The following is a 57671-nucleotide window of genomic DNA, read 5'->3' on the forward strand; positions in this document are numbered from 1 at the left end:
ATTGCCAGCGTGTTTTTTTAATCCGTGAGTATATTGATACTCCGAGCCGCTAATCGCTTCTTTATAGAAGCGTACTTCGATGCCTTGTACGTCAGCAGGTAACAAATCCAAAATTTGTGTCTCGACCCAAGTAGCGACTTGATCTGGCGTAATTTGATCAAATGGTAGAGAGCAATAGGCTTGTTCGGGAGCGTCGCATTCAAACGTATAACCATCTGCTTGCTTGAATACAAACCTCAGTCTTCCGTCGTCTAACGCACTAAGTGTCGAATCTGCATGGTTCATCGGTAGAGCGAGCGTATGATCGATGTTGTCATCTAGCCACTTCTTTATTTGTTTTTTTACAATGCTGAAATCACAAATCATGCTTTCGTCATTTAGGCCTCCCGTTATGATGACATCAGTGTGCCAGCTTTCACCCAAAACACCGTGTTCGGGGCAAAAGTACGAAAGATCAACATGGGTAAGGTTCTTTACAAACAGCTTCAACAAAATACTCCTTGAGAAAAATAGCGTGCGCACATTCTACGCGATCAAATTCTACATACCAATTCATTAATGCGAATCGTTTCTAAGGTACGTTACAAGTTATGGATCGGTTTAAGTTAGACCTAATGTAATTCTCTAAAGTGGAGTGCAAATCTAACTCTTTGAAAAATATAAAAAGCTTAGTTGCTATTTTAAATTTTAGGCGTATAATCTCGCGCCAAGGTCACAGAGACCTCCTCTATGGTATCTCTGCTGGTCCCCTCGCAACAAAAAACCGTTAATCTGGTCAGGTCCGGAAGGAAGCAGCCACAGCGGTGGACTTGTGTGCCGAGGTGCGGCTGGTAGAGGTGCCACCTAATCTCTCTTTTGTAAATTCCTGCATAAAGTGACAAAAATCCACCATAAGATGACAAACTTTGCAGCATAAGCTGACATAGTCTACGTTTAAGTTGTTATTCAGTTACAACTTACAGGTGTGGTGTATGTAGATTCGCAATTTACGTAAGCCAAGTCCAAGCAAAAATATCTACAAATTCGCGAGTAGAAAGAACCGCTCAACCATCATGTGTGAAAGTGGTCTAGAGTTTGACGCTTGTTTCCATCTTGAGTTTTCTCCTTACTATTTTCCACCTCAATTGTTTCATTCGAATCTCAACCCCTGAGTATCAAGTAACGAGCAAGAAGTAAAACCGACTTTAACCTTTTCTTCGTCCGATTGGATAACCGCGGAAATGAGATAAGCATATTAATAGCAGTCAGCGATTCATGTCTTTTCGACTTAAATAACCCCCTACTGATTAGATTTTCATCAGGTATTTTGATAATGTCTAATTTCTTGTCATATTTGACTCTAAGCTGACAAAATGCAGGTAAGGTTTTTGATCAACGATTTGTAATTTATCTGAGATATATCAATCTGCTATTGAAGCAACCAATTAACGGAATAATGAGGTGATTGTGGTAATGATAAAATCATTGATTGTTTGGCTAATGCGAGTTTATCAGGATCGAATATCTCCTAGTAAAGGCTATCAGTGTGTTTGCCATGCTCGTCTTGGACTTTGGGCGATCTGTCTTGCCTTGGTTACAGGGTGTGGAGACTCAGGTGGTGACGACAGCACATCAAACTCGACAAACAATGCCAATCAGCCAAGTATTAACTTAGCTCCAATCGTAAGCGCCCATGATGACCAAACAGTCAATGAAGCCACAAAGGTTACTCTCACTGGTAACGCTACGGATGGCGACGGTTCCATTGTGTCCTATTTATGGACACAAACCATCGGCACAAACGTGACGCTTTTAAACAGCAGCGCCGCCTCAGCCAGCTTTATGGCACCGACCTTAATCTCTGCTGATACTCTAGAATTCAAACTGACTGTCACAGACAATGAAGGTGTAAGTAGTAGTGATACAGTGAGTATTACTGTTAATCCTGTGAATGCTGCGCCAAGCGTATCGGCAGGCAGCGATCAAACAGTCAATGAAGCCACAAAGGTTACTCTCACTGGTAACGCTACGGATGGCGACGGTTCCACTATGTCTTATCAATGGACACAAACTAGCGGCACAAACGTGACGCTTTTAAACAGCAGCGCCGCCTCAGCCAGCTTTATGGCACCGACTTTAACCTCTGCTGATACTCTAGAATTCAAACTGACTGTCACAGACGATGAAGGTGTAAGTAGTAGTGATACAGTGAGTGTTACTGTTAATCCTGTGAATGCTGCGCCAAGCGTATCGGCAGGCAGCGATCAAACAGTCAATGAAGCCACAAAGGTTACTCTCACTGGTAGCGCTACGGATGGCGACGGTTCCATTGTGTCCTATTTATGGACACAAACCATCGGCACAAACGTGACGCTTTTAAACAGCAGCGCCGCCTCAGCCAGCTTTATGGCACCGACTTTAACCTCTGCTGATACTCTAGAATTCAAACTGACTGTCACAGACAATGAAGGTGTAAGTAGTAGTGATACAGTGAGTGTTACTGTTAATCCTGTGAATGCTGCGCCAAGCGTATCGGCAGGCAGCGATCAAACAGTCAATGAAGCCACAAAGGTTACTCTCACTGGTAGCGCTACGGATGGCGACGGTTCCATTATGTCCTATCTATGGACACAAACTAGCGGCACAAACGTGACGCTTTCAAACAGTAGCAACGCCTCTGTCAGATTTATAGCGCCGACCTTAGTCACCGCTGATACTCTAGAATTCAAACTGACTGCCACCGACAACGAAGGAAGGAGTAGTAGTGATTCAGTGAGTGTTACTGTTAATGCTGCGCCAGTGGTATTTACACCGGAATTAAATGCAACAGCAGGAGATAAAGCTATCTCGCTCAGCTGGAACCCTGTCGATGGCGCTGACAGCTACCATCTCTACTACGCCAAAGAGACCTTTTCGAATATTACCAGTGTCGATAACTACGCCAGTTTGAATGGCGGAAGCTTAGTGATGGGGCTGACGGGAACCGGTTATGCTTTGACAGGGTTAACCAACGACACGCCGTATTATGTGACACTCACCGCTGTTAAAGACGGTAAAGAAAGCGCCCCAAGTGCTGAAGTGACCGCCACACCAAAAGCACCTGTTGTGGTTGAGGCCACGGGCAAGCTCAACGATACAGGTATCACTTGGGGTGGGGATTATAATGAAGGTAACGGATATCGTAACAATGACGATTGTTCCAGTAATATCGACGCGAAACAAGATTGTCACCAAGGACGAGACGCCCTCGCCGCCGCTGGGCAGCTCAGTAAAATCGGTGGAGGTAGCGCCGGATTTGACTTTACCAAGCTAGACAGCAATGGCAACGACCTGTCTGCCAACTCGGCTCAGTGGGATTGTGTGCGTGATAACGTCACGGGTTTAATATGGGAAGTAAAAACCGATGCTAATAATACTCGGGGGGACAATCTGCACGATGCAGACGACCGCTACAACTGGTACAACACCGACCCCAACACCAATGGCGGTGCCGATGGCTACGCAGACGATGACGGCAATATCTGTTATGGCTACAATGTAAATGACGAAAATAGCTTCTGCAATACCCAAGCTTTTGTGAAGCGGGTAAATAGCGCAGGTCTTTGCGGCGCCAGCGACTGGCGTATGCCCAAGAAGGATGAACTGCGTAGCATTGTGGACTACAGTCGTTATAACCCAGCCATCGACAGCGACTACTTTCCCAATACCCACTCAAGCATGTATTGGTCGGGCTCGCCCTTTGCCTTCATTAGTCGCAATGCCTGGAATGTCTATTTCAACTATGGCTATGGTAGCACTAATTATCGTGACCGTGACGGTCATGTGCGGTTAGTGAGAGACGGACAGTAGTTTTTTATAATTTTGTCTCGTTCCCATGCTTCGCGAGGGAGCGCATACGTAAGTGCAAGGTTACCACGCAGGAGTGTGGGAGCCAGAAAAACACCAGGAATTGAAGGACGGGCAATGTATCAGTGGTTAAATAAAAACTTTCCCATCTGGCGTGATGCGGAAAAATTGATGTTGGAGGTGGAGCAGGCGGTACGCCATTTTCCCCGTTATCACAAATACACACTGGGCAGTGAGCTAAGGCAGTTGGCTACCCAAAGCATCAATCAAAAAGAGATGCGTACCAGTTGGGTGAAACGCTTGCAGATCTATATTGAAGAATTGAAACTGAAAATCCAGTTAGCCAAAAGTGTACAGGCATTTCGTGCTTTTGCCGAGTTTCAGAGCTTAGTTGAGCTGGCCGTGTCTGTCGCTAGACAGGCTCATCACTGGTATAAAAAATTGTAACGTCCCGGCCAGGAAGGAGCCACATCTTGAACGGATCTGACTTTCGTGTGCCTAGCTACTGTGTCCTCCACCTACCCAAGAGTTCATATACGACCTTGTATCTGGTTGATTGTGAATGTCGATGATCGGGTATTACGGAGCAAACCAGCTACCCTTGGGGATGCTGGGGTGCGAAGGAAGTGGTGGAGAAATGAGGGTTGGTCGGGCTCGCCCAATGCCAACAATAGTAACAATGCCTGGAATGTCAATTTCAACAATGTCAATTTCAACAATGTCAATTTCAACAATGTCAATTTCAACAATAATAACCGTAACAATAACAATCATGTGCGGTTAGTGAGAGACGGAGCGTAGCATGGAGGTATCTTGGCAACAGCTTTATTCAGCCGCCCAGCAATGTCGTAAAGGCAAAGCAAAGGGGGTACAGTGCCAGCAGTATCAAGCACGCTTACTGGATAATCTGTTTGATACCCAATCGGCGTTGCAATCCCATACCTGGCAGCCTTCGCCAATGCGCTGCTTTGTCGCCAGTAATGGCGTTAAACCAAGGGAGATACATGCCCCGGCTTACCAAGATCGTGTAGTGCATCACTTGTTGGTGCCTCTAATAATGCAACTGATAGAGCATAAGTTTATTTACGGCTGTGCCGCGAACATTAAGGAGTGGGGGACACATTTTGCCGTAGACAGATTGCAGCGGATGTTCCGGCAAGTAGACCAAGGTGATAAAGATGGCTGGTTTATGCAACTGGATATCCATAGTTTTTTTTACAGTATTGATCTGGCTATCCTGTTGAGGTTACTGGACAGGCATCTACAACGGGCGGTCAAAGATAACCGCCTGAAGCAATCAGAAGCGCAGGATCTGTATCGACTGGCTTCTCTGGTATTTCAACCCAGTCAAGTACTGACGCGAGTCCAGGATCAGAAGATCCTTGATAGGTTACCGCCCCATAAACGACTGCATCATTGTCCACCAGGTAAAGGCTTGCCGATAGGTAACCTCACCAGCCAGTTTTTTAGCAATCTGTATTTAAATGAACTGGATCAGTTTATTAAGCACCAACTAAAATGCCGTCATTACGTGCGCTACGTCGATGATTTTGTATTAGTGCATCAGAACAAAGATCAGCTAGAGCAATGGCGACAAGCCATTATTGGTTTTTTGGCCGACAAGCTGGCGTTACGCTTAAAACCACTACAAACGCTACGCCCAATAAAAGACGGTGCGGATTTTCTCGGTTATATTGCTCGCCCTCATTATCTACTGAGTCGTAAGCGGGTACTGCATAGCTGGCAGCAGCGTTTGCACGGCTGGCAGTCTCAGTACCAACAGGGTGGGTTGTTTGCTCCAGGCTCAGAGGCGCTGGCGCAATTGCGGGCTTGGTGTGCCTCTTATCTGGGCCACTGTGGTCATGTTTGTCTGGGGACGATGTTCAACACGCTGGAACAAGGCTTCCCTTGGTTGAAATATTTTCTGCAATACCACAATGGGCAATTGATCGCCCTCTATCAGCCACCCAAAGTACGCTCATTTCAACAGCAATGGCGCTGGTTCCGGCAATACTACGCTGATTTTTGCTTATTGATGCAAAAGGGACGGCACTTTGTTTATGCTTTCCCCCAGCAACAGTCTCAACAAGACATGCCGCTTTCTGTATTAAAAGATTTTAGAACGCGACTGAACAGCAAAGCACAACCTTGGATTTGGGTAGCTGAAGATGGTTATGCACACGCCCGGCTCAAACAGCGCCGTTTGTCATTATTATCAATCAGTGACTCGATGATCGAACTAAACTAGGAGTAACCATGAGATTCATTACATTATTGATATTGCTAGTATCGGTTTTGTCTGCCGAGGCACAAACCATAAACGAGCATATCGAAAACATTACCCCAGACAGCCGTTACACCGTGCATACTGATGGCACGGTAACGGATACAGAAACCCGTTTGATGTGGAAGCAATGCCCAGAGGGTTTATCGGGTAATGATTGCAACACAGGCAGTGCAAACACTTTCACTTGGAAAGCGGCGCTGGAGCAGGCAAAAGCGGCCTCTGATGCAGGTTATACCGACTGGCGTTTACCTAATGTTAAAGAGCTGGGCAGCCTAGTAGCGTTAGATAGATATCGTCCGTCCATTAATCTGACCATCTTCCCAAATACACCTGCTTCATACTTTTGGTCGGGCTCGCCCTTTGCCTTCTCTAGTAACTATGCCTGGTTTGTCTATTTCTACCATGGCTATGGCAGCAATTGTTGCCGTAGCTCTAGCTATCATGTGCGGTTAGTGAGAGACGTGGGCGCTCAATGACGTCCTGTCATCGCGACATTAGTGCATCCTTGCACGTCACAGTCGTTTTTTGATTTTTGTTATTTCTGCATAAGTGCATCGTTATACGTCACAGTCTTTATTTTTTTGAATGTCTGTTAATACGGTGTTTGTGCCTTCATGCCAAGTGGATGGAAGTTAATGTGACTCTCGTAAAACAACTGTTTATTGTAATCGACTAAAGACTGGCTGCTGGGTAAAATTAGTGATTCCCTTTGTCGTTATGTGCTCAACGTACGAGATAAGGTCGTTCGTGTCTCAGTAGTGAATTTCTTACATTATTCTTGTCGCTTTTTTGTATTGCTGGTGAGATGCGTGACAATTTGTCACTTTATGCCTCAATTTTTTGTCATCTTATGGTTCAAATTGTTGAGTAACTCATTGATTCTTTGTTTGTCAATTTGTCACCTTATGCTTCAATCAACATCTCTCTTTTTAAACTCTCTTTTCTAATTCAGCTTCGCTATCGCAGCGACTGCAAACGAATGTTGTTTTAAGTCTTGTTACCTGCTTTTGAGTTTACCTCCTGGATTTGCTCTTCGAATCTAAACCTTCTGTAATAGTATTCTAGTTTTTAAAAATTGAATCGAGGTGCGTGTTTTTTAGCGGCGAAAAATCTCGCATAGGTTTGATGCTGGTTTTTCTCCTTTATACTTCTCTTCTAATGTCCTTTATGACCCCACCGGCTTTCCTTATGCCGATAAAATTTCTCTAATACACTTTCTTCAATAAATGGGCTCTAACTTGATTAGCGGAGTGAGTAAAATGGGGATTAAAGACAATTTGTTAGGTCTAGTGGTGATTGTAGCGTGGGGGCTTAACTTTGTGATTCTTGCTATTGGTTTGGAAGATGTTCCCCCTTTACTGTTGGGAGCAATTCGGTTTCTTCTAGTAGCAGGTGTCGGTAGTTTTTTTGTTAAAATGCCGAAGATGCCTGTACGCTGGTGGATCGTGTATGCGTTACCAATGGGTTTTCTACAGTTTGCGTTTCTATTTGTCGCAATGGCAAATGGAATGCCTTCTGGGCTTGCATCATTAGTGCTTCAAGCTCAGGCTATATTTACCATGCTCATTGCTATTGTTCTCTTGAAAGAGAAGATTGAGTTTTATCAAGTTGTTGCGATCTCACTGGCAGTCGTCGGACTTGGCTTAATTGCAATGGAAGCGGAAGTTGCTGACGTGGGTGGCATGTCTTTAATCGGCTTTGTGCTCACGCTCTTTGCCGCATTGAGTTGGGCGTTTGGTAACATTAGTGCGCGATCCATTAGTAATTTAGGCTATAAAGCAGACCTTAGTTTGGTGGTCTGGAGCTCATGGATTCCGCCGCTCCCATTTTTAGTAATGTCGTTCATGTACGAAGGCAAAGATGCGGTGATTTATTCGGTCTTGAATATAGGTTGGTCAGCAATTGGTGCGATTGCTTATGTTGTCCTCATTGCAACGATAGTGGGCTACAGCATTTGGGGTTATTTAATCAGTCGGCATCCAGCAAGCCAAGTGGCTCCGTTAACCTTAGGTGTTCCAGTAGTTGGATTGACTGCGTCGACCTTTGTGTTTGACGAGGTGTTGGCGCTGTATCAATGGGTGGGTGTTGCCTTGGTATTATGTGGACTGCTTTTTAATGCGTTTGGTGCGAAACTGCTAGAGAGTACTAAAAACGCTAAATGGGGGCGCATATTACGCAGTTGATCACCTGTATTGAATGAGCAAAGTGGCGAGAACTAATTTACTCGTCATAAGGAGAAAAACGTGATGTCGTGCGAAGTTCCAATCAATCTCTATTTTTTGGTGTTACCGGATTCAGTGTTGCTTGATGTGACGGGGCCAGCGGAGGTGTTTCAGTATGCTCAAAGGCTCGGCTTTGCAAATTTTAACCTTAAATTTGTTGGGCCAGTTGAACAGGTCAAGAATTCGATTGGCCTAGATGTACGCGTTGCTCCTCTTCCTGATTATGTGGAGCCAAACAGTTGGCTTTTATGTACGGGGACCGTTGGTAAAACCGTCGATTTAAATTCTCTGCCGATTACTCAAGTACGAAGATGGTTTAAAGGGCAATCGGGTAAATTTGCCAAATATATTAGTATTTGCAGTGGTGCTGTGGTGTTTTCGAGCCTTGGTGTTTTGTCTCATCGAGCCTGTACGACTCATCATGCGCATTTGGAGGAGCTTAGAGAAACCGATGCAACGTCTAAGGTGCTTGATAATCGGCTGTTCGTGGTAGACGGTGATGTTTACAGCAGCGCTGGAATTTTGGCGGGAGTCGATTTAGCACTGTATTTAGTGCAACAAACCTGTGGTGCTAATTGCGCGAGTCAGGTTGCTCGCCATATGGTATTGTTCTCGCGGCGCGGGCCAAATGATCCGAGTGCATCTCCTTGGCTCGAAAACCGTAACCATATTCACAGCAGCGTGCATCACGTTCAAGATAAGATTCAGGCAAACCCTTCTAAAATGTGGACACTAGAAGAGTTATCTGAATCAGTAGGGTGCAGCCCACGTCACTTAACTCGAATATTTAAAGACAATACAGGTATTACGACGCGAGAGTATGTTCACAATTTGCGCATTTCACTCGCTATGCAGCTTTTACAAACAACGCGATGGACGATAGACGACATAGCCGAACACTGCGGGTTTGATGACCCTCGACAGTTTAGGCGACTATGGGCAAGACGTTACGGTCAGCCGCCATCTGCGTATAGAGTTTGATAATTAGTCTCGATAGTCATCGTTAGATTCATAAAACCTCGATGCTTTAGCCCAAAAATGGTTAAGCTGAGCCAAAATTTTTGAATCCCCAAGCATCTGCTCTAAGTCGTAGTCGATGTTGATAAGAGGGTTCTCAAGCGTTGCCTGTAGGCTGCATTCTTCAACGATTGAAAACCCCATGGTGCGAATTATTTCATACATGTGATTGTGAGCATGAGTGGCTCTAGCTGATATATTGGGCAATGCAATGGGACGATCTATTAGTTGATAGCTAGAAACTAACCAGTCCAACGCGTTCTTCAACACACCAGAGACGCCGTGAGCGTATTCAGGACTGCACAATACGATCAAATCAGCGGGTTCTAAAAAAGCCTTCCATTGCAAAACCGAACTAGGAGTGTTTTCATCCTCGTCTACGTTGAAAGGTGGAAGAGACGCCAAACCGTTAAATATTTGGAACTCAACATTTTTGGGCGCTGTGGCCTTGAGAGCATTCAAATACAACGTATTTAGCGAAGCGGTGCGGAGGCTACCTGATACTGCCGCGATTTTGTAGATTTTCTCCATTTTGTTCTTACTGTCCATTGGTTTATTTGTCCTTATGGACGCTTTACGTGTAAACAGACCTCCCTAACCCTCTCCTTGGTAAGGGGAGGGAACAAAGAAATGCTCTTCCCCGTTACTTAAGGGTGAGGTTGGGAGGGGGGCTTGTCTACTTAATACCCCCAGTTAAACCATCTCACCCGCTGCAAAAAGCTTCGCATCGATTATGTGTTCATTGCCCACTTCAACTTGATAAGCGTAGGCCAACAGCATCGCTTCCCGCTCGATCCATCGGTCAAACTGCTGCGTTGTAAGACGCAAAGCAAGCATTTTTTCGCTGACCTTAGCGAAATCAACTTGTCGGTCTTCTGTGACGCATCCCCATTTAGTAACGACTTTGTGAAAGGCCGGGCGTACCCAAGGTTTAAATTCAATGCCAATCGCTTCTGCATGCTCTAACGCGCGCGCGCGAAGTGTAGCGTCGAATTTAGCCAACGGGTCGTCAATATCGATACTGTCAGAGTGGTTTTCAGGCAGATCCACCTCGATACGTGTTGCTCGAGTAGGGGAGACATCGTTAATCAGAGTTTGCCAAGCGTCATTTTCTTGAAGTGTATAATCTACCTTCTTAGGAGCAAGATGAGCAAGGTCAATATCCGCCGCTAAACGAATCAACTGCTCAGCGTCCAGTTCCTTTAAGGAAACAGCGTCATTTTTTAAGAAGGACTCCAACAAGGTTAATGTGTGAGAGTCTAACAGCGTATTGGCAAACGTAATCAAAGCCGCGTGATTACGCTCTGGATACCAAAGGCCTTTTAGATGGGCTTCTATAGCGGTTGCGTGTTCTTCGGTCAGTATGCCTTTATTTTTCGCGCAGACCAGATCATGTCGTAAATCAGCCATCGCGCGCGATATTGGCATAAATCCAAGCTCAGCAGGGCCATGAGTCAACGCAACTTCATCATCGTCTTCGAACCTCAGGCTGGCGTAATTTTCAAAAATGTCACCGACACCCACCATACCAAATGGCACTAACTCAGCCGCACGCAATGCTCCCATGCTGGAGCTGCCGTAAACATGTATGCCGTTAGACATGGCGTACAAGACTTCCTTATGCCACACCGCAGGAACGCTTTCAAAAAAACCGTCAATTAATAGAATGACCTGAGGGTTATCTCGCGTTGCAAGGTAAACATCGCCTTGCTTCGCAGGAGGACGGACATCCGCTTTAGGCAAGGTTTCGAGAATTTTTTCTTTACGAATCGAAGGGCCTGCAAATACAATCATATTCGAACTCATTACACAGATTCCTTAACGGCTTTAACCTTTGCTTGGAACGCCAATGCACGTTTACCGAACTTATACCCCGGCACATCGTGAATGCCTTCTAATCCAGGTGAAATAACCTTAACGACAGGAATATCAAACTCCGCCTTCGTTAAATCTATAAACAGCGGGCAACCCAACCCCTGAGCAGCTAGCTTGGTGATCTGGAGTTCTAGGTCTTCTTCAATCGTATCGAATACCCAACTGTCAATTTCGTTAAAATCCACGAAAGAGGGCGTTATAAGGAGTTCGTTTCGGATTTTTTGGTGAAGTTCTAGGTTTTGTTTTGACTTGTATACAGACAACGAAGAATCGTCTCTAGAGCCGGAAATTAAAGTTAACCGAGTTTGCACGGCTTCGGTTAAAGCTCGCATCAAAGCGACGTGCTTATCTGGGTGCGTGCCCGAACCCGACATCGGATAGAGTGGGCGGTATTGGTCAGGGTGCTCACTTAGGATGGTGGCTTGAAATGTAGGAATACCAATGTCGCTTGTGATGTCCCAAATACTGATGAGGATATTTGCGCTCCTAATTTTCGTTATGAGCGCATTAATTGTGGGATCGATTATAGAATCTAAAGATACTTTTCTTTTGGACTTTATAGAAGTTGGAACGAATGACCATAGTGTTAAGGCATCTCTTTCTATCAGCTCGCAAAGACCATGACTGATGGCTTCTGAAAAAGTATTGCCTGATGCGAGCCCATTAGTGCTTAGCTGGAAGCACCCGCTTCCTTGTGGGAGAGGGAGTGTAAAATCACAGTGTGCTAAATCGTACGGGACGTATATTTTTTCTTTTGATGTTAAATTCTGTGCTTCAATCCATAATCTTTTTTCATGTTCATTGAAGGAGCGAACGTCCATTTTGGGTAGGCTGTCGAGGTCTATTGCCTGATGGCTATTTTTAAGCGCGTTGAATGAACAGAATCGGGTTGGTAGGTCGATGTTTTCGGCATGCCACGTCTCAATTGCTTCCATTGCAGCCGATGCCATTGCCGCGTCATTTGATATCCCTTTTCCTTGTGAAACTGAAATGGCTTTTGCATTTGGTCTGCAGGCTGTAAAAACAGGGATGCCGATGTAATCTAGCCCTGTGACGTTGGCAAGACGTGTAATTCCCATCTTAGAAAATAGGGGAGTAATCTTTTCTAGCGTTTGGGCTGGAGTAACAGTACGGTGTGTGCCGCTCAGAAAAGACTTGGGTGAACTGGGAGTCACAAGAGTTCCTTACAAGCTTAATTATCGTAAAGTAAGTAAGGGTTAGACCATCCTAACCCTTGAATCAAATATTATAGTTTTAGTCTTTAAATGTTCTTAAGTTTGCTACGTAACAAACTGCGCCGCCGCCACCGCCGACGCCGGCACCGACGCCGACAGACTCAGTAAATGCACTATTGCTTTCTTTTTTGGGGTCGAGATCACTGTTTTCTCGGATATCGCATGGGTTTAGTGCGCCACTTTGGATACCTGAGCTACCATAATAGGCTTCAAGATACCCTATGTTTGCTTTTCTTAATTCACTTGGGTCTGTGATTACAAAATCTTCCAAAGCGTTTGCTGAAATATGTGCCACTTTATAGCTGTAGCAAGACATTACATCGTGAATTTTCTCTGGGTGTTCATAGTATGCGATATACAAATCCATCCCTTTTGGAAGGGTAAAGAGTTGATACATATATTCCTTAGGTACAGGAGAGAAAGAAGCATTATAATTAGTGTCTTTCAAGTGGCGATCTGGAATGGGAGTATCTTGCTCAATAGGACCAAAATCTTTTGCAACAATGGTCATATTTTGTCGATTCATTCTCAGTTGACGCAGGTCAATATAGTAACCAGTATCGTAGTGGTTTGTATGTTTTGCTCTAGTTAGTTTTTTAATATTGCTTTCTGCTTTAAAGATATTCCAGTCGATTACCTTTGAAACGGCAGGCCCTGCAATATTTGTGGGGTATACGCCATCTTCTTCCAAAAAAAAGCGCTGTTCAATACCCTTTTCGACAGTTACTGATTCTACAACGTAATTTGGATCAGAGTATTCATCTTTACTAATGTAGGCGATTCTTCCGTCTCTTAAAAGGACGTAGATGTCTTCGAATGTGTCTAAAATTGGGTCGCTTTCCATTTTTATTTCCTTGTTAAATGTATTTTTCTGTTTTAGATGAAGTTAAAAATTGTTCGATATTGCTTTCGGTAATATTAAACTCTGAAAATTCGTATATAATATCCTCCATAATGGGGTTGAGTTTATATGATCTGTTTTGGTTTATTTTTTTTGAAAGAGTTTGTATTGTTTTTTTGTCTTCTAAGTTCAGTGCAATCGCGAGTATGTGAGAAATCCAAATAAGAGGATGGTTATAGTTAGATGATGATTTACTTTGTTGTATGAAACAGATAGCTAGTTCTTTTTTGGCTTCTTGGATGTTTTCTTTATAAAAATGAACCCACGCAATGTTTGCATGAGCGATAGCGACGTACTCTACTAAATTTAGTTTTTGGCTTATCTGCAGGGCTTGGTTGGCAGTGATAAATGCATTTTTTTCATCGTACTCTATTCTGTATGCCAGCGCTAAATAGGTTAAGCAGCGAGCTTCTAGAATTCGTTCATTTTTTTGTCTTGCATTTGATAGTGCATCTTTTAATGATTGTATTGCTTCAATACCCAACTTGCAGTGGATTTGCCCCATCCCGTAGGCTAACAAGGTATATGTATATAACTCCCTCGTTTCTGAAGCCTTAGCATTATCTACAGCTTGTCTTTGTATGTTTAAATCCTCCAGGGAAATATCGTATAATTTTTTACGTTGTATATATTGAAATTTCGCATGAAAAAATTCGGCCTTTTCCGACTTGTCAGTTATTTGGTCGATTATTGGATCAATTTCATTAAGTATTTTTTTCATCTCGTTTGTGTTTTCCTGCCAAAAGTAAATGTAAAAAATTTCTCTTTTAGCTCTTAACCAAATTTTTTGCCATGATGAGTTGATATCTGGGGACGATTTTCGTATGGATTTTAATATGTCTAATGCCGTGAAGAACTGTTTTAAAGCCTGTTTGTAATTATGAAAAGTTCCATAGTTCCTTCCAATAATAATAGATGTATTGGCTTTCCACTCACCCTCAGTATCAATATTTAAAAGTAGATAGAGTTCACAGTGTTTCTTTCTGGATTCGCCTTCGTAGCCCAATATTCCTAAACAGGTACCTAGGGAGTCAAGACAAGATTTTAAGCGGCTAAAGTCTCGATTGTTTATATTTAATTTTTCCAACCCAATCGCATTTTCATATAGTGAAATAGCATCCTCAAAGGCCCATGATATTTCCGCCAGATCCGCAGATTTCTTGTACCAAATCGCTGCATTTTCATATTGGATGGATTGTTCATAGTGATAAGCAAGTTCCGCTGCAATGAAGCGGTCGCTTACGTCTGCATGTTCTTGAATCGCGTTGGCGATGAGGCCATGAATGGCGGGTTTTGTTTGTGTATCAATGCTGTCGTAGCCCGCGTCACGCACTAAGGCATGCTTAAATAGGTAACGGTCGCCGTCGACGTGACGTTGTTGAATAATGACCTGATTGTTGATGAGTTCGTCTAGGTCGTTTTGAACCTGAAGCTCGCTGTAGGGCGATGCGGCAACTAAAAGGTTGTAGTTAAATTGACGACCAAAGGAAGAGGCCAGTTGTAAGGTGTCTTTGGCATAAACAAGGTGGTCGATTTTGCTTTGAATCGATTCGCGCAAGCTGCTCGGGATTTGGTCGATATTGTCTGGGTCGGTAAAGTCGACGGTGTTGTTTTGTATCCGTACGGTATTGTTCCGACGCATGGCGGTGGCCAACTCTTCTATAAAGAGCGGTACTCCGTCGGTGCGGTCTAGGAGGACGTTTTTTACGGCGTCTGATATATCAGCACCCTCAAATAGCTCCGAAATAAAGGCTTCTGTTGCGGCTTGGTCCAAGGGAGCTAGAGCAATCGTATGGATATTGGAGTGATTAAGTTGAGCAGGCAATTCGTTTCTAGACGTGATGACGATTGACGGATGGTCACTATTCTCCGCTCTGCTTTCGTTTTTGTGTTGTGCTTTGCTTTTATCTTTGTATTCTGACGCCAATTTTAGGCTATCAGAGCCTAGCGCTTCTTCTATTTGTGCGGCGGTTTGCTCTGAATATTGTTCTACGTTTTGCGCCGTGCTCAGCAGTGCGGCGATAAATTCCAATGTGGTGTTATCGGCCCAATGGACGTCTTCGAAAATGTACAAAGGGTGCAGTGTGGTGTTTTCACGCAACAGGTAAGCAAGCCCTTCGAACAGCAGTTCTTTTTGTGCTGCGGGAGACAAGCTAGACAAGTTTTTATTGTCAATATCTGGAAGGTTTAGCCAAATCGCTAATAAGGTTGTGATTTCTTCTTTGGAGCCAGTAAATTCGGCATCAATTAAAGTGTCTATAAGGTAACGATATTCGCTACTGCCTTCAAGTTTTTGTCGATTTAGGTAGTGCTTGACGACCGTGAGTACGGGGTAGAGGGCGTTGTTTTGGTGTTCTGGCAGACACTGGAATATTTTTTGCGAACGGGTGCTTTCATGGCGGCGCAGTTCTTGAATCAGTCTGGATTTTCCAATGCCCGCGTCGGCGTGAATGTATACGGCTTGATTGATGTGGTTTGCGTTTTGAGGTACTTCGTCTTCAGGGTTGTATTGCTCAGAGCGTTTGATGGACGCTCGAATCTGACATAGCTCTGTTTGGCGTCCGACTAAAGGGTAGGCGTTTCTTGTGCCACGTATAAAACCAAATGCTTCGATAACACGTTCTGAAGTGAGTTCAACACCGTGATGCACTGCATTAATTTTTTCAGAATAGCGGTTTTCGGAAAAGTTATAGTAGGGCGCTAATATTGCTTGAGTATCAGCAGAGCAGAGTATTTGTCTATTGGTCGCAGCTTGAGCCATTTGTGTTGCGGTATGCGAAGTAAAACCTTCAGGAACTTGGTTGCTGCGTTTTAGCATGATGCCGCTGTGTATTCCGCAGTTGGTCTCGAAGGTGCAGCCGTGCTTTTTAGTGAGGTACGATGCTTGACGCTTAGAAAGGCTCAGCACCTCTAACGCCGTTCGCGCCGCGAGCCTCGCATCGTGGTCTGACCCAACAGGGTAGCCAAAATAAAAGACGCTTTGGTTGCTTAGGTTGCCGACGTGGAAACCACCGTAGCGGCGAGCGACGTCTATGTATTGATTTTGTGTGGATTGAAATAAGGCTTCTACCACGTCCGATTCCGCTGCATCGTAGCGGTCGGTGTGTCGTACGTCTATTGTGAGTGAGAGTACGGTCATATAGCGACGTTCGATCGATTGTGTTGTAACCGAGGGAATGAAGTTCGGATCGTCGGAGCGCAGTAAAAGGGTGGCGGTGTTATTTGCGCCGTTATTTTCAAGCGAGTTTAAGTGAGTTGCGTTACTTGTGTCTGGGAGTAGTTTTCCAACAAGGTTGTTAACGAGCAATGAATTCAAGTCGTCAAATAGTATTTGTCCGTCGTCTATTCTGTCTTTTGGGTTTTTGCGCAGCGTTCTTTCGAGAAGTGCGCCGAGTGGATGATCCAGCAGTGGCGCTGGAATTTTTATAGGAACATCATTGAGGTGTTGATGGTATATCTCTGCAACGCTGGTGCCGGGGATGGCGGGAGCGCCCGTAAGGCATTCTATGAATACCAACCCCCACATATATAAGTCGGTGCTGAATGTGGTTAGTTCGCCTCTAAGTTGTTCGGGCGAGCAGTAGGTTGGGGTGCCGAGCGATTCTTGTGTGATGGTGATGGCTCGGTAATCCTCGGGTTGTTGACCGAGTGTTAAGGTGCTTATGCCGAAATCCAGTAGTTTTACGTGAAGCTTTGCACCAGAGTGGTTGAGCATTATGTTCGATGGTTTTACATCACGATGGATTATGCCTTGTGAATGAGCGTATACAATAGCATCGAGCACTTGCAGCATGACATCGTAGGTTTCATTAATGCTGAGTGCACCATTTTGTTTTAAATGATCACTTAGCGAAGTGCCTTCTACGAATTCGAAAACACTAAATACCGTCGAGTCGTCCATGACGCCTTTGTCTAATAGGCGGACGATGTGAGCGTGGGATAACTGAGAGACAATGTTGCTTTCACGCTCAAATCGGGCGGATTGGCGTGCTTGTTGATTGGTGTCTTTCTCGTGTGTTATGTGTAAAAATTTTATTGCAACAGTTTGTCCGGTGCGTTTATAGATGGCTTTATAGACGACGCCAAAGCCACCTTCACCTATTTTATGTAACAGTTCGTAGGCATTCGAAATAAAACGAGTGCTTATGTCGGAGAACCTTTGGCTCATATCTGTTACCGCTCTATGATTGACTTGTTCCAAAGTTAATTATCTATGTCATTGAGGTGAATGGTCTTGCATCCTGCTGTGGCTTCCTTTCACAATAGTTATTTTATTGCTGTTAAAGCGTATTTCGCCGTCCTTGAGCTGTAAAAGTTCGCACGCATCGAATCCATTGAAACTGACTGAATCGCGTAATCGGGTACGTAATCGATGCAAGCGAATGCGTGTGTTTTCAGGCTCGATTCCTAGGGTTTTGGATAGTTCCTTGAGGTCTATCCACCCTCGGTTATTTTCAGGGTAGCCAGCTTCGTCATCTTCAATACTTTTACGTGCAAGACAAAGCAATAAATACAATTGGCTTTGTATTCTATGGCCTGATACTTCAGTCGTTTGATGTATGTCTTGAATAATTAGGGTGATGTGCTCTTCGTCATCTGACACTTCGAGTTTGAACTCTAAGTCAGATACAGTGTATGCGGTGGGGCGATTGATAATGGTATCGTGTTCAACATTATTGGTTTGGAGTCGATAATAAGCTCCTCCGCATTGTAAGAGCTCTCCATTTTGAATTGGAAAAGGCTGGTTGCCTTTCGTACGATCGAGAAATTTCCAGCCTAAACTGCCAAATGTCATAGTGATATGCTCATTTATGTTTGTTTCAGGTCTCTCGAGTGGGATAGCGGGCTTAGAAGGGTTAATGTGCACGAGTAGATCACACGGTTCCAAAATGCTTAATACTTTAAAGGACTCGCCGTCACGTGATGACAAAATAATAGTGTCGTCTAGGTTTAGTGCGACAGGAGCTTCTTTGGGAACTTTTTGGTCGTTTATCCAAACACCATTAGTGCTTTTGTCTTCAAGGCTCCATTTACCATTTTTCCAGCATATTAGCGCGTGAATGCGCGAGATATCTTCTCGAGAAAGAAGTGTGTGGCAGCCTTGCATTCGCCCAAATGAATGATATTGACGCAAGTAAATGAGTTGGCCAGAGCTGGATTGTAAAACCCCACCTGCGTAAAAAGTAGGTGTTATAGGAAGAGTATGGGTGTTTAATTTAATGTCGTTTGATTGGGCAGTCTTGAGACTTTTTATAGTCGTGCTTGGCATAATCCTGTTCCTTTAAATTTCCCTATAACACGCACTGATCATTTTTGCTCCGCTTCTACGGACACTTCTTAGAACAGTTGCGCAGGGCTTTAACTTACAACACTTATTTCAATTAATAAAGTGCGCATTCGTGTAAGGGACTGTAAATTTGTTATGCAGCATGTATAGGGTGAAAATTGTATTTTTAGTGTTCTTGCAATCTTTTTTCTTGCTATTACGTGCCCACAATCAAACTCATACAAAAGACTACAGAGTGACAATCATTCCGCTGCTAGAGTTTTAGTCATGTGCTTTTTCTAACTTATGGTGTGTTTTGACGAGATTTGAGGTTTGGTGTTGGAGGTTTAATGAAGGGTAACGGTCTATGCGTTGTTTTGTTGTCCTCTTTGCTTGGGTTTGGTACTTCAACGCTTTTATTTAATGGATTTTCCAGCACGCTTGGTGTGTTTGGTTTATTGTCGCTCTCGATGTCTTTCGTTGGGTTGGTTGTTTGTATTTTGCGGCGTAAATCAGAACTGAAAGGCGTTGCCGCGAACTGTGATGATAGCTCGCTCTCGAATGGCGTGTTATTTGATGGAATAGAGATGCTCCAACGGTTTTCTAAAAAAGTGGGAAACCTTACGCGACAACGAGATGATGCTCGCCGCTGTTATCAAGACTCTGAAAAAAACCGTCAATTCGCTGAGCAAATACTTGAAGCTGTGCTTAATAATCACCAAATTGCGGCATTATTGATTGATCGCAAAGGGAAGCTTATAGAGGTTAATAATAACGCTTTAAAAATCGTAGGCTTTCGTCGTGAATCGGTTATTAATCATTCGGTTGATATTTTAACGTGTTTTCCGTTCTTATCTGATATTTACAGACGTAACTGGCTTGCAGAGCTTTCTGCTAACGGCCCTGGTATATTTGATCGTTCCCACGAAGGAGTGATTCTTTCTCACAATGGTGGGATTAGTATTCAGTGTGATTGGGAAATGACAAAAATCACGCTTGATGATCAGCTTATGTATCTTGTCTTTATACAGCCTGTAACACGTCAAGTTGTGAAAAAGCGCTTCACGCTAGTAAAGCCATCTTACAGTGCCAATGGAAGACGGCGTCCACCCGCGCAATCCTTGTAGCGTACGTTCAATGTGAAATGTGGCATAATGCGGCTATATGTCTGAACGGGTGACAAATGGAAATAAAAGTTGATGGCAAACTGATTCAAGCGCCAGAAGGTGAGAACCTTTTGAGCCTTTTACTCGAAAATGGAGTAGACATTGCCTATGGCTGTCGTGCGGGGGCGTGTTGTTCCTGCAGTGTCTATGACTTGGATTTAAAAGCTGATATTTTGGCATGCCAAACTCAGATAGATCGTTCATTTAATCTCACCTTTGAGCTCCCTAAAGTTGAAAGTGTACCTGTTACTTGTATCTCATCATCGCAGTTGCGTGTAGGAACGCTGCTTACGGGAATGTCTTCGCGGTCTTTGATCATGGGGGAAAAAGTAAGGTTCGATAAGAAAATGGACGTTTGGGTCGTTGTTGGGTCTGATCAAGAAGGCTGTTATTTTTGGTCGCCAAACCACTATGCTTCAGCACTTTGCTATTCGAAGTTCTCTCACATTACGGATTCATCCCAAGGCGCTGTCGACTCGAAGATAACAGCCGAGGTTCTCTCGTCTGCCAATGACGGGCGTGTTCTGTTGATTATTGAGCCCGTTTTGTTTGAACTCTCCGGCCCTCTTACTGCGTCGTTTTCTGATGACACGACGGTCGTCATTTTGCAGGGTGATGCGCGTAACCTAGATTTAAGCGAATTTAAATTTCAACGGTTTCAGTGTGTGATCTCTGTAGGAGAACGAATTTTCTCCGAATCGTTGGAGGCGCTATTAACGGAATCCAAGGTTCGAGCGGAGCACCTTCTGTATCTTCCGTTGTTATCAACATCAATGTCTGCATCGCCTTCTTTTAGTTTGCTCCCAAATACACCTTAGAGACCTATTTAATTTAATCAATGAAGATTTTACATACCTCCGACTGGCACCTTGGTCAGCACTTCATGGGAAAAACACGTTATGAAGAACACAGCCAATTAATTGATTGGTTAGTAACCTTCGTAGAAAACGAACGCATTGAGCTTGTGATCATTGCTGGTGATGTTTTTGATACGGGATCACCGCCAAGCTACGCACGGGAATTGTACCACTCTCTTGTTGTTTCATTGTTTAAAGCCAACTGCCAGCTGCTTGTGTTAGCGGGGAATCACGATTCGGTCAGTATGCTCAATGAATCGAAGGACCTATTGTCTTACATGAAAGCTAATGTTGTGACGGCTCCAGAAGAAGAGCGTGACAACGTAATGCTTGTAAAAAATGCAAGTGGTGACCCTGCGGCCATTGTCTGTGCTGTGCCGTTTCTTCGCCCGAAAGACTTGTACCTGTCGTTCGAAGGGGAGTCTGAGCAATACAAAAAGGACAAGCTACTTGGAAGTATTACGACATATTATCAGGTACAGTTTGACTCTGCACAGTGCTTAAAAACAGAGCTTAATCTCAAACACGATATTCCGATCATTGGTACTGGGCACTTAACAGTTTTTGGGAGTGAAAAAACAGAATCTGTTCGAGATATTTATGTTGGCAGTGTCGATAATATCCCGGCTTCACTTTTCCCTGAGTTTGATTATTTGGCATTGGGGCACATTCACCGCCCCCAAAAAGTAGGGCGAGGAGGAATGATGCGATATTGCGGTTCTCCAATCCCGCTGAGCTTTGATGAGATATCTCATTCCAAACAGGTTGTGGTATTCGAAACGGATTGTATTTCTGATTCTATTCGAGAAGTAAACATTCCATGTTTTCAGCCAATGCGTTCATTAAAAGGCCGATTCGACGAAATTGCTCAGATTTTAGAGAGAGAGCGCTTTGAAGGTGACAAACCAACTTGGTTGGAGATCAAGGTTGAATCTCTTGAATTTGGCGCAGATGTTCAAAACCGTATCAATGATTTGTTAGAAGGGAAAAATGCAGAACTGCTTCGATTGAGTCGCGTAAAGCCTGCCGATACTCTTCAGAGTGAGGTCGCAATGAATGAAACGCTAGATGAGCTGTCAGTGAACGACGTCTTTAGCCGACTCATTGACGAAGGAGATGTGTTGGACGATGAGCAAAAGCGTGTTCAAAAACAGCTGTTTTCTCAGCTTTTGTCAGATATGGACATGGGTAAGGTGTCAGAAAAGTGAAGATTTGTTCCTTAAGGCTTAAAAATTTAAATGCATTGAAAGGTGAGTGGTATTTGGATTTTGAGGCCAGCCCTTTTGATGAAAACGGGCTGTTTGCGATTGTCGGTCCGACCGGTGCAGGAAAATCAACGTTACTGGATGCAATTTGTCTCGCGCTTTATCACGAAACACCCAGAGGCTTGAAAGTCTCAAAAAGTGTGAATGACATCATGACGCGTTCGACGGCGGATTGTTTGGCGGAAGTCGTATTTGAAGTCAATCAAAATCGCTATCGAGCATTTTGGAGTCAACGTCGCGCTAGAGGAAAGTCCGATGGTAATTTACAAGATGCAAAATGTGAGATCGCGGATGCAGATGGAAAGGTTCTTACCAATAAGACAAATGAAAAAGTACGCCTAATAGCGGAATTGACGGGGTTAGATTTTGGTCGTTTTACTCGGTCGATGATGCTTGCGCAAGGCGGTTTTGCAGCGTTTCTAAACTCGAATGAACGAGAGAAAGCAGAGCTTCTAGAAGAGCTAACCGGCACTGAGGTGTACGCTCAGATATCCAGTTTTGTATTTGAACGATATCGCGAAGAAAAGCAAGCGATAGAACAATTGGAAGCCATACACGGAAGTATGGTGATTATGGGAGAAGAAGAGCTGGTGGCCCTGCAATCGAACTTGCAGGAAGCTCAATCTAATTCAACAGAGCTAACCGTTCAACGTCAAGAAAAGCAAATTGCATTACAGTGGTTGCAGAACTACTTGAAAGCTCAGTCGTATTTGTCATCTGCGCAGGAAAAGCACGCAGGGGTTGAGCACAGTATCGAATTGTTTAAAAACGATGATGCAGCACTTACTTTGCATGAGAAGGCTGTTGCTTTGGATGAACAATTCAAGACATTAATAGAATCTCGCCATAGATTGGTCGCGTTAGAGAACAACCAAACTGAAACGCTTGAAAAGCTAAGCAGTGAAAAGCGAGCCGTTGAAGCACTTCAGACAGAGGTTGAATTTGGACAAACCCAATTAACAGAAGCTCTTCAGGCGGCTGAGTCGTTCGAGAGAAAAGCAAAAGACCAAATCGAGCCTCTGCTACGATCAAAAGAAAGAGAAGAACAAACGCTAAATGCGCTTTTTCAAAGTAAGCGCGACTGTGTGGAAACGCTTTCAAAAAATAACGCACACACTGAGCAAATACAGAAAGAGTGTGCTGAGTTAGAGAGCCAGCGGGCGGAACTTAATGGTGTATTGTCTATTGCACCGGACAAGGTCAAAGAGCGTGCGACTCAGTTACCGTATTTGCTTAGTTTAAAAGATCAATATCATGTATCCAGTAATGAGCGATGCTCATTTCTTACTAAGAAAGCAGATACGGAAGAAAGCCTAAGCGGCTTACGCGATCAATCAAGCCTAAAAAAAGATGAGCTGGAATCAAGTGTTAAGTTATTGGCTGAAGTCGATGCTCAGTTTGACGAGTTAGCGACGCATCATGAGGACGACCAAGCGTGTATTGTTCGATACGATCAGCTCGAAACCCTGTTGCCAAATGTTGTTCGTCGTAGAGAAAAACACGATGAATGGGTTGGGGCCGAGCGTAAAATCAATGATCTCTATACGGATTTAAAACAACTCGAAGAGGAAAGCATCACTGGGAAGCAAGCGCTTGATGACTTGACCATTGCGTTTGATGATGCGAAATCCCATTGTGAGCATCTGTCTAAAAGGATTGACTTGGAGCGCCGAGTTGCGAGTTTAGAGGCTGAACGAGCCAGACTAATTGATGGGGAGGCGTGCCCGCTTTGTGGAAGTGAAAGTCACCCATGGAGCACAGGGCTGAGTAACCAAACAGATGAACTCGAACGTGAACTTATTGAAAGGCAAAGGGCTTATAATGAGGTCGCAAAACAAGTAGATGAAAAGAAGCTTGATATACGAGGACTCGAAGAGCGTAAGGTGTTAATAAAACGCCTTGTTGACCAGTCGAATGAAGCATTGGATCGGATGAAACGAGATTTCGAGCAATTGACGATCGATTTTTCGGGAGGCTTCGAATCGCTCGCTTTGTGTTCGCCTAAAGAGCAAGAGTCATACATTCAAGAAGAGTTGAATACACTTCAAAGTAAAGTATCAGAGGCGCAAGGTCGAAACGCAGAGCAAGATAACTTAATAAGTCATCAAGAAACTCTAAAACGTACGATAGCCGAACAACAGCATTCACTTTCACTTGTTGAAAATGACATCAAGCGTACGAGCTCTTTACTAAAGGAGCGAGCGGAAAGCATTCGAACAGTCGATGAAGCGTTGGCAAATACGTTAAAGACTATTGAAAATGGCGTACGTGATCTGAAAGGTGAGATGGATCTAAATGCTCTACTAGAGGGTGGTCTAGAGAGAAATTTAGGGAGTGAATCTGATGACGAGCGGGACGGTCGCTCTCAACAAGCTATTTCTAAACAAGTTATTTCTCAACAAACACTGCACGGATTGGATGTTCTGAATCAAGGTTACAAACAATGGTTATCGGCATCTAGTGAGTTGGAAAATACAGAGCAAGGTATTCGTGAAGTCAACATCAAGAAAAGCAATCTTGATTCTCGCAATGAAGAATTAATGAAGAAGTTAGCAGAGTTGGAGAGCAGTATTGAGCGTGTTCAATTATCATTGTCCGACATAAATCAATCTTTGTCGAGTCATTTGTTGGGCAAAACGTTAGGCGAATTAAGGGATATGTTTGCGCTAGAGGTGAGCCAGAAACGCCAACATCTCGCTTCGCTAGAGCAAAGCTTGTATCAGAAAAACGTAGTGCTTGCCGAATTAAAGCAAAAAGAAACACTTAATGGTCAATGGATTTCTCAACAGCAGGAGGCGTTGTCTAACGCTGAGCAGAACTGGTTGTCTGTCCGAATCGATAATGGGTTTTCGGATGATGAAGCATGGCGCACGAGTCATATGGAAGATGCCACCTACGTGATGCTCAAAGATCGTCAAGGTATATTGGCTGACGCGTTAAGTAAAACGCAGCGTGATATTGCATCGGCAGAGCTGGCGCTGGGATCTAATCTTGCCGACAAAACTGCAGTGGAAGGGCATATTTCTGAGATTGAACTAACGGAAGAAGGTTTCAAACAGCTTAAAACTCAAGTTGATGGTCTGGCTGAGGCCTTGAGTGCGAAGCAGCAGGAAGTGGGAGAGCTAAAAGCTAACCTTGATCACGAGATGGCTTTGCGAGCTCGAGTGTCTGAGCAGCTAGAAGGATTACAAAAAAAGAGAGTCGAATTTGAGGCGATTGCGACACTTAATAACTTAGTTGGATCGGCTGATGGAGCGAAATTTAGGCGATATGCTCAAAGTGTTACATTGGATAATCTTGTGTATCTTGCCAATAGGCGGCTTAGTTCAGTGCAGCCGCGATATCAGCTAAAACGCAATTTGCAAGAAGGATTGTCTCTGCTGGTGGTGGATACTTGGCAAGCGGATATAACGCGTGATACTAAAACTTTGTCCGGTGGTGAAAGCTTTTTAGTCAGTCTTGCGTTGGCGTTGGCGTTGTCGGATTTGGTTTCTCATAAAACCAGTATTGATTCGTTATTTTTGGATGAAGGCTTTGGTACATTAGATAATGACACGCTTGAGATTGCGCTGGATGCGCTTGACCAACTCAATGCTTCGGGTAAGCATGTGGGTGTCATCAGTCATATTGATGCATTAAAGGAGCGAATTCCCACTCAAATTGTGGTTACCAAGCGAGCCGGATTAGGTTTTAGCCGACTTTCGGAGTGCTTTTCAGTTATCTGATTCTGGCGTAAATTTTGATGAGCGACCTTTGCGCGACGAGTGTGCTCTCTAATACAGTGTTAAAAAGAGACTCGTCTTGGCGTTGCTCGTGATTTCATGCAAAGGTCTCTATGAATAAAAAGTGGTTAGATGTTGAGCTAGGGGTTTTCCCCAGATATGCAGGTAAAAGTTTGTGAGTAAGTGATAAAAAATCAATAAATACAGTATGTTAGTGTAATGTTATTATTTGGTGTGATTTGTATGCTAATTGATTTTTTGTCTTCTTTTTATACGTATACCAAGGCTTAACCATCTGAGCGCAGTGGATTCGCGTTTCGAGCCGAAATATTGAATTTATTTGATGGATTTTATTTATATCTTGTTAGAATACAGGATAACGTTATTCTGAGCCGTTTGGCGGTTCTTTAGGCGCAGTACGTAAGAAGGAATAGTCAATGTCAGATATTAGCTTCCGCTTAAAAGGAAGTGTAGTAACAACAGTGCTGCTTGAGATCCATGAACCGATATTGGATCGAATTCGAATTGATTTAACCCAAAAAATCGAACAAGTACCGCACTTTTTTAATCAGGCGCCTGTGATTGTTGATCTGGCAAAATGCAGAACGATTTCTTTGGATGAGTTTGAGATGATTGTCAAACTGATTCGAGATCTTGGAATGAGTGTGATTGGTTGGCGGGCAAAAAATAATTTGCCTGAGTGGGCAGAGGCTTCCAGTATCCCTCAACTGCCTGATTCAAAATCACGCGATATGAAGGTTTCATCCGTAAGCGATGAAGTCTCAAAAGAGGTAGGCACAAAACGCTCGGACACCGAAGAATCAAGTGTCATAGTCAAAAAGATCATAGAAGAAAAGCGAGTTAATCAGCCCGCTAAAGTGATTACGCGACCCGTTCGATCCGGTCAGCAAGTTTACGCTGAGGGCGATCTGATTGTTTTGTCTCAGGTGAGTGCGGGAGCGGAAGTATTAGCAGATGGGAATATTCACGTATATGGCGCTTTAAGAGGAAGAGCTCTGGCCGGTGTGCGTGGCGATGAGCAAGCGCGGATCTTTTGTAAAAGTTTGGAAGCCGAGCTTGTGTCCATTGCAGGCAACTTTATGCTGAGTGATTCGTTGCAAAATAATGTCTGGAAAGAAAGTGCACAAATTATGTTAGTGGACGACAATTTAGAAGTCGCGCCGCTGTAGCTTTTAATTTGCGATTGAGATACATAGAAAAATTAATGTTCTGCAAGTCGTTCCATTTGCCTTTAGAGAGCAAACTTAAATACGGCTTGCCAGAATCTAGATAACAGAGAGTTGGGGGATTTAGCATTGGCAAAAATTATAGTTGTCACGTCTGGTAAAGGTGGTGTTGGTAAAACCACCTCCAGTGCTGCGTTAGGGACAGGGATCGCATTAAAAGGGCATAAAACGGTTATCATCGATTTTGATGTGGGTTTACGTAACCTCGATTTGATTATGGGGTGTGAGCGTCGTGTTGTTTACGATTTTGTTAATGTCATTAATAAAGAGGCGACTCTAAATCAGGCGTTAATAAAAGATAAGCGAACAGACGGTTTGTATATTTTGCCAGCATCGCAAACGCGAGATAAAGATGCATTAACGCTAGAAGGCGTGGATGCCGTGCTAAAAGAATTGGCGGAAGAGTTTGACTACATTATTTGTGACTCGCCGGCAGGTATCGAGCGGGGTGCGCAAATGGCATTGTATTTTGCAGATGTTGCGGTTGTGGTGACAAACCCTGAAGTATCCTCGGTCAGAGATTCAGATCGAATTTTGGGCATATTGCAAAGCAAAAGCCGCCGTGCAGAACGAGGTGATGCGCCGATTGAAGAGCATTTACTTATTACTCGTTATCACCCTGAGCGTGTGTCTGCTGGGGAGATGTTGAGTGTTGAAGATGTTGAAGAAATTCTAGCTATCCCTCTCATAGGTGTTATTCCTGAATCTGAATCTGTGTTAAAAGCGTCGAATCAGGGTACTCCGGTGATTTTAGAAACGGAATCCGAAGCGGGCTTAGCGTACACGGATGCAGTGGATCGATTAATGGGTGAGGAGCGTCCAATGCGCTTTCTTGATGTGCAGAGAAAGGGATTCTTTAAGAGATTGTTAGGGGGGTAGGTAACGTGGGGATATTTGATTATTTTAAAAGTAAGAGTCAGCCCTCGTCGGCGTCCGTAGCAAAAGATAGACTTCAGATTATTGTTGCTCATGAGCGTTCTAAGCGTCAGCAGCCGGATTACTTGCCACAAATGCAGCAAGAGATCATAGACGTGATTCGCAAGTATGTGCAGGTTGATTCAAAAGATGTTCAGATTCAGCTTGAGAATATTGAAGACTGTAGTGTCCTAGAGTTAAATGTTACGCTGCCAGATCAATAGCGCTTAAGTATTTCTTATTCAATTGTCTGCCATGACAATTGCGATTAACGAGGTGTGTCTGCTGTCCAGTTTGGTCAATAGATACACCTCGTTTTGGCTTTGCTCGTGATTTCGTGCAAAGGTCTCTTTACATTTATTTCGTATTACATTGATTGAGAGAAAGAGATGTATCGTTTACTCATTTCGAGCTTGGTTCTTTCCGCTGCCTTAGTGGGATGTGGCTCTGATGCTAATCAAGTTTCACAAAATGCCGATAGGCAGATTAAAGCACCGGTGAAGCGTTCTGATTTACCTGTTCCTCTGGATAATCCAAAAGCACTATTAGGCAGTCAACTTTTCTTTGACACAAACCTTTCTAAAGAGCGGAATCAATCCTGCGCTTCATGTCACGATATGGGCGCTGCTTTTGTTGATCATCGTAACCTAGCGGGTGATGGTGCTGTTTCGCTTGGCAGTGATGAGATCTCCCAAGGCGATCGAAATGCTCCGACAGCAGGGTATGCGGCATTCTCTCCGCCGTTCCATCAAAAAGCAAATGGAGAATATCAAGGAGGACAGTTCCTTGATGGGCGTGCTAATGGGTTAGCGGAGCAGGCGGCCGGTCCTTTTTTGAATCCATTAGAAATGGCGCTTAAGGATGAGACTGCAGTAATGGATCGAATTAGAGAGAATCCGAGTTACTTGGAGCAACTGGAAGATATTTACGGTGAAGACGCTTTAAAGAGTGATAAAAAGGCATATGCTGCATTGACCGATGCGATTGCTTATTTTGAACAAACTGAGCTGTTTATGCCGTTCGATTCAAAATATGACCGTTCGTTAAGAGGTGAGGTGACTTTGACGCCAGAAGAGGAGCTAGGCAAAACATTGTTCTTTTCTCAGCAATTTACGAATTGCAATGCGTGCCACCAGCTTCAACGTTCCCCTATTCACCCTCAAGAAACGTTTTCCAATTACGATTATCGGAATATAGGGGTTCCATCTAACCCAAATATTGTTGTGCACAACAATAAAGGTTATGACATTGGTTTACTTAATAACCCTGAGGTCAGTGATCGTAAGCATGAAGGCCAATTTAAAGTGCCGAGTTTGCGTAACGTTGCTGTAACCGGGCCTTATATGCACAATGGCGTGTTTAAGGATTTGAGAACGGTTGTATTATTCTATGACAAATACAATAACCGAAAGCGTACATTAAACCCAGAAACAGGTCAGCCATGGCGTGAGCCTGAAGTTGCGCGTTCAATTGATTTTAATGAGCTAGAGCGAGCGCCTGCATTGGATGATCGTCGAGTGGATGCATTGGTCGCGTTTATGAAAACATTAACCGATTCTCGGTATGAGTACCTTATAGACAGCTCTAACGGCAATCTGTGACCTGAGACCTGAGACCTGAGACCTGAGACCTGAGACCTGAGACCTGAGACCTGAGACCTGAGACCTGAGACCTTCGCACGAAGTCACGTACAATACCCCCGAAAGCCATTCTAAATGATTAGAATGGCTTTTTTTATGTTTGTAATAATACTCAAACTTTCCTTATGAGGCTCTGGTGCTCGCTCTCCAAATTGGCTACATTGGATTGGTTGATTTAATTGAACTGTTAATAGGATAGCTTAGCAATGAAGTATTCAAAGTTAGGTCGTACTGGATTAGATGTTTCACGAGTTTGTCTAGGTACTATGACGTGGGGAACGCAAAATACTCAAGAGGATGCCGATGCTCAGATTGAGTATGCATTGGCTCAAGGTATTAATTTTATGGATACTGCTGAGATGTATTCTGTTCCGCCGACACCGGAGTCATATGGAAAAACGGAAACGATTATAGGTAACTGGTTATCACGCAACCCTCATCGACGAGACGAATTCATTTTAGCGACAAAAATCGCTGGAAAGGGTTTAGGGTATGTTCGTAATGGAGGGGAGATCACAGGGGAGGCGATTATCAGTTCCATTGATGCATCGCTTGAGCGATTGCAAACGGATTACATTGATCTCTACCAGATGCATTGGCCGAACCGCACAACACCGCATTTTGCAAAGCATCACCCAGGACGCATAAATTTTACTGATGTTGACACTGAGGCACATAAATCTCAAATGCTAGAGATCTTGCAGGCGCTGGATGAGAGTGTGAAAGCAGGAAAAATACGTCACTTTGGTTTATCTGATGATACAACATGGGGTATCAGTGAATACGTTAAGTTGAGCGAAAAGCACGGTTTGGCGCGAGTTGCCTCCATTCAAAATGAGTTTAGCTTGCTGCATGCGAAAGATTGGCCTTATTTGATCGAGCAATGCGTGCATGACGACGTCGCTTACCTTCCGTGGTCGCCGTTGGCTGCCGGTGCGCTAACAGGTAAATATTTGAACGGGGCGCGTCCAGAAGGTAGTCGTTGGAGCTTTACGCAGCGAAATGGTTTGTTTCGGGATACTGAGCTTTCTAATGCAGCGGTAGCTGAATACTGTGAGGTTGCTAAAAAACATGGTTTAACGCCTGCTCAGCTTTCGCTGGCTTGGTGTGATCAGGTGGATGGTGTGACGTCTACTATTATTGGTGCGACGAAGATGGATCAGCTTATAGAAGATATAGATGCGTTTGATATTGCATTGTCTGATGATGTGCTAAAAGACGTCGCTGAAGTATTTGAACGATATCCAATGCCTTTCTAGGTGAGCATGCTATATGTTGTGATCTCGTTCTTTAAGAGGGAGCGTAATTAATAAAAAACCCGGCATTTGCCGGGTTTTTTGATTGTCGATTAATTGTTATTTAACAATTAGTCTTTCTTTTCACGACGCTCTTTTGCTGCTTCGATAACAGATTCAGCAACGTTAGCAGGACAGCCATTGTAGTGAGAGAACTCCATAGAGAACTGACCACGACCAGATGTCATTGTACGTAGTTGACCGATGTAACCGAACATTTCAGAAAGAGGTACGTCTGCTTTGATACGAACGCCAGTAACACCAGCTTCTTGGTCTTTGATCATGCCGCGACGACGGTTAAGGTCACCGATTACGTCACCAACGTGGTCTTCTGGAGTGAACACGTCTACTTTCATGATAGGCTCAAGAAGTTGTGCGCCTGCTTTCGGGATAGACTGACGGAAAGCGCCTTTAGCTGCGATTTCAAACGCTACAGCAGAGGAGTCAACCGCGTGGTAGCTACCGTCGAACAGTTCTACTTCAACGTCTAGTACTGGGTAACCTGCTAGGACACCTTCGTTCATCATAGACTTGAAGCCTTTCTCAACAGCAGGCCAGAATTCTTTAGGTACGTTACCACCAACAACACTTGAAGAGAATGTGAAGCCAGAGTTTTGCTCACCAGGCTTGATGCGGTAGTCGATCTTACCGAACTGACCAGAACCACCAGACTGTTTCTTGTGAGTGTAGCTGTCTTCAACTTCGCGTGTGATCGTTTCACGGTAAGCAACTTGTGGTTGACCCACTTCAAGTTCTACGCCGTAAGTACGCTTAAGAATATCAACTTTGATGTCTAGGTGAAGCTCACCCATACCTTTAAGGATGGTTTCGCCAGAATCTTCGTCAGTTTCAACTTGGAAAGATGGATCTTCTGCAACCATTTTACCGATTGCGATACCCATTTTCTCGTTGCCGCCTTTGTCTTTCGGCTTAACAGCGATAGAGATTACTGGATCAGGGAAGATCATTGCTTCAAGAGTACATTCGTGTTTAGGATCACATAGAGTGTGACCTGTTTGAACGTTCTTCATACCAACAACAGCAAGGATATCACCCGCTTGAGCTTCAGAGATCTCGTTACGGTCATCTGCTTGCATCTCAACCATACGGCCGATACGCTCAGTTTTACCTGTTGCAGAGTTAAGAACCGTGTCACCTTTCTTAAGACGACCAGAGTAGATACGGATAAAGGTTAGGGCGCCGAAACGGTCGTCCATGATCTTAAATGCCAATGCGCGTAATGGCTCATCGGCAGAAACCGTAGCAACTTCACCAGTTGGCTCACCAGTTTCAGCGTCTGTAAGAGGCTGAGCATCAACTTCTGTTGGTGCTGGAAGGTAATCAACAACGGCGTCAAGAACCAACTGAACACCTTTGTTTTTGAATGCAGAACCACAGAATGTAGGGAAGAATGCAAGATCACGAGTACCTTTACGGATACAACGCTTAATTTCTTCTAGAGAAGGTTCTTCACCTTCCATGTAAGCTTCCATTAAGTCGTCGTCCATTTCAACGGCGCTTTCGACTAGTTGCTCGTAGTATTCGTCAACCTGATCAACCATGTCTTCTGGAATATCAGTGATTTCGTAGTTTTCTGGAAGACCTGTGTCGTCCCAAACGTACGCTTTCTTAGTTAGTACGTCTACAACGCCTACGAACTCGTCTTCAGTACCAATTGGTAGCGTCATAACAAGTGGGTTTGCGCCCAATACGTTTTTAACTTGATCAACAACGCGGAAGAAATCAGCGCCTAGACGGTCAAGTTTGTTAACGAAGATACAACGAGCTACTTCTGACTCGTTTGCGTAGCGCCAGTTAGTTTCTGATTGAGGCTCAACACCACCAGAACCACAGAATACGCCGATACCACCATCAAGAACTTTAAGTGAACGGTATACTTCTACTGTGAAGTCAACGTGTCCAGGAGTATCGATAACGTTTAGGCGGTGCTTTTTCCACTCACAAGTTACAGCAGCCGACTGGATAGTAATACCGCGCTCTGCTTCTTGTTCCATGAAGTCTGTAGTAGATTCACCGTCGTGAACCTCACCAGTTTTGTGAATCTTACCAGTAAGTTTCAGGATTCGTTCTGTTGTGGTTGTTTTACCCGCGTCAACGTGGGCAAAAATACCAATGTTTCTGTAGTGTGATAAGTCAGCCATTACTTTACTCTATAAGTTTGGGACGAAAATTTTCGCGATAGTATACAAGACTTTTTTGCATTTGTAGTCAGGTATTGGCGCGTATTCTATTATATTTTTAGTAAACAAAGAAAGGGGCGTTTTTAAACACCCCTTTCTTTGTGGTTTTTTTTTCTTTAAAAGCTGAATATTCAGTAGCTTAGAAGGATTTATCTAATCTTTTCTCAGTCTATCTGATATTGCGATTGGGTTAGGGTAATTCAAAATTACTACATAAGTAGACAATGCAAAGCTTAGAATTGCGGTTGCTTGAATTACATGGCTTGCTTCCACCCCAATTAAACCAATTGATGCGGCGAGGTAAGCGATGAGTAATGAGAACTCACTGACTTGACCTAATCGGAAACCCACCTCCCATGAAGTTGATTTGTCTTCTTTCAAGCCTTTTAGTAAGTATCTAAATACTGTGGGTTTAATGAGAAGGGCACTGACAGCCAATACAACAGCGGGGACAATAACAACACCTAAAAGCGCGAGGTCAAAACTTGCTCCAATTGAGAAGAAAAACAGTATTAGGAAAAAGTCTCTTAGTGGCTTTAGATTGGTTGCTATGTATTGGGATATTGGGCTAGTCGCAAGCGCAACACCTGCGATAAACGCACCCATTTCAGCAGACAGCCCTGCTGTTTCCGCTGCCACGGCCATGGCAAGGCACCAGCCAATTGAAACTAAGAAGATGTATTCGTGGAATCGGTCAAACTTCGCAATCAGCTTTAATAAAACGTATTTTACGAATAAAAAAGCGCCACCTACGAGTAATGGTAAGCCTAGAATAGGTTTAGCATAACGCATAAAGTCGCTTGTTGTTTCCGTGCTGCCGATACTGTAAAGGACGAGCAATACCGCGATAGCGATGATGTCCTGAAGCAGTAATAGACCGACGACGAGTTCACCTGTGTGCTTATGATGCAATACGGTGGTGGGGAGTAATTTGATACAGACAATGGTGCTGGAAAACATCATTGCTAAGCCGACAATAACGGCTTCAATCTGCGTATAACCAAATGCAAATGAGACAAGATACCCTAAAGCTGCAAAAGCAATGGAGGATGCTAAAGCAACCCAAGATGCTTTTTTAAGCATATTGATAAGGTGGCTGGGTTGCATGTCTAAGCCGAGCAGGAATAGCAGGAAGATAATGCCGATATGGGACATCTCATCCATTAATTTAGGTTCGTCTATCAGGGATAAGGCAGAGGGGCCAAATAGTACGCCAAGCGCGATATACGCGAGGATCATAGGTTGGCGGGTGTATAACGCAACAGAGGCGACTACGGCCGCCCCTGCAAATATCAAAAAAAACGAATGAACAATAGAAACTTCCATATAGGCCGTTACCTTTTAGCTCCAAGAGCCAGTCGACGCTTTCTTCTTACGTGTGTTGGGCAGTATTAACCCTGCGAGCACGCCTATGATAATTGTTGTTGCACCGATCATAAACCAGCGTTGCTCTTTAGAAGATTTCAGCATTTGGTTTTCATTTTGAGCTGAATCAAGCTGGTGTTGCAAGGATTCAATTTTGTACGCTGACTCTTCGTTCGCTGCAACAATGGCTCTTGCTTTTTGAGCAAGTTCATTCACTTCGCTGAGCTGAGTTTGAAGAGAGCTTCGTTCGGAATTTAATTGTTCTACTTGGGTAACTAAATTTGCGACTTTTGCTTTTTCTTCATCTAGTGCTTCTTCCGCATTCAGCTTGGTTTCAGCGGCTTCTGTGAGTTTGCTTTCTAAACGAACTAGTTGATCGCGACTGACGCGGTTATCACTTAAAAAATAGTTGGCGACCCAGCCCTCGTTACCTTTAGGTGTGCGTACCTTAGTGTAACTGTTGCTGCGGTCGAGGACGACAAGCGGCGTTCCACTTTTTAGGCCTCGCTCAACGGCTTTTGTATTGTTGCCTTGGCCTTCACGAATGGCAATAAACTGGATATCTGATACATAGATGGTTTCAGCCATGGCGCTAGTGGAAACGAGAATACCAAATGCAAGGCTGGTGAGACATTTTTTGAACACGTTAAGACCCTTTAACAATCAATCACTTCAGTATCATAAGATACTGGGTTCGGGTGGGGTTATGCAAATAAAAAAGGCTCCGAAGAGCCTTTTTTTAAGAACTATCCTGCGAGTAACAGGGCAGGATTGGGTTGCATTAGCCTCGGCGAAGGAATATCGGGCGAGGATCCGCAACGTCTCCTTGGTATGCAATACTAAATGGTTTATGCAGTTCCAAGGCTTTTTCGAGGTTTACTTCTTGTTCAAAATCGAATGAGTTGAAACCGCAACGTAACAAGTAGCCGAGTTGATCTGGGATGAAGTTACCAATTGCGCGTACTTCGCCTTTGAATCCAAGACGTTCGCGAACTAGGCGTCCGTAGCTGAATCCGCGGCCGTCGGCAAACGCTGGGAAGTTGACAGCGATAACTTGTAATTGGCTCAGATCTTTGTTTTCCAATGCTTCGATGCCTTCACCAGCTTCGATCCAGAGGCCCGCAACGGAGTCGCTGTTGTCTAGCCATTGTTGCATAGGAACAATGCTGTTTTCGCTAACCGCTAGATCTGCTTCTTTGATAACAGAATATTGGTTCTCGACGATCGCGCCGTCTTTAATTAGCTTTTGCATATGCGGCCTCTTTAAACGGTTTGATGCCAATTCGGCGGAATGTATCGATGAATCGTTCTTCTTCTGTGCGTTGATCAACGTACAGATCGATGATGCGTTTCATAACGGAGCCAATTTCGTCTTGAGCGAAGGAGGGGCCTAAAATCTTACCAATGCTGGCGTCATGACCGGATGCGCCACCCATTGAAATTTGATAGAACTCTTCACCTTTCTTGTCCACACCCAAAATGCCAATGTTACCAACGTGGTGGTGACCACACGCATTCATACAACCCGAAATATTAAGATCAACCTCGCCAATATCGTACAAATAATCTAAATCTTCGAAAGTATCTTGGATTTGTTTGGCGATAGGAATAGATTTGGCATTTGCTAAGGCACAGAAATCTCCGCCTGGGCAGCAAATCATATCTGTTAGCAAGCCTAAGGTAGGCGTTGCGAAGCCTGATTCTTTTGCAGCTTCCCAAAGCTCAATAAGTTGGTCTTGCTGCACATCTGCTAATACGAGGTTCTGCTCGTGGCTAACACGAAGCTCACCGAAGCTGTATTTGTCTGCTAGATCTGCGGCTTTATCCATCTGATCGGAAGTTGCATCGCCTGGAGCCTGTCCGTTTTTCTTAAGAGTAAGAGTGACAATGCGGTAACCTGCTTTTTTATGTGCGAACGTATTGCGTTCGTACCAACGAGCGAATCCCGGGCTATTGCTCAGTTTTTCTGCTACAGATGTTGGTTGGTCATCTAGCGTTTTGTAAGCGGGTTCCGTAAAGAAGTTCTGTAAACGATCGAATTCGCTCATCGGAACAGTGCTTTCTTTGCCACGCAAGTGTTCCCATTCGGCGTCAACGAGTTTGCGGAACGCTTCGATACCCAGTGCTTTAACAAGTATTTTGATACGTGCTTTGTACTTGTTGTCACGACGTCCGTTTTGGTTGTAAACGCGGATAATGGCATCTAAATAGGTCAATAGATCTTCGCGTGCTACAAACTCGCTGATCGTTACACCTACCATTGGCGTACGACCTAAGCCACCACCGACAATGACTTTAAAGCCTATTTCACCGGCATCGTTCTTCTTAATATGAAGACCGATATCATGCACTTGTGTCGCTGCACGGTCAGCTGATTCCGTCGCGTTTACTGCAATTTTGAATTTGCGAGGTAAGAATGCGAATTCTGGGTGGAATGTAGACCACTGACGAATCAGTTCACAATATGGACGTGGATCAACGATTTCGTCTGAAATAACGCCCGCGTACTGGTCTGTTGTGGTGTTACGAATACAGTTGCCACTTGTCTGAACAGCATGCATTTGTACTTCAGCCAGTTCTGCAAGAATGTCTGGAACAGATTCTAGAGTAGGCCAGTTAAACTGTAAGTTTTGACGAGTACTAAAATGACCGTAGCCCTTATCGTAACGACGACCAATATCTGCAAGGGTGCGAAGTTGTGTGCTCGATAGCATGCCGTAAGGGATTGCAACTCGTAGCATAGGAGCATAACGTTGAACGTATAGCCCGTTTTGAAGTCGCAATGGTAAAAACTCTTGTTCACTAAGCTCGTTATTTAAATAGCGGCGTGTTTGGTCGCGAAATTGCGCTACACGCTCTTCTACGAGCTGCTGATCGATAGCGTCGTATTGATACATAAGAAGACAAAACCGTTGTTAATAAAATTTTAATGACGGCATTCTATCAAAGTTCCCTTATTCTAAAAATGAATATTTATCTATATCTTTAGGGCTTTTACTAATAAGTGATATAGGTAAAGTGAAATAGGGGAAATCGCTAGATCCTTGATGAGAATGATAATTTTTACATTGTTGTGGCCTCGCACACAAACGTGTAAAAATACCTTACTTCTTTACTTGGTCTTTCGTTTTTATGTCTGAAGCGGTATCATTCGCATAAAGAAATTAAACGAATTCCAAAAGGGGTGTTATGAATATCACTATTACTGACAGTGCTCAGGAATATCTATCGGGTTTGCTTGATAAGCAAGGCGTTGAAGGCATGGCGGTTCGCATGTTTATTCAACAACCTGGTACTCCCTACGCCGAAACATGTTTGGCATATTGTCGTCCTGATGAAGTTAATGAAACAGACGAAATTTTAAACTTGCCAAAACTTAAAGTGTTTATAGAGAAAAATTCTGTCGCATTTTTAGACGAAGCATTTGTCGACTATGCGACTGAAAAGATGGGCGGCCAACTTACCATTAAAGCGCCTAATGCCAAAATGCCTAAGGTGACGCCTGATAGCCCGATTGAAGATCAAATTAATTATATTTTGTATTCTGAAGTTAACCCGGGTCTTGCTGCACATGGTGGCGAAGTCAAGCTTGTTGAAGTTATTGATGAGGGGCAGGTAGCTGTTCTTCAATTTGGTGGTGGCTGTCAAGGTTGTAGTGCTGTTGATCTAACGCTGAAAGAAGGTGTTGAAAAAACTCTGATCGAGAAAGTGCCCGGTCTAACTGCGGTTAAAGATGCGACAGATCATACGGTTACTGACAACGCATTTATGTAAGAATAGGCGTTCATCAACTTCTTTATAAGAGGTTGGTTTTAAAGTAATACGCATAAAAAAGGAGTGTCTATAGACACTCCTTTTTTTTAGCTCAAACTAACTCATTCGCTTACGCTCTTGTACGCTTAGGCAAGACTTCTCTAAGAGTATTTGCCATATCAACGAGTGTTTTCTCTGTTGCCTCCCAATCAATACAAGCGTCCGTAATCGATACGCCATATTGAAGGTCGCACTTGTCCTGAGGTACTTTCTGATTACCCCAGCCAATGTTACTTTCGATCATCAGCCCCATGATGGATTGATTTCCATCCTGAATCTGGCGAGTGACATCAAGTGCTACTTCAGTCTGCTTTTCAGGCTTCTTCGCTGAGTTCTCGTGAGAACAATCTACCATGATGTTGTGTTTTAGAGAGGCTTTGTTCAACGCTTCTTCACTTGCGGCTACATGCTCCGCTGAGTAGTTTGGTAGACCGTTACCACCGCGCAAGACGATATGACCGTAAGCATTCCCTTTAGTATTTACAATGCTCACTTGTCCTTCTTCATTTATACCTAGGAATGAGTGGGGATGAGATACAGATTGCATTGCGTTAACCGCGACGGTCATGGAGCCGTCAGTACCGTTTTTAAAGCCAACTGGACCAGATAGGCCGGATGCCATTTCGCGGTGAGTTTGAGACTCAGTTGTACGAGCGCCAATCGCAGACCAGCTGATTAGGTCTTGGTAATACTGTGGAGAAATTGGGTCAAGAGCTTCAGTCGCTAGTGGCAAGCCCAATTCGGATAGGTCGATAAGCAGTTGGCGGGCAATGCCCATGCCTTTTTCAATATCAAAACTGCCATCTAGGTTGGGATCGTTAATAAGACCTTTCCAACCTACTGTGGTGCGTGGTTTTTCAAAATACGCACGCATAATAATATAAAGAGTGTCACCTACTTTTTCTGAAAGTGCTTTCAGGCGTTTAGCGTAATCAATTGCTGCTTCTGTATCATGAATAGAGCATGGGCCAATGACAATAGCCAAACGATGATCTTTACCATCCATAATATTTTTGATGTCTTCTCTTGAGCGAGAAACAACGTTTCGTACAGATTCGGACAATGGAAGCGTTTTTTTAAGGCTAGCAGGTGTAACTAGAGGCGTTAGCGAAGCAACATTCAAATCCTCTAAGCGTTTATCACTCATTACGGGGTATCCTAATTATTAAAATTTTTGTGTGTTATTCGGAAGTGGTAATGAAGTCTTCTTAGTTTCAGCCTTAAGAACGTTTATGACCGTCTAGGTTGTGAGCGGTTACGCTATCTACATACGTGTAGGCGAGTCGTTTACGCTCTCACACCTAGATAAATGGACTCTTTACCACTTCTCTAGAATAAACGAGCACGTCAAAATACGGCTCGTTCGTTTGCTACAGCGTAACCCTACCTGTTTTTACAAGAATGTTGAATATTTAATATAACTTTTTTTGCATTTTAATTAGAAGAAAAGATATTTAACCCCGAACGCCATCAAAGTTGACGCTAAAATAGGCTGTAAAACCTTATTTGGCACAAAACTCGCTAATCGCGTGCCGACGTAGATAGCAGGAATGGATCCGACAAGTAACCCAAAGAGTAAGAAGTAATCCACGTTTCCTAAAAACACATGCCCGATTCCAGCCACTAGAGTGAGTGGGACTGCATGGGCGAGATCCGTACCTACAATGTTTTTTGCTTGCATAGCAGGGAACAATAATAGCAGCATGGCTGTGCCTAACGCTCCAGCGCCAACTGACGTCAGTGTAACGAGTACACCAAGCACTATACCGCCAACAAAAACATATACGCGACCTTGACGTTCGCTTAAATTTGGATTGAAAAAACGTAACAGACGCTGTCTAAAGATTAGTACTCCAGCGGTTAAGACAAGCATAAATCCAAGGGTTGCAGATAAGGTGCTTTGATAATGATCTGGATGCTCAAAACCTGAAAGCACCCAGATAGTAATGAACGAAGCAGGCAGGCTACCAGCCGCCATTGATGTTACGATTTTCCAGTTCACATTGCCGCGGCGGGCATGCATATAAACCCCAGTACTTTTCGCAATACCTGCGTACATGAGGTCTGTCCCAATCGCTATATGAGGAGGGAATCCAAAGAGTAATAGTAGGGGAGTCATAAGAGAGCCGCCTCCAACTCCTGTAATACCAACGGCTAAACCCACTGCAATACCAGCAGCAATGTACCAAAAAATTTCCATCGTGTTCGTTCTTTAAATGAATTAAGCTAGCAACAGTAGAGGTTTTTCTCTATTCTATAAAGTAATATTTTTTTATGTTTTTAACTCTTTTTCGAATAAGGGCGGTCTATGAAGTTACAGCAGCTCCGATATATTTGGGAAGTCGCTCGGCACGACCTTAATGTGTCAGCTACGGCGCAGAGCCTGTATACGTCCCAACCCGGCGTAAGTAAGCAAATTCGACTGCTGGAAGACGAGCTTGGAATTGAAGTGTTCGCTCGAAGTGGCAAGCATTTAACGCATGTCACTCCTGCAGGTGAGAAAATCATTGAGCTTGCAGGTGAAATATTAAACCAAACGCAAAACATAAAGAAAGTCGCAAAAGAGTTTAGTGACGAGCGTAAGGGTTCGTTAGACATCGCGACAACTCATACACAAGCGCGATACGCGTTACCTAAAGTCATTCATGATTTTATTGACGGGTACCCCGATGTTACCTTGCATATGCATCAAGGGACGCCGATGCAAATTGCTGAGATGGCAAATGACGGTGTTGTTGACTTTGCTATCGCGACGGAAGCATTAGAGTTGTTTGGTAACTTAGTTATGTTGCCTTGTTATACATGGAACCGATCTGTAGTAGTGCCGAAAGATCACCCTTTGGCTCAGGTTCCTAAATTAACGCTTGAAGAATTAGCCCGATTTCCAATTGTAACTTATGTATTTGGTTTTACGGGTCGATCTCAATTAGATAAAGCGTTTCAAGATGCTGAACTAGAGCCTAACGTTGTTTTTACCGCAGCAGATTCTGATGTGATAAAAACCTATGTGCGACTTGGTTTAGGTGTGGGTATTGTGGCTACAATGGCACATGATCCTAAAATCGACTCGGATCTTGTTTCGATTGATGCGTCTCACTTGTTTGAAGACAGCACAACAAAAATAGGTATTCGGAATAACACTTTTATTCGCGGCTATATGTATAAATTTATACAGTCGTTTGCGCCTCATTTAACTCAAGATTTGATTACGGAAGCAATCGAGTTGACGAACAGGCATGAGGTTGAAGAGTTGTTTGCCGATATAGAACTACCAAGGTACTAGTTCTTTCATCTGTTTTCTCTTTATTCAGAACGGGAGACCTTATGACATACGATGAATTTAACGAATTCTGTGCGTCGTTAACGGCCACCTCACATTGTGTTCAGTGGGGTAACTCTCATGTTTGGAAGGTAGGCGGCAAGGTGTTTGCTATTGGTGGTTGGCAAAAGTCGGGGAAGCCTGGCTATACATTCAAAGTATCTGAACTGCATTATGACATATTGAAAGATGAGCCGGGGTATCGCCCCGCGCCGTATCTTGCCTCTAGAGGAATGAAGTGGATTCAGCAATACGATTTGCCTTCGAGTGCAGATGATTCACTTAAGTACTATATTTCAGAATCTCACCAGATAGTCCATTCAGGCCTTTCTAAGAAAAAGCAGCGAGAGCTAGGGTTGATTCCTCCCGCTTAGAGTTTGCATCAAAACTACGAATAATGACCGTAGTTAAAGTGATAACCCTTCGACTCGCTCAGAGAGCAGCCAATATATTGATGCGCACAATGTTAGTGCCAGTACATTCGTCGGCTGAACCTGTCTTCTTTTTCTGACTACTATAGGTTATGTGGAATGTTCCACTAACCAATAGTAGGAATAGCCAGCGATCAATGCTGGAATTGTAGAATATACTGTCGCCAATATAGCGGCTTTTGGTGCAAGTGCGATTGCTGGAAACAAGGCATCTCCATCGTTACTGATCGCATTTGCGAGTTGTGCAGACAAAGGAATTGCCCCTTGCAAAAATAAGCCAGTTATCATTATTTGAGGGCCGCATCCGGGCAGCAGACCAACGAATGTTGCGAACAATATGCTTGCACTCCCAAGTTCCTGTAACGTGTTAAACATATCTTGTCCAAAAAAGTGAACCACAAGTTCGAACAGGATGAATGCAACGACAACCCAGCTAGTCACAAATTGAGTGTCTTGTGCCACTTTTCTTATCCAATGTTTGGGTAAAGCATTATTATTTTCTTTTGCCAGCTCAGAGTATCGGTCACTTTTTGCAGACATTGCCCAAAGGCATAAGCAGCTGAATCCTGAAATTGCGCCCAGCGATTCTATGGTTTGTGGCGGAAACGACAACAAGCTGTTCACGTCGTATTGCATTGATAAAAGAATAGCGACAGTGGTGGCCGGAATGAGAAGAATACACCAAAAAGCAATACTGATTCGGGATATCCAAATATCGACAATTGTCGCTTCAAGCGGACCTCCGCTTTTGTCAGTTTGCTTATATTCATCTTTTCTATCGGGTAAGAGATTTGGGTGTGGGCTTATCTTGTTGATAATGAGCCCCGTGCAAATCCCGACACAGACACTTATCGATAATACAATGACTGCATCATTAGGCTTTTGACTAATCAAGAGAAAGGCTGCATCTCCCATCGTGCTCGTTAATACAGCGACCACGGCACCAAAACCGATTTTTCGTTGTGTATATTGGGTAATGATTATGATTGCTCCACCGCAGCCCGGAAGTACGCCCATCACACCTGCGAAAATGACTTCTGTATAGGGCTTACCCTTCATCCAACTTTGTAATCTTAGGGAGCTGAAACGATGACTTATGCCGTAATATATTGCGAGTGTAACTGCGACGAACGCAGAAACTTGTAAAAAAGCGTCGGCAAGAACGGACGTAATCTCGCGGCTAAGTTCGGGGATGAACCACAGTAGAGTGACAAGGCAAGGGAGTACAGCCCGTTTATTAAATGCAATGTGATGCAGGCCGAGTGTTTTTACTGTCGCGACTGATGAATATTTAATATTGATAATCGAACCTATTTATATAAATGCTAATAGAAATGATTATCAGTTGCTATTGTGTTTAAATCAAGCTCGATTTAGACAATGTCACATAAATGCGCACAGGTAATGAAATTTTCGAGAGGGCGGGAGGTGTTTTTGGCGTATTAGCCAGGATATTTTACATCAGTATCTTGGCTAATAGCGTAGATTAGGAGGCGTTGATATTTCGCTAAGTCAGTGACGACTTCTTCGCAGATAAGAAGAAATTAATGCGTCTACTTGCCTTTTTATCGCTTACAATTTGACGATTAGCTTACCTTTATTTTCTCCGCTAAACAGTAAATTAATCCCTGAGGTGGCGCTTTCTAATCCTTCTAAGACGTGTGCTCGGTATTTTAAGTCTCCTTTCATGAGCATTTCGCCAAGCGCTTGCCCGTACTCTGGAAATTTATTGAAATGATCTGGCATCGTGAACCCTTGAATCGTTAAGCGTTTTTTGATGATGCCTATCCAGTCAGGACCAGGGGCAGGAGTTTCTTTGTTGTACTCGGCTATGAGACCACAAACCGCAATCCGACCATGAGCGTTCATTAAATTAAAAATAGCGTGTTGAGCGATACCGCCTGTATTCTCAAAAAATAGATCAATGCCGTCTGTCGCTGCACTTTTTAACTGAGTTTCGAAGTCTTCACTTTTGTAGTTGATTGCATAATCGAAGCCCAACTCATTTTTTAACCATTGGCATTTCTCATTAGATCCTGCAATCCCGATTACAGTAAGGCCCATATTCTTTGCCATCTGGCCTACTAGGGATCCCACAGAACCCGCTGCGGATGTTACTACGATCGTTTGGTTTTCTTCTGGCTGTAGAACTTTAAATAGGCCGTGATAGGCGGTTACACCAGGAAGAGCAACAACAGAGAGAATCGCTTCGGCAGGAATGTCTTTTGGAATAATATTAAGGTTCGAGCCGTCACTTACCGATTGTTCGGTCAGGCCCATGAGCCCCATTACACGAGAGCCTGCTGGAAAGCGCTCATTTTTGGAGTCTATAATCTCACCAATGCCACTGGCGCGCATGACTTCCCCTAATTTAACAGGAGGGATGTAACTGTTTTCGTCGGCACTCATCCAGCCTCGCATTGCTGGGTCAAGGGATAAATGCGTTACTTGAACTAATACTTGCCCTTCACCGAGTTTTGGCTGGTTACGCTCTATAACTTCAAATAAATCGTTACTAATTTCAGTTTCAGGGCGTTTTACTAGCGTAATGGCTTTGTATGACATTAATGAATCCTTTTATGTGAGTTGAGACCTTTACACGACGACTACGCTCTCCAATGCAGTGTTAAAAAGAGACTCAAAACGCTCATTTATAACGCATAAACTCAGCTTTAGCATCCTGCGTCGCTCTAGCACTTACGTCCATGTAAGTGTTCGCTTTTTAGTCTATTTTTGCCTCGTCTTGGCTTTACTCGTGACTTCGTGCAAAGGTCTCTAGTTAATTAATGATAAACAGAATGAGCAGCTGAATGTTGGGAGCAAATATGGATATTGGAAGAAGGGTTGTTGATAACGACAACAAATCAATGACTTAACGTTCGAAGTAAAAGCAAAAGAGGAGCGTGATAGCAGGTCGCGCTCCTCTTTCATGTCTTGTCATATCGTCAGCTGTTTATTCTTGATTGTCTGCTTTTTTGCTGTCTTTTTCAGATGGCGTCAGATTAGCTTCTCGTTGAACGGCTGCTAAAACACCTCGTAAAATTCCCAGTTCTTGTTTTTCTGGGCGGGAGCGATTAAAGAAACGTTGTAGCTTTTCTAATACTTTTCCCGGGTGGTTTTTAATAATAAAATTTAAGCCGTACAGTGTTTCTTCTAAGTGTTCATGGAACAAATCCATCTCTTTCTTGCGAGGATACTCAGGCGTTTCTTTATTGTGAGTCGCTTTATCTTGATTTGCCATCCAGATTTCATAAGCGATGATTTGTACTGCCTGTGAAATATTCAGCACTGGGTATTCGTCGTTTGCATCGATGTAGACTTGACGGTGGCATTGAGCAATTTCTTCGTTTAATAACCCTGTGGTTTCACGACCGAATACGATAGCAACATCGTGTTGCTTTGCCTCAGGAATAACTGCTTCAGCACATTCTCGAGCATTCATAATAGGAAGCTGAAAAGTCCTATGACGAGCGCTTGTGCCTATTACTAAGCTGCAATCAGCAATTGCGTGTTCAAGAGAACTGACAATAGTTGCGTTTTCCAATAAGTCGACAGCGCCTGCTGCGCGACTGGTCGCTTCATCAGAAGGGTAGTTGTTCGGGTCAACCAAATACAGATTGGATAACCCCATGTTTTTCATTGCACGCGCTATAGCACCCACATTTCCGGGATGGAAAGTATTGATTAAAACGATTCTGATGTTACTTAGCATGGAACTTGATTATCTCTTTTTGGCCTTATGGACGTAATGTGATCGAGCGTTCGGTACTGGAAAAATCGACCGTGTCCATCAAGGTGTGTTCTTGATCATTAAAAACGAAGTGTTGGCACGCGCGATGATACAGGGAACCGGTTTCTAAAACCAATTTGTATTTCCCTCTGGGAATCGAATTTGCTGCGAGTGCTTGCTTTGCATGAAGATAGATCGCAAACGGAGCATCACCTTCTAGTGATTCGAACCGTAAGATACTCGCAACGGGTAACTGGTTTAATATTCGTAATCGACTCTTACCTAAATGCTTTTTGCTATTGTTAGTGGATTTTCTGACAAATTCACCGTGTTCTGGAGCAATACCCGGATGGCCGTAACAGCCGTAAAGCTGTGCGTTATTAAAGGAGCCAAAACCAAATTTGGATGCTTTTGCCCAGCCTGTGTGGTTTTTATATCTCAGTGCTAGCCAATTCCCTTTAGATTGCTGAACACTCACATCGGAGTTTTGCGGAATGTTAATAAGCGATGTATTAGAGGTGTTTGGCTCTGAGTACAAAGGAGTATCTTCCAATGAGTATGCATCTCCAATTCTTAAATCAGGATATAACCCTGCAATATACGTATTTTGCTCCGCCCCCATCTGGTCATTTGAGGTGTTTAGGTCTTGCCAATACAGAGTTGCGTATATTCCAGCGGCAAAGCAACCGATGTACGAGGCCGCTTGAAATGCGAGTTTTGCCGCTCTTAACCTAATAGGGACAGCGAAAGAGCGGTCGTGTCGTTCTTCTAAGGTATTCGAATAGCCGGCACGACCTGAAAATTGATTTTGAAACGGCGGCTCGTCAAATTGATACTGTGTATCTTTTTTTATATCGGAGTCGGACGTGAAATTTTCAGAATTGAAATGATGTGTTTCTCGGTTAGGATGCGTTTCTCGGTTAGAATGTACATCCGCATAGTTTTTTTCACTGTCAAATGGCTTGTTATGCTTAAACGCTTCCTCGTACAGCGCTTTAACCCGCCTTTCGTTTAAGGTGTTTCTAGCTGTTTTGATGGCTTCTTCACGAGCTTGATCTTTTTTGGCGTTATTACGCTTCATTTCTTCGTAAGCACGCTGCCGCTCGCGAATGTATTCTTCTTGAGCGCCATCGTTCTTGAAGTTAAAACCTGACTTTTCAAAGGGTGAGGGCTTAGCTTCGTTTGTAAAGCTATAAGGCTGCCAGTCTGCGGGTTGTGTCCCGTTTTTTATGGCATCGAGTACATTTTGATAAGCAGCTTGAAGACGTTGAAATAACTCAGTTGTATCTTGATTGGGGTTCTTATCCGGATGGTACTGACGCGCAAGGCGTCTGAAGGCCGCTTTAACGTCTTGTTCAGTCGCCGTTGTAGGTACTTGTAATAAATGATAATCGTCTAGCAGGCTCATCAGTAATCAGTCATTGCCTTATAATGACGAAACATTATGCCCGAAGTCGTTCTCTGCGCAAACCACAGAAGTGGCCCAGCGCCAAAAATGTGGATCTACACAGGGCCTAGTAATCTTTGATTTTACAGATATTTTATTACGTAACCTTGCAATTTTAGGCGAATTTAACAAGTATACGTTGTTTGATTTTAGTTGAGTGTTGCATGAATACTGAAAAAAATAGAAATTCTTTATCGCATCTTGATGCAAAAGGGCAAGCTCATATGGTTGATGTGGGCAGCAAAGAAGTTACTGAACGCTCTGCAACAGCGAGAGCGCTTGTTGAAATGAAGCCTGAGACTTTATTAAAGGTCATAGATGGCGGCTTACCTAAAGGCGACGTGCTTGCGACCGTTCGAATTGCAGGTATTCAAGCAGCGAAGAAAACGTCGGATTTGGTGCCACTTTGCCACCCTCTGATGCTGACTAAAATTACACTTGATATAGAAGCCATCAATGAAACGCAGATTGAAATTCGATGTACTTGTAAACTCAGTGGAAAGACTGGTGTGGAAATGGAAGCATTGACCGGCGTTAGCGTTGCGGCTCTCACTCTTTATGATATGTGTAAGGCAGTTGATAAAGGGATTCTTATCAAAGAAACGTGTTTGCTTACGAAAACAGGTGGCAAAAGTGGCGATTGGGTAAATGAACAAGAAGGAAATGTTTAATGGCGACGATTAAGATCGTGTATTTTGCCTCAATAAAAGAGATGTTAAATAAAGAGTCGGAAGTGCTTGATTTAGATTGCCCGATCACTATCGGGGAGCTTAAGAATCTATTGTCACAAAAATATGCTCAACCTGAGCTGGCTTCAACAAAAACGAAAGCCGCGATAGATCAGGAGTTTGCTCGGGATGGCGATGTTGTTGATCCTTCATCATCAAAAGAGGTGGCCTTTTTTCCGCCTGTGACAGGGGGCTAGAATGAGTAATAATTTGACCGGAAAAACATCCATAATAGTTCAGTCTGAAGACTTTTCTGTTCCTGATTTATACAGTCATTTAGCATCGAGCGGTGATACTGGTGGGGTTGTGATGTTTGTTGGTTTGGTCAGAGATTTTGCTCATGTTAACACCTCATCCAATGGCGACTCCAATGCGGTATTTGAGTTAGAGCACTACCCTGGGATGACAGAGCGTAACATCGAATCGATAGTAGAGGACGCGTTCCAGCGCTGGCCTTTGCAGGCGGTTTCTGTTGTGCATCGAGTGGGGAAGTTGTCCATTAACGATCAAATTGTATTTGTAGGAGTGAGTTCGGCTCATCGCGCTGAAGCATTTTCAGCGTGCGATTTTATTATGGATTACTTGAAAAGCCGGGCAGCGTTTTGGAAAAAAGAAACAGTGGATAATAAAGGGAAGTGGGTTGAGGCAAAAGATCAGGATGAGCTAAGTCTGAATCGATGGAAATGATCCGCTCTCTATTTATGACTTCCTGAGTTTTGCCATCCTCAACAGAGACTTATACGGGCCTCAATGCTTTCTTTCTTGCACTGGCATGGCGTTCTCGATATTCAGTGTCTATATACCGGTCGGTAGTTGCCATACTGGCATGACCAGCATCTTCTCGAACGTGCTCTTTTGGTCTTACCTTTACGTCTTCGGATATGCCTGTATGGCGTAGCCAGTGAACAGTAGCAACGCGCAGATCTTCAGCGTCCGATTTCATTCCATCGTCGCACATGCGTTGGTAAGCCGTATCGAAACAGAATTGAACAATATTTCTTACTTGTCTGGAGCTTGTCATTGCGCCTTTTCCACGATTCTTGGGAATAACAGGGGTCATTTCGGCGACCGTAGGTAAGTCTGCTAGATCCCGAAAACGCCGGTATCGTGTCAGTGCCGTTAACATTTCGTCAGAAACACTCACCAGTCGCTCTTTATTTCCTTTTGAAAGTACTTTAAACCACCAATGGCCATCAGCATCTTTGATAAAATCTCCCATAGTGGGTGCAGATCGTTCATCGGCGACCAGTTCAGAAATACGAAGATACATTCCTAAAAGAGCATTCATAATGAACAGTGTTCGTTCATGCATTTCTGGGTCTTGATCAGCGAGCATTTCTGCTGTTTCAATGACGTAATCCCATTGGAGGTTTGATATACGTCTGACTTGGCGTCGGGTGATTTCCTTTTTTACAAATTTACTCTTCTGCCGAATCAGGGCAACCGGGTTTTGGCTCACCGCCTCTTCTTGCATTAAAAAACCATAGTACGACGATAATATTGAAAAAGTAGCGCGAATAGCGGCCTGGGAGAGAGAGAATTGAGAGGCTTTTGGGCTATCGCCGTTTCTAAATTCAACTTTTGAAATGTGTGAAACAAATGGACGCCATGCTTCATTTGAAACTCTTTGTCCCATGTGGTTCTTGTATCGAGCGACGTTCTTAGTCCCGATCCAGTCTGCTGGTGGAGCGACGCAAAAATGGATAAATTCTTCGATTTGGTCGCGCCTTAAGCTTGATGTCGGTGTGCCGTTTATGAACCACGACCACAGCATTAGTCGCTCAACCTCTCTTCTATAGGAGTTAAATGTCGCTCTTGAACCGTTATAACTGTAGATAAAGCATAAGGCGAGCTGTAAATCTCTTTTAAAATCAGGCTCATCAAGAAGCTTGATTTTAGACTGGAGTGGTTTAACTATCTGTTCAAACTGGGTAAAAGGATTCGCTAGGTGCTCTAGATTATCGATAATCGGGCTTGGCGTCATTGGGGGCTCATAAGTGTAAAACTAGCATTGATAATAGCAAATATTTTATGGGAAATAAAAATGCCCTCATGAGAGGGCATTTAGTGGTTGAAGCTCTAAGCTTAAAGTTGCTGTAATGCGTGTATACGCTTGTCAATGGGAGGGTGACTGGCGAACAGTTCCCCTAGCTTTGGGCTTCGACCTAGACGAATACCGAACGCAAGCATGCCGTCAGGCATGTGTGATTCTTCATGTTCTTGTTGCAACCGCGCTAGCGCAGCGATCATTGAACCTTTACTTGCTAGGCGTGCCCCTGCCTCATCGGCGCGGAATTCGCGGTAACGGGAGAACCACATCACAATGGTCGATGCCAGAATGCCGAACAAGATTTCGAATATGAAAGATGTAATGTAGTACGCCATTCCGACGCCACCTTCTTCATCGTCTTTGCGCATAAATTGGTCGACTGCATAGGCCGCTATGCGTGCAAAGAACATAACGAACGTATTGACGACGCCTTGAACTAAGGTAAGCGTTACCATGTCGCCGTTTGCTACGTGGCCAACTTCATGAGCAACTACGGCTTCGATCTCATCTGGCGGAAAACGATCCATCATACCGCTTGAAACCGCCACAAGAGCGTCATTTTTGTTCCATCCCGTGGCAAAGGCGTTTGCATCGTGAGAAGGAAAGATCGCGACTTCAGGTGTTTTGATGCCAGCTTCTTTTGATATTCTTGCTACGGTTTCAAGTAGCCAAGCTTCTTTGTGGTTTTGTGGTTGGCTAATGATATTTGCGCCCGTGCTTCGTTTTGCCATCCATTTGGACATAAACAGCGAGATAAAGCTGCCGGTAAAACCAAATACGGCACAAAATATCAGCAGCGACGTCAGATTCAGCCCCGTACTTGAGATGTATCCGTCTACGCCAAGAAGGCTTAGAACAATACTCGCAACGACGAGTACGGCGATGTTGGTCGCCAAGAAAAGTAAGATACGCATTTAAAGCTCCAATATAGTTATATGAAAGTGAAACAGGTTTCCTATTAAGGTATTTTTTGTCTCGCTTTCTGAGCTTGATAGGGGCGTTGGAGGGTATTTCAAGGTAGTTGGAGAGTATAAGTGAAATTTATCACTTGCTTATACTCTCCAACTGTAAATTAGCCGCCAATCAACTGCAAAACGATTGAAGGCTTTAATGTTTGCTATAAGTGGCTAGAAACCTGTGGGTTACTTATTTCGCATTCGATGAAGGAAATTTGCAAACCGAGACATCGCAGGTTGCAGTTCTTCTACATGCGGTAAGAAAACGAATCGCACATGGTCGTGAGTAGGCCAGTTGAAACCGGTTCCTTGCACGATGAGTACTTTTTCCTCTTTTAAAAACTGTAGAACGATGTCGATATCATTTCGGATGTCGTACATTTTTCTGTCGAGTTTAGGGAATAAGTATAAAGCTCCTTCAGGTTGATGACAGGTTACGCCGGGAATGTCATTTAGAGTCTCCCACGCGACTTTTCGCTGCTCATAAAGTCTGCCGCCGGGCACAATCAATTCGTTTATACTTTGATACCCACCAAGCGCTGTTTGAACCGCGTGTTGAGCGGGAACGTTAGCGCAAAGGCGCATTGAGCTAAGCATGTCTAAGCCGGCAATATAATCGGAAACTCCTGTCCTTGGTCCAGTTAATATCATCCAACCTGCTCGAAAGCCTGCGGTACGGTATACCTTAGAAAGGCCACCGAACGTAATGCAGGGAATGCGCCCTTCCGTAAGTGTAGAGGTCGGTAGGTGAGTTGCTCCATCATACAAAATCTTATCGTATATTTCGTCGGAAAATAGCAATAGACCGTGTTCTTCCGCTAGGGCAACAAGGCCTTGGAGAGTTTCTTTCGAGTAAACCGCTCCTGTGGGGTTATTAGGATTAATAATAACAAGTGCTTTGGTTTTGTTACTGATCTTAGATTTTATATCTTGAAGATCAGGCTGCCATCCGTTTTCCTCGTCACATAAATAGTGTTTAACGTAACCTCCAGAAAGTGTGGCAGCAGCGGTCCATAATGGGTAGTCAGGGGCAGGGACAAGGATTTCATCACCGTCGTTTAGAAGCGCTTGCATTGCCATGACGATCAGTTCGCTCACGCCGTTTCCCATCCAGACGTGGTTAACGTCGGCAGACTTTACGCCGAGTGCCTGATATTTTTGCATGACCGCTTTACGAGCCGAGAAAAGACCTTTCGACTCACAGTAACCTTGAGCTGTCGGTAAGTTCTTTATTACGTCTACTAGAATTTCGTCTGGTGCTTCGAATCCAAATGGGGCAGGGTTGCCTATGTTTAATTTGAGGATTCTTTGTCCTTCATCTTCCATGCGCATGGCTTCTTCTAAAACTGGGCCACGAATTTCATAACAAATGTTTGCAAGTTTATTGGATTTACGAATTAGCACCTTGATTCCTTACTATTAACCCTCATCGATACGGCTATACTTTTACAAAACCGCAAGTTCGGTTCTAACGTACGATATTTATTTACGGAGTGTTCTTATGTCTCATGATACCCCTAAGACGGGAAAAGTCACGAAATCGGACGAGGAATGGCGTGCGCAATTGACTCAAGAGCAATATGCGGTAACTCGTCAGAAAGGAACAGAGCGTGCTTTTACAGGGCAATACGATAAATTTTATGAAGAAGGGAAGTACAATTGTGTGTGCTGCGGTGCGCCGCTTTTTACATCCGGTGCGAAGTATGACTCTGGCTGTGGTTGGCCTGCCTTTTATGAGGGAATAGAGGAAAACATAAATGAACACGAAGACAACTCTTGGATGATGCGACGTACAGAAGTCGTTTGTTCAAACTGTGATGCGCATCTTGGACATGTCTTTCCAGACGGTCCTGAGCCAACAGGGGTTCGTTACTGCATTAACTCGGCTTCTTTAACCTTTTCTGATGATGCGTCTGGTGACGATTCGACAGAGTGAAGCTGAGACACTTCTCTCCCTATATTGAAGGCTGACTATTATGAGTACCATACAAAAGTGCTGAGGTCTTGTATTGTCGCCGACGTGCATCACAGTGAAAGAGAAGCAAGTAACCTCGCTTTCGCCGTGATGCCCTTTATTATAGTGGTTTCTTTAGTGCTGCCACTTTAACTAATGCAATCGCGCTATTAAGAGCTTGTCTTGCTTCGCCTATTTTTGTAATAGCAATATTACGTTTGGATCGTTCAACAGTCTGCTCACCGTATCAGATGATAATTCGCTCATTGCTTCTTGTACTTCTTCTTGAGTTGGAAGAGATCCATACTCGTCAACTTTTTGAGAGACATAGTTTGCGCGATAGGTTTTGTTTTTAGCTTTTAGCTCCAGAGAAAGTGAATAGTCTAAAGTGGCCTCTGTTTTGAGAACTTTTTTAGCGGTTGTGTAAGAAAGTTTTGAAATTGTGACGGTAAGTGATGCAGGTGGTTGCCCACCAAGTTCTGGTTTAAAACCAAGTTTCTTCAATCCCTCTACAAGAGCCGCTTTAACGTCTCCTTTAGATGTAGGAGAAAGAAGAATATCAGCGTGCTCTCCTATACCTGTATTTATCTCTCCAATTTTACCTTCGAAAGAAGACAGGACCTTTATGTCTATGACTTTATCGTTGGTCAATGTGTTCATACTGACTTCTGGGGTTGGGGTGATGTTAATAGTGTGGGTTGTGCTTGCACAACCGCCTAGGATTAAAGTGCTGACTAATAAGGGAAGGGCGATAGACTTCATGTGATTATGACTCCATATTGTACAAAAAATATAAAAAACAACGGACTAAGTGAAAAGAGTAACAGTTTTTTTAAAAAAACTGTTGATTTTCAGATTAGTAACAGTAATATACGCACCCGCTCACACAGCAAGGCTTCAAACGCTAAATGCCACAATTTGTGGGGTTAGTGTGTAATGTGTCCCATTCGTCTAGAGGCCTAGGACACCGCCCTTTCACGGCGGTAACAGGGGTTCGAACCCCCTATGGGACGCCACTTAACTTACGCGTTGAGTATAAAGAAGAAGTTTTGTAATGTGAATGCATGCGGGAATAGCTCAGTGGTAGAGCACAACCTTGCCAAGGTTGGGGTCGCGAGTTCGAGCCTCGTTTCCCGCTCCACTTTCTACGGAAAGTAATTGTGTCCCATTCGTCTAGAGGCCTAGGACACCGCCCTTTCACGGCGGTAACAGGGGTTCGAACCCCCTATGGGACGCCACTCAATTCAACGATGTTTTGTTGGTTGGGTAATAAGTAATAAAAAATGCATACGTGCAATTGTGTCCCATTCGTCTAGAGGCCTAGGACACCGCCCTTTCACGGCGGTAACAGGGGTTCGAACCCCCTATGGGACGCCACTATTTAAGATTTACTGACAAGACACGTTTTGTTAGTGAAAAGCTGGATCAAACCGAATAGGGGAGATCGGCAAAAGAAATGCGGGAATAGCTCAGTGGTAGAGCACAACCTTGCCAAGGTTGGGGTCGCGAGTTCGAGCCTCGTTTCCCGCTCCACTTTCTACGGAAAGTAATTGTGTCCCATTCGTCTAGAGGCCTAGGACACCGCCCTTTCACGGCGGTAACAGGGGTTCGAACCCCCTATGGGACGCCACTTCCTTTTACGTTATGATACCAACCAATTCCTCATGGAAACTGTCTTATGGTTTGGTTTGTAAACTTCAAAAAAACAGAAAATATCTCAATTAATGACCGTGGTTTACCTTACGGTGATGGTTTGTTTGAGACTATGCTATTTCAACATGGCGCTGTTCAGAATTTTCAATTTCATTCAAATCGACTCGAAAGAGGATTGCGACGCCTTCAATTTACGGGTGACTTCTCCTTGCTACTCAGTGATGTGTGGCAATTTATATACGCCAATGCTCCTTCAGCGGGCGACCCTGTTCTAATAAAACTTATTGTTACGCGTGGCGAAGGTGGTCGAGGCTACAAGCCGCCAAACAAAGTCATCCCTAATGTTTTGATATATTTTGGTCACCCTCCAAATTACGATAAGCTTCGAAAACAGGGAATGCAGCTTGTTGTCTCCCCCATATGTACCAGTATTAATCCGTCGGTTGCTGGTTTAAAACACTTAAATAAACTCGAAAATGTGTTGGCAAAACATGTTTTGGAAGAAACGGTGGACGAAGCATTGATGTTAGACCCTAATGGCTATATTACAGAATGCATTCAAAGTAATATTGGTTGGTTTAAAGGGAATAGACTGTGCTTGCCGAGTATCGTTGATTCTGGAGTGCAAGGTACAATGCGTAGCCGAATTATTGAGTCATATAATGGCGTCATCGATGTAGGGCGCTTTAAGCTAAATGATATATTAGAGGCCGACGAAGTATTTGTATGTAATGGCTTACTCGGTGTTGTCGGTGTGGCTTCGATAGTTAATCAAACTAAGAATGTCAGTAAGGGCGGACTGTCCGACCTCAACAACCGGCGCTTTATCATTGGCAACAAAATAGAAAATTTACAAACTCTTTTAGAAGATAAGGAAAAACATGTCTGCTGTTAAATGGCTTGTGTCCCTGATTTTTTTGCTTTTAACGCTATTGGCGGGCGCGGCTGCGGGCATTTATTATGGTGTTACCCAACCCCTCATGATAGACAGTGCGCAGGAGTATGAAGTTCAGCTAGGCGCTTCTTCAACCAAGATTGGTCATCAACTTGCTGCTCGTGGATGGATTTACCATCCATTATTGACGAAAGTGGTTTCTCGACTGAACCCTACGCTCATCCCTAAAGCGGGGCGATACGAAATAGTTCCGGGGCAAAACCTTATTCAGGTTTTTCAGCTGTTTGATTCAGGTAAAGCGATTTTTCACGAGGTAACTTTGCTCGAAGGGAAGACCGTAAAAGACTATATGGCCGCATTGGAAGCGAAAGGGAATATCCAAATGACGATGTCTGGGTTTGATGCGAAACGTATTGCTAAGCATATGGAGCTTGGGCACTCATCTGCGGAAGGTTTGTTCTTCGCGAATACTTATAGGTATCACGATGGCGATACCGATGTTGATATTTTAAAACATGCAAACACACTCTTAAAGAAAGAATTAAACACCGCATGGGATAATCGAAATAAATCTATACCGCTAAAAACGCCATATGATGTTTTAACGTTAGCCTCAATTATAGAAAAAGAAACCGGAGTGGCTTACGAGCGTCCGCTCATTTCCAAAGTGTTTATGAATCGTCTTAAGCGAAGAATTCGCTTACAAACAGATCCGACAGTGATTTATGGTTTAGGCGATAAATATAATGGCAACATAACGCGCAGAGATCTTCGTACAAAAACGCCTTATAACACTTATGTTATTGACGGGTTGCCGCCAACACCGATTGCTAATGTTGGGCGTGAAGCGATTGAAGCAGCCGTATGGCCAGGAGAAACAGCTGCGCTGTATTTCGTAGCAAAAGGGGACGGTACACATGCGTTTTCTCGAACACTTCGCGAACATAACAACGCAGTGGCAAAGTATCAAAAATATCAGCGAAGAAAAGACTATAAGTCTTCGCCCAGTAAATAAGCTCTTTATTGAGTGCTCGTTAGGTGGACGTTAGGTGAAAGGTAGATTTATTACGCTGGAAGGCGGTGAAGGCAGCGGTAAGACCAGCGCTATTGCATTCGTTAAAGAATGGCTCGAAGCGAAAGGTGTGCCTTATATTGTAACTCGTGAGCCAGGTGGAACACCTCTCGCTGAAGAAATTCGTCAAGTGGTGTTGAGCAAGCGTGACGAGAGTGTAAGTCCAATCACGGAGTTGTTACTTGTTTTTGCAGCCAGAGCTCAGCATGTTGAACAAAAAATAGTGCCGGCTTTAGAGTCTGGAGTGTGGGTGATCAGTGATCGTTTCATAGATTCCTCATATGTCTATCAGGGTGTCGCCAGAGGGTTGGACATCGCTGATATTGACAGATTGGTTCACTTGGCGGTGGGTGATTGTTTGCCAGACAGAACCATATTACTTGATGTGCCTGTCGAGGTGGGTATGGAACGTGTAGCGAATCGATTGGGAAATGATCGATTGGATGCAGAAAGTACTCAGTTCCATGAGATGGTTCGCCGTGGCTTTTTAGATCTCGCTATACGAGACCGTGATCGGGTATCAATTGTTGATGCAAGCGTTGCGCAAAAAGATGTTTTTGAACAAATAGCAACAGTGTTAGAGTGCGTTAATTAGTAAAAATGCTAGAGGTGTTTTATTAGTATCCCCCCTTGGTTGAAATTATTACAATCAAAAGCTGAAGATTGGCGTAAAAACGGAACGTTTCATCATGCTTTACTCTTGACCGGTGAAGAGGGCGTGGGACAAGAGGTATTGGCGCGATCGCTTGCTGATTTGCTAATGTGTGAATCGGATAACGCGCCTTGCGGGCACTGCCATTCCTGTCAGTTGATGTTGGCAGGCTCTCATCCTGATTACCTGTATATTGACGGTTCCGAAGGAACGATAAAGGTTGATGTAGTTCGCCAGCTTATCGTGCGGGTTTCAAAAAAAGCACAGGTAGGAAAAGTAAAAGTTCTTTTGCTTCATGATGCTCATTCCATGAATATTAATGCTGCTAACGCTGTTTTAAAAGCCTTGGAAGAGCCTCCTGAGAATACATTTTTTATTCTCACCACGTCGAGTTCCCACGGTATGCTGCCAACTATTCAAAGTAGATGTCAAAAAATGGTGTTGGATTCACCCGATAGAAACGACGTAACGACTTGGTTGGAGCAAGAAGGTCATTCAGAAGTCAGTGATCTTTTTTGGTTAACTCAGCAACCCTATCATTTGCTCGCTCTTAAAGAAAAAGGTTACGACGCACTGTACCGTAGCCTTCCGAATAAAGTTCGTGTTTTACTGACGGGTGAAGACAGTGTAACGAATATTGTTAAAGGTGTTGATCAATCTAACATACTCG

Annotated in this window: 49 protein-coding genes, 6 tRNA genes and 1 other RNA gene (2 of these 56 running past the window's edge); 33 read left to right on the top strand and 23 right to left on the bottom strand. The window is 43.8% G+C overall.

Annotation, left to right across the window (positions count from 1 at the left end; genetic code table 11):
• Window positions 1-489: the 5' portion of a 6-carboxytetrahydropterin synthase gene (locus tag DFP79_RS04655; protein WP_133502759.1), read on the bottom strand. 375 nt of this gene lie to the left of the window's left edge; only the first 489 of its 864 coding nucleotides appear in the window; its start codon is at window positions 487-489; the stop codon falls past the left edge of the window.
• 250 nt (window positions 490-739) lie between these two features.
• On the opposite strand from DFP79_RS04655, the gene ffs reads away from it, so the two are divergent.
• The 3 genes from ffs (at window position 740) to DFP79_RS04670 (ending at window position 4272) form a co-directional block, all read left to right on the top strand.
• Window positions 740-836: signal recognition particle sRNA small type (gene ffs / locus DFP79_RS04660), an RNA gene on the top strand.
• 616 nt (window positions 837-1452) lie between these two features.
• On the top strand, window positions 1453-3828 hold the full coding sequence (locus DFP79_RS04665) for a PKD domain-containing protein (RefSeq protein WP_133502760.1): 2376 nt from the start codon (window positions 1453-1455) through the stop codon (window positions 3826-3828).
• A 114-nt stretch (window positions 3829-3942) separates the two neighbouring features.
• Complete coding sequence (locus tag DFP79_RS04670; protein WP_133502761.1) at window positions 3943-4272, top strand: four helix bundle protein; 330 nt, start codon at window positions 3943-3945, stop codon at window positions 4270-4272.
• 132 nt (window positions 4273-4404) lie between these two features.
• On the opposite strand, the gene DFP79_RS04675 is transcribed toward DFP79_RS04670, so the two are convergent.
• Complete coding sequence (locus tag DFP79_RS04675) at window positions 4405-4599, bottom strand: hypothetical protein (RefSeq protein ID WP_133502762.1); 195 nt, start codon at window positions 4597-4599, stop codon at window positions 4405-4407.
• Window positions 4600-4627: 28 nt separating this feature from the next.
• Between DFP79_RS04675 and DFP79_RS04680 the strand changes: the two genes are divergently transcribed.
• From DFP79_RS04680 to DFP79_RS04695, 4 genes are all read left to right on the top strand, one after another.
• A complete protein-coding gene (locus tag DFP79_RS04680) occupies window positions 4628-6073 on the top strand; it encodes an RNA-directed DNA polymerase (RefSeq protein WP_133502763.1) in 1446 nt (481 codons plus the stop codon).
• A gap of 8 nt (window positions 6074-6081) precedes the next feature.
• Window positions 6082-6588, top strand: a complete 507-nt coding sequence (locus tag DFP79_RS04685; RefSeq protein WP_133502764.1) for an Lcl C-terminal domain-containing protein — start codon at window positions 6082-6084, stop codon at window positions 6586-6588.
• Window positions 6589-7371: 783 nt separating this feature from the next.
• Window positions 7372-8295 (top strand): EamA family transporter, encoded by a 924-nt coding sequence (locus DFP79_RS04690; RefSeq protein WP_133502765.1) that lies wholly within the window; start codon window positions 7372-7374, stop codon window positions 8293-8295.
• A 63-nt stretch (window positions 8296-8358) separates the two neighbouring features.
• Entirely contained in the window at window positions 8359-9315 is a 957-nt protein-coding gene (locus DFP79_RS04695; RefSeq protein ID WP_243730193.1) for a GlxA family transcriptional regulator, read from the top strand.
• Between the two features lie 3 nt (window positions 9316-9318).
• Here DFP79_RS04695 and DFP79_RS04700 read toward each other — a convergent pair whose 3' ends face one another.
• The 6 genes from DFP79_RS04700 to DFP79_RS04725 form a co-directional block, all read right to left on the bottom strand.
• Window positions 9319-9900 (bottom strand): NADPH-dependent FMN reductase, encoded by a 582-nt coding sequence (locus DFP79_RS04700; RefSeq protein ID WP_133502767.1) that lies wholly within the window; start codon window positions 9898-9900, stop codon window positions 9319-9321.
• A gap of 144 nt (window positions 9901-10044) precedes the next feature.
• Complete coding sequence (locus DFP79_RS04705) at window positions 10045-11157, bottom strand: TfuA-like protein (RefSeq protein ID WP_133502768.1); 1113 nt, start codon at window positions 11155-11157, stop codon at window positions 10045-10047.
• The gene (locus DFP79_RS04710; RefSeq protein ID WP_133502769.1) at window positions 11157-12401 is read right to left on the bottom strand and encodes a YcaO-like family protein; all 1245 of its coding nucleotides are present in this window, start codon (window positions 12399-12401) and stop codon (window positions 11157-11159) included. Before DFP79_RS04710 ends, DFP79_RS04705 begins: the two co-directional genes overlap by 1 nt.
• Before the next feature lie 79 nt (window positions 12402-12480).
• Window positions 12481-13305: a hypothetical protein gene (locus DFP79_RS04715; RefSeq protein ID WP_133502770.1), complete on the bottom strand. Its 825-nt coding sequence runs from the start codon at window positions 13303-13305 to the stop codon at window positions 12481-12483.
• A 13-nt stretch (window positions 13306-13318) separates the two neighbouring features.
• Window positions 13319-17530, bottom strand: coding sequence for a protein kinase domain-containing protein (locus DFP79_RS04720; protein ID WP_133502771.1), 4212 nt, complete (start codon window positions 17528-17530; stop codon window positions 13319-13321).
• Window positions 17531-17578: 48 nt separating this feature from the next.
• Complete coding sequence (locus DFP79_RS04725; protein ID WP_133502772.1) at window positions 17579-18631, bottom strand: FHA domain-containing protein; 1053 nt, start codon at window positions 18629-18631, stop codon at window positions 17579-17581.
• A gap of 347 nt (window positions 18632-18978) precedes the next feature.
• On the opposite strand from DFP79_RS04725, the gene DFP79_RS04730 reads away from it, so the two are divergent.
• The 9 genes from DFP79_RS04730 (at window position 18979) to DFP79_RS04770 (ending at window position 30699) form a co-directional block, all read left to right on the top strand.
• Window positions 18979-19755, top strand: coding sequence for a PAS domain S-box protein (locus DFP79_RS04730; RefSeq protein WP_133502773.1), 777 nt, complete (start codon window positions 18979-18981; stop codon window positions 19753-19755).
• A 56-nt stretch (window positions 19756-19811) separates the two neighbouring features.
• Complete coding sequence (locus tag DFP79_RS04735; protein WP_133502774.1) at window positions 19812-20612, top strand: 2Fe-2S iron-sulfur cluster-binding protein; 801 nt, start codon at window positions 19812-19814, stop codon at window positions 20610-20612.
• A 20-nt stretch (window positions 20613-20632) separates the two neighbouring features.
• Window positions 20633-21859, top strand: a complete 1227-nt coding sequence (gene sbcD, locus DFP79_RS04740) for an exonuclease subunit SbcD (protein WP_133502775.1) — start codon at window positions 20633-20635, stop codon at window positions 21857-21859.
• Window positions 21856-25641, top strand: a complete 3786-nt coding sequence (locus DFP79_RS04745; RefSeq protein ID WP_133502776.1) for an AAA family ATPase — start codon at window positions 21856-21858, stop codon at window positions 25639-25641. Before sbcD ends, DFP79_RS04745 begins: the two co-directional genes overlap by 4 nt.
• A gap of 434 nt (window positions 25642-26075) precedes the next feature.
• Window positions 26076-26828: a septum site-determining protein MinC gene (minC, locus tag DFP79_RS04750; RefSeq protein WP_133502777.1), complete on the top strand. Its 753-nt coding sequence runs from the start codon at window positions 26076-26078 to the stop codon at window positions 26826-26828.
• Window positions 26829-26954: 126 nt separating this feature from the next.
• Window positions 26955-27764: a septum site-determining protein MinD gene (gene minD / locus DFP79_RS04755; protein ID WP_133502778.1), complete on the top strand. Its 810-nt coding sequence runs from the start codon at window positions 26955-26957 to the stop codon at window positions 27762-27764.
• Window positions 27765-27769: 5 nt separating this feature from the next.
• Window positions 27770-28024: a cell division topological specificity factor MinE gene (gene minE / locus DFP79_RS04760; RefSeq protein ID WP_013661468.1), complete on the top strand. Its 255-nt coding sequence runs from the start codon at window positions 27770-27772 to the stop codon at window positions 28022-28024.
• Window positions 28025-28189: 165 nt separating this feature from the next.
• The gene (locus tag DFP79_RS04765) at window positions 28190-29401 is read left to right on the top strand and encodes a cytochrome-c peroxidase (RefSeq protein WP_133502779.1); all 1212 of its coding nucleotides are present in this window, start codon (window positions 28190-28192) and stop codon (window positions 29399-29401) included.
• A gap of 245 nt (window positions 29402-29646) precedes the next feature.
• Complete coding sequence (locus DFP79_RS04770) at window positions 29647-30699, top strand: aldo/keto reductase (RefSeq protein WP_133502780.1); 1053 nt, start codon at window positions 29647-29649, stop codon at window positions 30697-30699.
• Between the two features lie 107 nt (window positions 30700-30806).
• On the opposite strand, the gene fusA is transcribed toward DFP79_RS04770, so the two are convergent.
• From fusA to DFP79_RS04795, 5 genes are all read right to left on the bottom strand, one after another.
• Window positions 30807-32897, bottom strand: coding sequence for an elongation factor G (gene fusA, locus DFP79_RS04775; protein ID WP_133502781.1), 2091 nt, complete (start codon window positions 32895-32897; stop codon window positions 30807-30809).
• A gap of 192 nt (window positions 32898-33089) precedes the next feature.
• A complete protein-coding gene (locus tag DFP79_RS04780) occupies window positions 33090-34262 on the bottom strand; it encodes a cation:proton antiporter domain-containing protein (protein ID WP_133502782.1) in 1173 nt (390 codons plus the stop codon).
• A 15-nt stretch (window positions 34263-34277) separates the two neighbouring features.
• Window positions 34278-34946 carry a TIGR04211 family SH3 domain-containing protein gene (locus DFP79_RS04785; RefSeq protein ID WP_133502783.1) on the bottom strand — a complete coding sequence of 223 codons (669 nt, stop codon included), beginning with the start codon at window positions 34944-34946 and terminating at the stop codon, window positions 34278-34280.
• 136 nt (window positions 34947-35082) lie between these two features.
• Window positions 35083-35553, bottom strand: a complete 471-nt coding sequence (locus tag DFP79_RS04790) for a DUF934 domain-containing protein (protein ID WP_133502784.1) — start codon at window positions 35551-35553, stop codon at window positions 35083-35085.
• Complete coding sequence (locus tag DFP79_RS04795; RefSeq protein WP_133502785.1) at window positions 35537-37198, bottom strand: nitrite/sulfite reductase; 1662 nt, start codon at window positions 37196-37198, stop codon at window positions 35537-35539. Before DFP79_RS04795 ends, DFP79_RS04790 begins: the two co-directional genes overlap by 17 nt.
• A gap of 292 nt (window positions 37199-37490) precedes the next feature.
• Between DFP79_RS04795 and nfuA the strand changes: the two genes are divergently transcribed.
• Complete coding sequence (gene nfuA, locus DFP79_RS04800) at window positions 37491-38075, top strand: Fe-S biogenesis protein NfuA (RefSeq protein WP_133502786.1); 585 nt, start codon at window positions 37491-37493, stop codon at window positions 38073-38075.
• A gap of 109 nt (window positions 38076-38184) precedes the next feature.
• On the opposite strand, the gene DFP79_RS04805 is transcribed toward nfuA, so the two are convergent.
• Window positions 38185-39261: a 3-deoxy-7-phosphoheptulonate synthase gene (locus DFP79_RS04805; RefSeq protein ID WP_133502787.1), complete on the bottom strand. Its 1077-nt coding sequence runs from the start codon at window positions 39259-39261 to the stop codon at window positions 38185-38187.
• A gap of 291 nt (window positions 39262-39552) precedes the next feature.
• Window positions 39553-40314 carry a sulfite exporter TauE/SafE family protein gene (locus DFP79_RS04810; protein WP_133502788.1) on the bottom strand — a complete coding sequence of 254 codons (762 nt, stop codon included), beginning with the start codon at window positions 40312-40314 and terminating at the stop codon, window positions 39553-39555.
• Between the two features lie 108 nt (window positions 40315-40422).
• On the opposite strand from DFP79_RS04810, the gene cysB reads away from it, so the two are divergent.
• Entirely contained in the window at window positions 40423-41397 is a 975-nt protein-coding gene (gene cysB / locus DFP79_RS04815) for an HTH-type transcriptional regulator CysB (RefSeq protein WP_133502789.1), read from the top strand.
• Between the two features lie 41 nt (window positions 41398-41438).
• Window positions 41439-41807 carry an MmcQ/YjbR family DNA-binding protein gene (locus DFP79_RS04820; RefSeq protein WP_133502790.1) on the top strand — a complete coding sequence of 123 codons (369 nt, stop codon included), beginning with the start codon at window positions 41439-41441 and terminating at the stop codon, window positions 41805-41807.
• A 147-nt stretch (window positions 41808-41954) separates the two neighbouring features.
• On the opposite strand, the gene DFP79_RS04825 is transcribed toward DFP79_RS04820, so the two are convergent.
• The 4 genes from DFP79_RS04825 to DFP79_RS04840 form a co-directional block, all read right to left on the bottom strand.
• A complete protein-coding gene (locus DFP79_RS04825; protein ID WP_424960640.1) occupies window positions 41955-43178 on the bottom strand; it encodes a putative manganese transporter in 1224 nt (407 codons plus the stop codon).
• Window positions 43179-43436: 258 nt separating this feature from the next.
• Complete coding sequence (locus DFP79_RS04830) at window positions 43437-44429, bottom strand: NADP-dependent oxidoreductase (RefSeq protein ID WP_133502792.1); 993 nt, start codon at window positions 44427-44429, stop codon at window positions 43437-43439.
• Between the two features lie 388 nt (window positions 44430-44817).
• On the bottom strand, window positions 44818-45576 hold the full coding sequence (gene trmJ / locus DFP79_RS04835; RefSeq protein ID WP_133502793.1) for a tRNA (cytosine(32)/uridine(32)-2'-O)-methyltransferase TrmJ: 759 nt from the start codon (window positions 45574-45576) through the stop codon (window positions 44818-44820).
• A gap of 25 nt (window positions 45577-45601) precedes the next feature.
• Complete coding sequence (locus DFP79_RS04840; protein ID WP_133502794.1) at window positions 45602-47002, bottom strand: J domain-containing protein; 1401 nt, start codon at window positions 47000-47002, stop codon at window positions 45602-45604.
• Window positions 47003-47205: 203 nt separating this feature from the next.
• On the opposite strand from DFP79_RS04840, the gene moaC reads away from it, so the two are divergent.
• Genes moaC through moaE form a run of 3 tightly spaced genes read left to right on the top strand, consistent with a single transcriptional unit; the run spans window position 47206 to window position 48456 of the window.
• Complete coding sequence (gene moaC / locus DFP79_RS04845; protein ID WP_133502795.1) at window positions 47206-47712, top strand: cyclic pyranopterin monophosphate synthase MoaC; 507 nt, start codon at window positions 47206-47208, stop codon at window positions 47710-47712.
• Window positions 47712-47966 carry a MoaD/ThiS family protein gene (locus DFP79_RS04850; protein WP_133502796.1) on the top strand — a complete coding sequence of 85 codons (255 nt, stop codon included), beginning with the start codon at window positions 47712-47714 and terminating at the stop codon, window positions 47964-47966. Before moaC ends, DFP79_RS04850 begins: the two co-directional genes overlap by 1 nt.
• Window position 47967: 1 nt before the next feature.
• Window positions 47968-48456, top strand: a complete 489-nt coding sequence (moaE, locus tag DFP79_RS04855; protein WP_133502797.1) for a molybdopterin synthase catalytic subunit MoaE — start codon at window positions 47968-47970, stop codon at window positions 48454-48456.
• A 49-nt stretch (window positions 48457-48505) separates the two neighbouring features.
• Here the strand turns inward: moaE and DFP79_RS04860 are convergent, their stop codons facing one another.
• From DFP79_RS04860 to DFP79_RS04870, 3 genes are all read right to left on the bottom strand, one after another.
• Window positions 48506-49753, bottom strand: a complete 1248-nt coding sequence (locus DFP79_RS04860; protein ID WP_133502798.1) for a tyrosine-type recombinase/integrase — start codon at window positions 49751-49753, stop codon at window positions 48506-48508.
• 101 nt (window positions 49754-49854) lie between these two features.
• Window positions 49855-50733, bottom strand: coding sequence for a protease HtpX (gene htpX, locus DFP79_RS04865; RefSeq protein WP_133502799.1), 879 nt, complete (start codon window positions 50731-50733; stop codon window positions 49855-49857).
• A gap of 228 nt (window positions 50734-50961) precedes the next feature.
• On the bottom strand, window positions 50962-52179 hold the full coding sequence (locus DFP79_RS04870) for a pyridoxal phosphate-dependent aminotransferase (RefSeq protein WP_133502800.1): 1218 nt from the start codon (window positions 52177-52179) through the stop codon (window positions 50962-50964).
• 97 nt (window positions 52180-52276) lie between these two features.
• On the opposite strand from DFP79_RS04870, the gene msrB reads away from it, so the two are divergent.
• Window positions 52277-52711, top strand: coding sequence for a peptide-methionine (R)-S-oxide reductase MsrB (gene msrB, locus DFP79_RS04875; RefSeq protein ID WP_133502801.1), 435 nt, complete (start codon window positions 52277-52279; stop codon window positions 52709-52711).
• Between the two features lie 210 nt (window positions 52712-52921).
• On the opposite strand, the gene DFP79_RS04880 is transcribed toward msrB, so the two are convergent.
• The gene (locus DFP79_RS04880) at window positions 52922-53491 is read right to left on the bottom strand and encodes a YajG family lipoprotein (protein ID WP_133502802.1); all 570 of its coding nucleotides are present in this window, start codon (window positions 53489-53491) and stop codon (window positions 52922-52924) included.
• A 178-nt stretch (window positions 53492-53669) separates the two neighbouring features.
• On the opposite strand from DFP79_RS04880, the gene DFP79_RS04885 reads away from it, so the two are divergent.
• The 10 genes from DFP79_RS04885 to holB form a co-directional block, all read left to right on the top strand.
• Window positions 53670-53745: transfer RNA gene (locus DFP79_RS04885), tRNA-Glu, on the top strand.
• Between the two features lie 50 nt (window positions 53746-53795).
• A tRNA-Gly gene (locus tag DFP79_RS04890) sits at window positions 53796-53870 on the top strand.
• Window positions 53871-53891: 21 nt separating this feature from the next.
• Window positions 53892-53967, top strand: a tRNA-Glu gene (locus tag DFP79_RS04895).
• A 63-nt stretch (window positions 53968-54030) separates the two neighbouring features.
• Window positions 54031-54106: transfer RNA gene (locus DFP79_RS04900), tRNA-Glu, on the top strand.
• 81 nt (window positions 54107-54187) lie between these two features.
• Window positions 54188-54262: transfer RNA gene (locus DFP79_RS04905), tRNA-Gly, on the top strand.
• 21 nt (window positions 54263-54283) lie between these two features.
• Window positions 54284-54359, top strand: a tRNA-Glu gene (locus tag DFP79_RS04910).
• 48 nt (window positions 54360-54407) lie between these two features.
• Window positions 54408-55277 carry an aminodeoxychorismate lyase gene (gene pabC, locus DFP79_RS04915; RefSeq protein WP_133502803.1) on the top strand — a complete coding sequence of 290 codons (870 nt, stop codon included), beginning with the start codon at window positions 54408-54410 and terminating at the stop codon, window positions 55275-55277.
• Window positions 55264-56292, top strand: a complete 1029-nt coding sequence (gene mltG / locus DFP79_RS04920) for an endolytic transglycosylase MltG (protein ID WP_133502804.1) — start codon at window positions 55264-55266, stop codon at window positions 56290-56292. Before pabC ends, mltG begins: the two co-directional genes overlap by 14 nt.
• A gap of 34 nt (window positions 56293-56326) precedes the next feature.
• A complete protein-coding gene (gene tmk / locus DFP79_RS04925; RefSeq protein ID WP_133502805.1) occupies window positions 56327-56944 on the top strand; it encodes a dTMP kinase in 618 nt (205 codons plus the stop codon).
• 39 nt (window positions 56945-56983) lie between these two features.
• Window positions 56984-57671: the 5' portion of a DNA polymerase III subunit delta' gene (gene holB / locus DFP79_RS04930; protein ID WP_166637638.1), read on the top strand. Its footprint extends 224 nt past the window's final position; only the first 688 of its 912 coding nucleotides appear in the window; the start codon lies at window positions 56984-56986; its stop codon lies off the right edge, out of view.

Source organism: Marinomonas balearica (assembly GCF_004362145.1).
Lineage (GTDB): Bacteria > Pseudomonadota > Gammaproteobacteria > Pseudomonadales > Marinomonadaceae > Marinomonas > Marinomonas balearica.

Bases quoted from the DNA above. Each gene is read 5' to 3' on its own strand.
- DFP79_RS04665 (WP_133502760.1), top strand. From the start codon at position 1,453: ATGATAAAATCATTGATTGTTTGGCTAATGCGAGTTTATCAGGATCGA.
- DFP79_RS04670 (WP_133502761.1), top strand. From the start codon at position 3,943: ATGTATCAGTGGTTAAATAAAAACTTTCCCATCTGGCGTGATGCGGAA.
- DFP79_RS04675 (WP_133502762.1), bottom strand. From the start codon at position 4,599: ATGATTGTTATTGTTACGGTTATTATTGTTGAAATTGACATTGTTGAA.
- DFP79_RS04680 (WP_133502763.1), top strand. From the start codon at position 4,628: ATGGAGGTATCTTGGCAACAGCTTTATTCAGCCGCCCAGCAATGTCGT.
- DFP79_RS04685 (WP_133502764.1), top strand. From the start codon at position 6,082: ATGAGATTCATTACATTATTGATATTGCTAGTATCGGTTTTGTCTGCC.
- DFP79_RS04690 (WP_133502765.1), top strand. From the start codon at position 7,372: ATGGGGATTAAAGACAATTTGTTAGGTCTAGTGGTGATTGTAGCGTGG.
- DFP79_RS04695 (WP_243730193.1), top strand. From the start codon at position 8,359: ATGTCGTGCGAAGTTCCAATCAATCTCTATTTTTTGGTGTTACCGGAT.
- DFP79_RS04700 (WP_133502767.1), bottom strand. From the start codon at position 9,900: ATGGACAGTAAGAACAAAATGGAGAAAATCTACAAAATCGCGGCAGTA.
- DFP79_RS04705 (WP_133502768.1), bottom strand. From the start codon at position 11,157: ATGAGTTCGAATATGATTGTATTTGCAGGCCCTTCGATTCGTAAAGAA.
- DFP79_RS04715 (WP_133502770.1), bottom strand. From the start codon at position 13,305: ATGGAAAGCGACCCAATTTTAGACACATTCGAAGACATCTACGTCCTT.
- DFP79_RS04720 (WP_133502771.1), bottom strand. From the start codon at position 17,530: ATGAGCCAAAGGTTCTCCGACATAAGCACTCGTTTTATTTCGAATGCC.
- DFP79_RS04725 (WP_133502772.1), bottom strand. From the start codon at position 18,631: ATGCCAAGCACGACTATAAAAAGTCTCAAGACTGCCCAATCAAACGAC.
- DFP79_RS04730 (WP_133502773.1), top strand. From the start codon at position 18,979: ATGAAGGGTAACGGTCTATGCGTTGTTTTGTTGTCCTCTTTGCTTGGG.
- DFP79_RS04735 (WP_133502774.1), top strand. From the start codon at position 19,812: ATGGAAATAAAAGTTGATGGCAAACTGATTCAAGCGCCAGAAGGTGAG.
- sbcD (WP_133502775.1), top strand. From the start codon at position 20,633: ATGAAGATTTTACATACCTCCGACTGGCACCTTGGTCAGCACTTCATG.
- minC (WP_133502777.1), top strand. From the start codon at position 26,076: ATGTCAGATATTAGCTTCCGCTTAAAAGGAAGTGTAGTAACAACAGTG.
- DFP79_RS04765 (WP_133502779.1), top strand. From the start codon at position 28,190: ATGTATCGTTTACTCATTTCGAGCTTGGTTCTTTCCGCTGCCTTAGTG.
- DFP79_RS04770 (WP_133502780.1), top strand. From the start codon at position 29,647: ATGAAGTATTCAAAGTTAGGTCGTACTGGATTAGATGTTTCACGAGTT.
- fusA (WP_133502781.1), bottom strand. From the start codon at position 32,897: ATGGCTGACTTATCACACTACAGAAACATTGGTATTTTTGCCCACGTT.
- DFP79_RS04780 (WP_133502782.1), bottom strand. From the start codon at position 34,262: ATGGAAGTTTCTATTGTTCATTCGTTTTTTTTGATATTTGCAGGGGCG.
- DFP79_RS04790 (WP_133502784.1), bottom strand. From the start codon at position 35,553: ATGCAAAAGCTAATTAAAGACGGCGCGATCGTCGAGAACCAATATTCT.
- DFP79_RS04795 (WP_133502785.1), bottom strand. From the start codon at position 37,198: ATGTATCAATACGACGCTATCGATCAGCAGCTCGTAGAAGAGCGTGTA.
- nfuA (WP_133502786.1), top strand. From the start codon at position 37,491: ATGAATATCACTATTACTGACAGTGCTCAGGAATATCTATCGGGTTTG.
- DFP79_RS04805 (WP_133502787.1), bottom strand. From the start codon at position 39,261: ATGAGTGATAAACGCTTAGAGGATTTGAATGTTGCTTCGCTAACGCCT.
- DFP79_RS04810 (WP_133502788.1), bottom strand. From the start codon at position 40,314: ATGGAAATTTTTTGGTACATTGCTGCTGGTATTGCAGTGGGTTTAGCC.
- cysB (WP_133502789.1), top strand. From the start codon at position 40,423: ATGAAGTTACAGCAGCTCCGATATATTTGGGAAGTCGCTCGGCACGAC.
- DFP79_RS04820 (WP_133502790.1), top strand. From the start codon at position 41,439: ATGACATACGATGAATTTAACGAATTCTGTGCGTCGTTAACGGCCACC.
- DFP79_RS04830 (WP_133502792.1), bottom strand. From the start codon at position 44,429: ATGTCATACAAAGCCATTACGCTAGTAAAACGCCCTGAAACTGAAATT.
- trmJ (WP_133502793.1), bottom strand. From the start codon at position 45,576: ATGCTAAGTAACATCAGAATCGTTTTAATCAATACTTTCCATCCCGGA.
- DFP79_RS04840 (WP_133502794.1), bottom strand. From the start codon at position 47,002: ATGAGCCTGCTAGACGATTATCATTTATTACAAGTACCTACAACGGCG.
- moaC (WP_133502795.1), top strand. From the start codon at position 47,206: ATGAATACTGAAAAAAATAGAAATTCTTTATCGCATCTTGATGCAAAA.
- DFP79_RS04850 (WP_133502796.1), top strand. From the start codon at position 47,712: ATGGCGACGATTAAGATCGTGTATTTTGCCTCAATAAAAGAGATGTTA.
- moaE (WP_133502797.1), top strand. From the start codon at position 47,968: ATGAGTAATAATTTGACCGGAAAAACATCCATAATAGTTCAGTCTGAA.
- DFP79_RS04860 (WP_133502798.1), bottom strand. From the start codon at position 49,753: ATGACGCCAAGCCCGATTATCGATAATCTAGAGCACCTAGCGAATCCT.
- htpX (WP_133502799.1), bottom strand. From the start codon at position 50,733: ATGCGTATCTTACTTTTCTTGGCGACCAACATCGCCGTACTCGTCGTT.
- msrB (WP_133502801.1), top strand. From the start codon at position 52,277: ATGTCTCATGATACCCCTAAGACGGGAAAAGTCACGAAATCGGACGAG.
- DFP79_RS04880 (WP_133502802.1), bottom strand. From the start codon at position 53,491: ATGAAGTCTATCGCCCTTCCCTTATTAGTCAGCACTTTAATCCTAGGC.
- pabC (WP_133502803.1), top strand. From the start codon at position 54,408: ATGGTTTGGTTTGTAAACTTCAAAAAAACAGAAAATATCTCAATTAAT.
- mltG (WP_133502804.1), top strand. From the start codon at position 55,264: ATGTCTGCTGTTAAATGGCTTGTGTCCCTGATTTTTTTGCTTTTAACG.